At 65.3% G+C, this 57,671-nt stretch carries 46 protein-coding genes, 1 tRNA gene and 1 pseudogene (1 of these 48 running past the window's edge); 32 read left to right on the top strand and 16 right to left on the bottom strand.

Annotated elements, in window-relative coordinates:
* A protein-coding gene (locus ACI3K3_RS06225; protein WP_404912744.1) for a DUF418 domain-containing protein crosses the window boundary here: on the bottom strand, positions 1-1,211 show its 5' portion. 91 nt of this gene lie to the left of the window's left edge; only the first 1,211 of its 1,302 coding nucleotides appear in the window; the start codon lies at positions 1,209-1,211; its stop codon lies off the left edge, out of view.
* A gap of 100 nt (positions 1,212-1,311) precedes the next feature.
* A complete protein-coding gene (locus tag ACI3K3_RS06220; RefSeq protein ID WP_404912743.1) occupies positions 1,312-2,307 on the bottom strand; it encodes an SPOR domain-containing protein in 996 nt (331 codons plus the stop codon).
* Between the two features lie 347 nt (positions 2,308-2,654).
* Between ACI3K3_RS06220 and ACI3K3_RS06215 the strand changes: the two genes are divergently transcribed.
* The gene (locus tag ACI3K3_RS06215) at positions 2,655-3,380 is read left to right on the top strand and encodes an AAA family ATPase (RefSeq protein ID WP_404912742.1); all 726 of its coding nucleotides are present in this window, start codon (positions 2,655-2,657) and stop codon (positions 3,378-3,380) included.
* 2 nt (positions 3,381-3,382) lie between these two features.
* Entirely contained in the window at positions 3,383-4,630 is a 1,248-nt protein-coding gene (locus ACI3K3_RS06210; RefSeq protein WP_404912741.1) for an SPOR domain-containing protein, read from the top strand.
* Positions 4,631-4,901: 271 nt separating this feature from the next.
* Here the strand turns inward: ACI3K3_RS06210 and ACI3K3_RS06205 are convergent, their stop codons facing one another.
* Both ACI3K3_RS06205 and ACI3K3_RS06200 read right to left on the bottom strand, forming a co-directional pair.
* A complete protein-coding gene (locus ACI3K3_RS06205) occupies positions 4,902-6,143 on the bottom strand; it encodes a dihydroorotase (protein ID WP_404912740.1) in 1,242 nt (413 codons plus the stop codon).
* Positions 6,140-7,135, bottom strand: coding sequence for an aspartate carbamoyltransferase catalytic subunit (locus tag ACI3K3_RS06200; RefSeq protein ID WP_404912739.1), 996 nt, complete (start codon positions 7,133-7,135; stop codon positions 6,140-6,142). Before ACI3K3_RS06200 ends, ACI3K3_RS06205 begins: the two co-directional genes overlap by 4 nt.
* A 145-nt stretch (positions 7,136-7,280) precedes the next feature.
* Between ACI3K3_RS06200 and sppA the strand changes: the two genes are divergently transcribed.
* On the top strand, positions 7,281-9,164 hold the full coding sequence (gene sppA / locus ACI3K3_RS06195; protein WP_404912738.1) for a signal peptide peptidase SppA: 1,884 nt from the start codon (positions 7,281-7,283) through the stop codon (positions 9,162-9,164).
* A 57-nt stretch (positions 9,165-9,221) separates the two neighbouring features.
* On the opposite strand, the gene ACI3K3_RS06190 is transcribed toward sppA, so the two are convergent.
* Positions 9,222-9,383, bottom strand: a complete 162-nt coding sequence (locus ACI3K3_RS06190; protein ID WP_404912737.1) for a hypothetical protein — start codon at positions 9,381-9,383, stop codon at positions 9,222-9,224.
* 229 nt (positions 9,384-9,612) lie between these two features.
* Between ACI3K3_RS06190 and ACI3K3_RS06185 the strand changes: the two genes are divergently transcribed.
* From ACI3K3_RS06185 to clpX, 5 genes are all read left to right on the top strand, one after another.
* Positions 9,613-9,696, top strand: a tRNA-Leu gene (locus tag ACI3K3_RS06185).
* Positions 9,697-9,785: 89 nt separating this feature from the next.
* Positions 9,786-11,354: a trigger factor gene (tig, locus tag ACI3K3_RS06180; RefSeq protein ID WP_404912736.1), complete on the top strand. Its 1,569-nt coding sequence runs from the start codon at positions 9,786-9,788 to the stop codon at positions 11,352-11,354.
* A 103-nt stretch (positions 11,355-11,457) separates the two neighbouring features.
* The gene (locus ACI3K3_RS06175) at positions 11,458-12,060 is read left to right on the top strand and encodes a DJ-1/PfpI family protein (protein ID WP_404912735.1); all 603 of its coding nucleotides are present in this window, start codon (positions 11,458-11,460) and stop codon (positions 12,058-12,060) included.
* Between the two features lie 168 nt (positions 12,061-12,228).
* The gene (gene clpP, locus ACI3K3_RS06170; protein WP_404912734.1) at positions 12,229-12,897 is read left to right on the top strand and encodes an ATP-dependent Clp endopeptidase proteolytic subunit ClpP; all 669 of its coding nucleotides are present in this window, start codon (positions 12,229-12,231) and stop codon (positions 12,895-12,897) included.
* 182 nt (positions 12,898-13,079) lie between these two features.
* Complete coding sequence (gene clpX, locus ACI3K3_RS06165) at positions 13,080-14,342, top strand: ATP-dependent Clp protease ATP-binding subunit ClpX (RefSeq protein ID WP_404912733.1); 1,263 nt, start codon at positions 13,080-13,082, stop codon at positions 14,340-14,342.
* Positions 14,343-14,412: 70 nt separating this feature from the next.
* On the opposite strand, the gene ACI3K3_RS06160 is transcribed toward clpX, so the two are convergent.
* Positions 14,413-15,018 (bottom strand): nuclear transport factor 2 family protein, encoded by a 606-nt coding sequence (locus ACI3K3_RS06160; RefSeq protein WP_404912732.1) that lies wholly within the window; start codon positions 15,016-15,018, stop codon positions 14,413-14,415.
* 169 nt (positions 15,019-15,187) lie between these two features.
* On the opposite strand from ACI3K3_RS06160, the gene ACI3K3_RS06155 reads away from it, so the two are divergent.
* Complete coding sequence (locus ACI3K3_RS06155; protein ID WP_404912731.1) at positions 15,188-16,045, top strand: VOC family protein; 858 nt, start codon at positions 15,188-15,190, stop codon at positions 16,043-16,045.
* Here the strand turns inward: ACI3K3_RS06155 and ACI3K3_RS06150 are convergent.
* Positions 16,042-17,031 (bottom strand): cation diffusion facilitator family transporter, encoded by a 990-nt coding sequence (locus ACI3K3_RS06150; protein ID WP_404912730.1) that lies wholly within the window; start codon positions 17,029-17,031, stop codon positions 16,042-16,044. The genes ACI3K3_RS06155 and ACI3K3_RS06150 overlap by 4 nt on opposite strands.
* Positions 17,032-17,374: 343 nt before the next feature.
* Here ACI3K3_RS06150 and ACI3K3_RS06145 point away from each other — a divergent pair, with 343 nt between their 5' ends.
* Together ACI3K3_RS06145 and ACI3K3_RS06140 are read left to right on the top strand one after the other, a co-directional pair.
* Positions 17,375-19,894, top strand: a complete 2,520-nt coding sequence (locus ACI3K3_RS06145) for a TonB-dependent receptor (protein WP_404912729.1) — start codon at positions 17,375-17,377, stop codon at positions 19,892-19,894.
* A 97-nt stretch (positions 19,895-19,991) separates the two neighbouring features.
* Entirely contained in the window at positions 19,992-20,405 is a 414-nt protein-coding gene (locus tag ACI3K3_RS06140) for a DUF1801 domain-containing protein (RefSeq protein ID WP_404912728.1), read from the top strand.
* 12 nt (positions 20,406-20,417) lie between these two features.
* On the opposite strand, the gene mtgA is transcribed toward ACI3K3_RS06140, so the two are convergent.
* Together mtgA and ACI3K3_RS06130 are read right to left on the bottom strand one after the other, a co-directional pair.
* Positions 20,418-21,083, bottom strand: a complete 666-nt coding sequence (gene mtgA, locus ACI3K3_RS06135; RefSeq protein ID WP_404912854.1) for a monofunctional biosynthetic peptidoglycan transglycosylase — start codon at positions 21,081-21,083, stop codon at positions 20,418-20,420.
* 127 nt (positions 21,084-21,210) lie between these two features.
* Entirely contained in the window at positions 21,211-21,591 is a 381-nt protein-coding gene (locus ACI3K3_RS06130; protein ID WP_404912727.1) for a winged helix-turn-helix transcriptional regulator, read from the bottom strand.
* Between the two features lie 103 nt (positions 21,592-21,694).
* Between ACI3K3_RS06130 and ACI3K3_RS06125 the strand changes: the two genes are divergently transcribed.
* A complete protein-coding gene (locus tag ACI3K3_RS06125) occupies positions 21,695-22,444 on the top strand; it encodes an SDR family oxidoreductase (RefSeq protein ID WP_404912726.1) in 750 nt (249 codons plus the stop codon).
* A gap of 99 nt (positions 22,445-22,543) precedes the next feature.
* On the top strand, positions 22,544-23,584 hold the full coding sequence (locus ACI3K3_RS06120) for a patatin-like phospholipase family protein (protein WP_404912725.1): 1,041 nt from the start codon (positions 22,544-22,546) through the stop codon (positions 23,582-23,584).
* A gap of 175 nt (positions 23,585-23,759) precedes the next feature.
* Here the strand turns inward: ACI3K3_RS06120 and hutU are convergent, their stop codons facing one another.
* The 4 genes from hutU to hutI are packed head-to-tail and all read right to left on the bottom strand — an operon-like array spanning position 23,760 to position 28,967.
* On the bottom strand, positions 23,760-25,424 hold the full coding sequence (gene hutU, locus ACI3K3_RS06115; RefSeq protein WP_404912724.1) for a urocanate hydratase: 1,665 nt from the start codon (positions 25,422-25,424) through the stop codon (positions 23,760-23,762).
* A gap of 14 nt (positions 25,425-25,438) precedes the next feature.
* On the bottom strand, positions 25,439-26,242 hold the full coding sequence (hutG, locus tag ACI3K3_RS06110; RefSeq protein ID WP_404912853.1) for an N-formylglutamate deformylase: 804 nt from the start codon (positions 26,240-26,242) through the stop codon (positions 25,439-25,441).
* Positions 26,242-27,771 (bottom strand): histidine ammonia-lyase, encoded by a 1,530-nt coding sequence (hutH, locus tag ACI3K3_RS06105; RefSeq protein ID WP_404912723.1) that lies wholly within the window; start codon positions 27,769-27,771, stop codon positions 26,242-26,244. The genes hutG and hutH overlap by 1 nt, the downstream gene beginning before the upstream one ends.
* Positions 27,768-28,967 (bottom strand): imidazolonepropionase, encoded by a 1,200-nt coding sequence (gene hutI, locus ACI3K3_RS06100; RefSeq protein ID WP_404912722.1) that lies wholly within the window; start codon positions 28,965-28,967, stop codon positions 27,768-27,770. Before hutI ends, hutH begins: the two co-directional genes overlap by 4 nt.
* A gap of 84 nt (positions 28,968-29,051) precedes the next feature.
* Here hutI and ACI3K3_RS06095 point away from each other — a divergent pair, with 84 nt between their 5' ends.
* Both ACI3K3_RS06095 and hutC read left to right on the top strand, forming a co-directional pair.
* On the top strand, positions 29,052-30,464 hold the full coding sequence (locus ACI3K3_RS06095) for a formimidoylglutamate deiminase (protein ID WP_404912721.1): 1,413 nt from the start codon (positions 29,052-29,054) through the stop codon (positions 30,462-30,464).
* Positions 30,461-31,186, top strand: a complete 726-nt coding sequence (gene hutC, locus ACI3K3_RS06090; RefSeq protein WP_404912720.1) for a histidine utilization repressor — start codon at positions 30,461-30,463, stop codon at positions 31,184-31,186. Before ACI3K3_RS06095 ends, hutC begins: the two co-directional genes overlap by 4 nt.
* A gap of 5 nt (positions 31,187-31,191) precedes the next feature.
* Here hutC and ACI3K3_RS06085 read toward each other — a convergent pair whose 3' ends face one another.
* Positions 31,192-32,046 carry an aldose 1-epimerase gene (locus tag ACI3K3_RS06085; RefSeq protein WP_404912719.1) on the bottom strand — a complete coding sequence of 285 codons (855 nt, stop codon included), beginning with the start codon at positions 32,044-32,046 and terminating at the stop codon, positions 31,192-31,194.
* Positions 32,047-32,170: 124 nt separating this feature from the next.
* Positions 32,171-33,067, bottom strand: a complete 897-nt coding sequence (locus ACI3K3_RS06080; RefSeq protein WP_404912718.1) for a LysR family transcriptional regulator — start codon at positions 33,065-33,067, stop codon at positions 32,171-32,173.
* Positions 33,068-33,198: 131 nt separating this feature from the next.
* On the opposite strand from ACI3K3_RS06080, the gene ACI3K3_RS06075 reads away from it, so the two are divergent.
* From ACI3K3_RS06075 to fabI, 6 genes are all read left to right on the top strand, one after another.
* Positions 33,199-34,254: an NAD(P)-dependent alcohol dehydrogenase gene (locus ACI3K3_RS06075; protein WP_404912717.1), complete on the top strand. Its 1,056-nt coding sequence runs from the start codon at positions 33,199-33,201 to the stop codon at positions 34,252-34,254.
* Positions 34,255-34,457: 203 nt separating this feature from the next.
* Positions 34,458-35,948 carry an efflux transporter outer membrane subunit gene (locus ACI3K3_RS06070; RefSeq protein WP_404912716.1) on the top strand — a complete coding sequence of 497 codons (1,491 nt, stop codon included), beginning with the start codon at positions 34,458-34,460 and terminating at the stop codon, positions 35,946-35,948.
* Between the two features lies 1 nt (position 35,949).
* A complete protein-coding gene (locus ACI3K3_RS06065; RefSeq protein ID WP_404912715.1) occupies positions 35,950-37,275 on the top strand; it encodes an efflux RND transporter periplasmic adaptor subunit in 1,326 nt (441 codons plus the stop codon).
* Between the two features lie 11 nt (positions 37,276-37,286).
* A complete protein-coding gene (locus ACI3K3_RS06060) occupies positions 37,287-38,006 on the top strand; it encodes an ABC transporter ATP-binding protein (protein WP_404912714.1) in 720 nt (239 codons plus the stop codon).
* Positions 38,006-39,214 carry an ABC transporter permease gene (locus ACI3K3_RS06055; RefSeq protein WP_404912713.1) on the top strand — a complete coding sequence of 403 codons (1,209 nt, stop codon included), beginning with the start codon at positions 38,006-38,008 and terminating at the stop codon, positions 39,212-39,214. The genes ACI3K3_RS06060 and ACI3K3_RS06055 overlap by 1 nt, the downstream gene beginning before the upstream one ends.
* 12 nt (positions 39,215-39,226) lie before the next feature.
* A complete protein-coding gene (gene fabI, locus ACI3K3_RS06050) occupies positions 39,227-40,000 on the top strand; it encodes an enoyl-ACP reductase FabI (protein WP_404912712.1) in 774 nt (257 codons plus the stop codon).
* Positions 40,001-40,003: 3 nt separating this feature from the next.
* Here fabI and ACI3K3_RS06045 read toward each other — a convergent pair whose 3' ends face one another.
* The gene (locus ACI3K3_RS06045) at positions 40,004-42,685 is read right to left on the bottom strand and encodes an HAD-IC family P-type ATPase (protein ID WP_404912711.1); all 2,682 of its coding nucleotides are present in this window, start codon (positions 42,683-42,685) and stop codon (positions 40,004-40,006) included.
* 481 nt (positions 42,686-43,166) lie between these two features.
* Between ACI3K3_RS06045 and ACI3K3_RS06040 the strand changes: the two genes are divergently transcribed.
* From ACI3K3_RS06040 to ACI3K3_RS05990, 11 genes and pseudogenes are all read left to right on the top strand, one after another.
* Positions 43,167-43,430: a GlsB/YeaQ/YmgE family stress response membrane protein gene (locus ACI3K3_RS06040; protein ID WP_404912710.1), complete on the top strand. Its 264-nt coding sequence runs from the start codon at positions 43,167-43,169 to the stop codon at positions 43,428-43,430.
* Positions 43,431-43,548: 118 nt separating this feature from the next.
* Positions 43,549-44,487 carry a L,D-transpeptidase family protein gene (locus ACI3K3_RS06035; RefSeq protein ID WP_404912851.1) on the top strand — a complete coding sequence of 313 codons (939 nt, stop codon included), beginning with the start codon at positions 43,549-43,551 and terminating at the stop codon, positions 44,485-44,487.
* Between the two features lie 158 nt (positions 44,488-44,645).
* Positions 44,646-45,656 carry a 2-hydroxyacid dehydrogenase gene (locus tag ACI3K3_RS06030; RefSeq protein ID WP_404912709.1) on the top strand — a complete coding sequence of 337 codons (1,011 nt, stop codon included), beginning with the start codon at positions 44,646-44,648 and terminating at the stop codon, positions 45,654-45,656.
* Positions 45,613-47,199: an L-lactate permease gene (locus ACI3K3_RS06025; RefSeq protein ID WP_404912708.1), complete on the top strand. Its 1,587-nt coding sequence runs from the start codon at positions 45,613-45,615 to the stop codon at positions 47,197-47,199. Before ACI3K3_RS06030 ends, ACI3K3_RS06025 begins: the two co-directional genes overlap by 44 nt.
* Positions 47,200-47,828: 629 nt before the next feature.
* Positions 47,829-50,045 (top strand): catalase/peroxidase HPI, encoded by a 2,217-nt coding sequence (katG, locus tag ACI3K3_RS06020; protein WP_404912707.1) that lies wholly within the window; start codon positions 47,829-47,831, stop codon positions 50,043-50,045.
* Between the two features lie 148 nt (positions 50,046-50,193).
* Positions 50,194-51,612 carry an adenosylhomocysteinase gene (gene ahcY / locus ACI3K3_RS06015; RefSeq protein WP_404912706.1) on the top strand — a complete coding sequence of 473 codons (1,419 nt, stop codon included), beginning with the start codon at positions 50,194-50,196 and terminating at the stop codon, positions 51,610-51,612.
* A 99-nt stretch (positions 51,613-51,711) separates the two neighbouring features.
* Positions 51,712-54,066, top strand: a complete 2,355-nt coding sequence (locus ACI3K3_RS06010) for a PAS-domain containing protein (protein WP_404912705.1) — start codon at positions 51,712-51,714, stop codon at positions 54,064-54,066.
* The gene (gene tsaE / locus ACI3K3_RS06005; protein ID WP_404912704.1) at positions 54,063-54,536 is read left to right on the top strand and encodes a tRNA (adenosine(37)-N6)-threonylcarbamoyltransferase complex ATPase subunit type 1 TsaE; all 474 of its coding nucleotides are present in this window, start codon (positions 54,063-54,065) and stop codon (positions 54,534-54,536) included. The genes ACI3K3_RS06010 and tsaE overlap by 4 nt, the downstream gene beginning before the upstream one ends.
* A gap of 96 nt (positions 54,537-54,632) precedes the next feature.
* The gene (locus ACI3K3_RS06000) at positions 54,633-55,622 is read left to right on the top strand and encodes an aminoglycoside phosphotransferase family protein (RefSeq protein WP_404912703.1); all 990 of its coding nucleotides are present in this window, start codon (positions 54,633-54,635) and stop codon (positions 55,620-55,622) included.
* The gene (locus ACI3K3_RS05995) at positions 55,619-56,344 is read left to right on the top strand and encodes a nucleotidyltransferase family protein (RefSeq protein WP_404912702.1); all 726 of its coding nucleotides are present in this window, start codon (positions 55,619-55,621) and stop codon (positions 56,342-56,344) included. The genes ACI3K3_RS06000 and ACI3K3_RS05995 overlap by 4 nt, the downstream gene beginning before the upstream one ends.
* 126 nt (positions 56,345-56,470) lie before the next feature.
* Positions 56,471-57,671, top strand: a pseudogene (locus ACI3K3_RS05990) (double-strand break repair protein AddB); the annotation flags it as partial.

Genomic DNA, 57,671 nt, shown 5'->3' with positions numbered 1-57,671 from the left:
AGCCAGGGCCGGCTCCAGGCCAGCATCGCGATCCATCCGATGAACACGAAAGCCCAGCGATCGAGCGGACCCGGCTGCCCGAACAGATCCGCTCCCCATCCGTAGAACAGCGCACACATGAGCAGGCTGGTGCCGATGTAGTTGCTGAAAGCGACACGCCCGGCCGCGACAAGTCGCATTCCGATCCGTGACTCGGAGAGGCGGGGAGCGGCGGAAACCAGGATCGCGGCGTAGCCCAGCGCGGTCAGCAGGTGCGCGGGCCATAGTCCCTTGCCCAGCAGCATGGTCATGGCGATCGGCGGAAACTGGCGCGGCCAGGCCCAGGCAAGGACGAGCGCGGTCAGTGCCAGTCCCAGCGTGGTGGCGCCGAGTCGCAGCCATTTCATTCCCAGCGGAGGCCATTCGCCGTGGAAGAACCCGCTGCGCAGAAGGACAACGCCCAGCAGCATCAGCGGCAGGATTTCGCTCCAGGCATGGCCGGTCATGGTGAAGAGCCAGAAGGGATCGTGTCGCAGCTTGGACATCGCGATGTCGATGAAACCCGAATGATAGAGCGAAGCCTGCGCCTGCGCATTGGCTTGATAGAGGTCCAGGCGGGCCAGCACTTGCGTCTGCTGGGCAAGGCTGGCGTTGCCTAGCTGCACCGCTTCCTCAGCCCCCGCCAGCGGCAGCGCGGACCAGAGGTCGATGGCGGTCGCGGTGACGATCACGCCCGCCGCCAACCCGAGCAGCACCGCGCAGGGCAGCCGCCTGACGAAAAGAACCGCGATGCCGCAGCATCCGTAGACGAACAGGATGTCTCCCCACCACAGCAGGAGATAATGCAAGGTGCCGAACACCATGAGCCACGCCAGGCGGCGAACCTGGATAACGTCTCCATCGTCGCCGGAACGGTCCATCCGTTCGCATTGAAGGGCTAGCCCGGCGCCGAACAGGATGGCGAACAGGGCGCGCATCTTGCCTTCGAAGAACAGGAAGCCGAAGGCCCATGCGGCTTCGTCGGGAAGGCCTGCAGGCGCCGGGAAGTCAGGCGTGAAGGTGCCCAGGCTGGGGCCGGAAAACCCGGCTATGTTGATCGCGAGTATGCCCAGAACCGCAACGCCGCGTATGAGATCGAGCGAGGCCAGGCGACCGTCAGCCCCCTGCAGTCCTCCCGTTGTCCCTGCGCGTCGAACCGTCCGGGCATTTCCGCCCGTGATCGCTTTCGGCATTCGTTTTCTCCCCTGTTGGGGAGGTTAGAGGATCGAAAGTGCTGCGTCCACGATCAACGGGCACGACCAACCGGCACGACCAACCGAGTCGCGGGCCGGACTACGAGGTGACGATGCATTCCTGCCCGGTCGCCTTCAGCGCGCCGCAAGCCTTGACGGCCTGGGCCTTGCTGGAAAACCCGGCGGCATAGAGCTTGGTGAGCTTCCCGGCGGGCACGAGAACCCGCCTCGACCCGGCCATCTCGGGCCGTTTCGACAGGGAGGCCCAAAGCTTCTCGGCATTTCCGGGCACGCCGAAGGCGCCGAGTTGCAGGCGCCAGATACCGCCTCCGGTCGGGGGCGCGGGGGGTCGGGCGGCGGCTTGCGACGGCGCCTTCTGCTGAGCCGATAACTTCGGAGGTTGCGGAGATCGCTGCGCAGGCCGGGAAGGCGCCGTGCCGGTCTTGGCCGGGAGGGGGAGCGATCGCGCCAGAGTGTAGTCGGCCCCGGCACTGGCCGGACTGTCCGTCACGGTCGCGATGCGGGGCGTTGCGGCCGCCTTCGGGCTGGATCCCAGTTCCGCCCCGGCGATCTGGTTGATGCGGCTGGCGTCGGCGCGGCTGGACAGTTCGGAGGCGAGCGCCACGCTTTTCTGCCGGTCTTCCAGCGAGACATGGGTGTCCATCTGCGCCAGGGCACTGGCCGCCTGCGGCAGGCCGCCCCGCTGTGCCAACGTCACCAGCGCATAGGCGCGCACCCAGTCCTTCGCGACGATGTCTCCATTGAAATGCGCCACGCCCAGAAGGTATTCGGCCCTGGCATCGCCCCTTGCGGCGGAGGCCTCGATGAACGGCATGGCCTTCTGGCGTTCGCCGCGCTGGAACAGCATCAGCCCGTAAGTGTCGGAGGCCTGCACATGTCCTTGCGCCGCAGCTTTCCCGTAGAGCTCCTCCGCCTTGCGAAGGTCGAGGGCAACGCCGCGCCCCATCTTGTAGGCCTGTGCAAGGTTGAACTGCGCGTCCGCGTCGCCCTTGGCGGCAAGCGGCTGCCATTGCTGGACGGCGGCCGGATAGTCGCCGGCCGACCAGGCATCGACCCCCGCCTTGACGTCCGCCACTGCCGGACTTGCGGCCAGGGCTGCGGCGGCGAGAAGCAGCCCCGATCCAATCGAAGCCGGCCGAAGAAGTTTGGAGTTGTTCGGCACTGAGGTGGCCTCGCCTTTCTGGTTCCGGTCCGATCATGGTAAGCGAAGGAGCCTGCCGATCCATCCGCATATCCCCCGAAGATGCACGTTGAAGGGCGAAATTCGCGTTAAGCGTGATGGTAAATGAAAAATGCCCCGATAGGGGCGTTCGGGTCCGGCGGCATGTCAGTTCGATTAACTCTAAATTAGGAACGATCTGCGATCCAGCCTCTTGTGAGCCGCCGATTTTCTCGTGGCGGCTGCTCAGGGGGTTAACGGCTTTGCGCGTACTGGCATTGGCATCGCAGAAAGGTGGTTCGGGCAAGACCACGCTTTCCGGGCACCTCGCCGTGCAGGCGCAGCGTGCCGGTGCCGGCCCGGTCGTCCTCATCGATATCGATCCGCAAGGCTCGCTGGCCGACTGGTGGAACGAGCGTGAGGCGGAATATCCCGCTTTCGCACAGACCTCCGTCGCCCGCCTTGCCAGCGATTTGCAGGTTCTGCGTCAGCAGGGCTTCAAGCTGGCCGTCATCGACACGCCCCCCGCCATCACCATGGCGATACAGAGCGTGATATCCGTTTCCGAACTCGTCGTCGTGCCGACCCGTCCCAGTCCGCACGACCTTCGTGCCGTGGGCGCTACCGTCGATCTCTGCGAGCGTGCCGGCAAGCCGCTGATCTTCGTCGTCAATGCAGCGACGCCCAAGGCCCGGATCACCTCCGAAGCCGCGGTCGCGCTGTCGCAGCACGGCACGGTCGCACCGGTCACGCTGCACCAGCGCACCGACTTCGCCGCTTCCATGATCGACGGGCGTACGGTGATGGAAGTCGATCCCGAGGGCCGATCCGCGCAGGAAATGGGCGCGCTGTGGAACTATGTGTCCGATCGGCTCGAACGCAATTTCCGTCGCACCGTCTTCTCGGCGCCCGGCTTGACAGGTCAGCCCGTCATGCCCGGCGCGGCACGTCCGGTGGGCGGCTTCGGTCGCCGGATCGCGGGGGCATGAGGATGATCGCGAAAAAACCGCTGCGCCAGGCCGGCCTTGCGATCTGCACCGCCATGGGCGCCGTGCTGCTGGTGAGTTGCGCCGGGCAGGCTCCGTTCGCCCGTAGCGGCGCTTCGGCGTCCTCGGTCGACGTGGCGGAAAAGGATATCCTTCGCGCTGAGCAGCGGGTTGCCCGGTCGCCGCGCGATGCTTCGGCCCGCGCCGCATTGGCGCAGGGCTATCTTGCCGCCGGACGCTTCGATTCCGCCGCCGCGACGTTCGAGGATGCCATTTCGCTGGGTGACCAGAACCCGCGCACCGGCTTGAGCGCGGCGCTTGCCTATATCGGCGCTGGCCGCGAGGCCGAAGCCATGGCGGTGCTCCAGCGCTTCCAGAACCGCATCCCGGGCAGCGACTACGGCCTTGCCGTCGCCCTCGCCGGAAGCCCCGCAGTGGGCGTGGATATCCTGACCAACGTCGTGCGCGGCGGCGAGAATACGCCCAAGGCGCGGCAGAACCTTGCCTATGCCTATGCGCTTGACGGTCGCTGGCGCGAAGCGCGACTGATCGCCTCGCAAGACGTGCCCGCCGACCAGCTCGATGCCCGGCTGGGCGATTGGGCGAGGGCGGCTCGGCCAGACCAATCGCGCGCCCGGATTGCCGGGCTCATCGGCGCACCGCTGCGTTCGGACCCCGGACAGCCGGTCATGCTCGCGCTCAATCCTGCCCCCGCCGCGCCGCAAATGGCCAAGGCGGAGACCCGCGCTCCGGCTGCGGAAGCCGAACTGCCGCCGGTGCAGACCGGAGAGAGCTTCTGGGGCGCAAACCAGCCTCAGGACGAGCAGCCGGTACCTCCGCCCGTTTCGGTGCGCCGGGTTGCTGTCCAGCCATTGCCCCAGTCTGTTCCGTCGAAGCCTGTTCCATCCAAGGGGGCTTCGGTGCCGCGGACCCAGGCGCCTTCGAGCAAGAGCATTTCGGGCACGCATCTGGTGCAGCTCGGCTCGTTCCGTACGATCGATGGCGCAAAAAAGGCCTGGGGAATTTTCCAGTCGCGCAATCCCGCCCTCAAGGGGCATGATCTGCGCATCAGCGAGGCTAAAGTGAACGGCCAGACTTACTACCGAGTCGCGGCTGGCGGGTTCGACCAGCGCACGGCGCAATCGGTGTGTTCCGCGCTGAAGCAGAGCGGAAATCCCTGCTTCGCTTACGCGCAGCAGCGCCCCTTGCCCGGAGGTGTCCGGATGAGCCAGACCCGCCGCGCTGAATTGTAGAGTTTCCGCGAGGTCGTTGCCTCGCACTGAGTTCCATGTGAACTAAACGGCTCCTGTTTTCGGATAGGAGCCGTCTTTTTTTGTATTGGGGAAGTTAAAAAAAGGAAAGTCCTGGGGGATGATCCCCCAGACCCTCGGAATGTCGACCTTGCGCTGCGGCGCAGCCAATATGTCTGCCGACACCGTAATGGGCGCGAGACGCTGGCAGGTTCGCCTAACCTCGACAGTAATGGGGGTGCAGGGGGGCTTTGCTCCCCTGCGTTGTTCCTTCTTACTTAGCCTTCACGGCCACGCCGCCTTTGAACAGCGCCAGCACGCGGCCCTGCACGGGCTGCTTGTCGAACGGCGTGTTTCCGGCGGCTGCCGCCATCTTGTCCGAATCGACGATCCACGGGCGATCGGCATCGACCACTGCGATGTCCGCCTCGGCCCCGACTGCGAGCTTGCCCGCATTGACCCCGAGCAGCCTGGCCGGGTTGGCCGCGATCAGCTCGAAGGCGCGCGAGAGCGAGATCACGCCGTCGCGCACGAGGTTCATGGTCAGCGGCAGCAGGGTTTCGGCGCCCGCCATGCCAGGTGCGGAGTCCGCGAAAGGCAGGCGTTTGTCCTCGGGGCCGCGCGGATCGTGGCCGGAGGCGATGACGTCGATTGTGCCGTCGCCGATGGCGGCGATCACGGCCTTGCGATCGTCTTCCGAGCGTAGCGGCGGCGAGAGGTGAGCGAAAGTGCGGAAACCGGCCAGTGCGAGGTCGGACAGCATGAAGTAGGCCGGCGTGACGCCGGCCGTGACCTTCAGGCCGCGATCCTTGGCGCGGCGCACGAGGTCGAGGCCCTTGGCGGTCGTCACCTTGCGGAAATGGATGGCCGCGCCTGCCAGTTCGGCGAGGGCGATGTCGCGCGAGATGGCGAGAGCTTCGGCTTCGGAGGGCGCGGAAGGCAGGCCGAGGCGGGTGGCCATCTCGCCGGAAGTGGCGACGGCCTTGCCGGTGATCCCGGCGTCCTCCGGATGGGTCAGCACCACCATGCCAAGCATGCCGGTATATTGCAGCAGGCGCAGCATCGTGCCCGAATCGCCGATCCACTGGCGGCCGGTGGTCACGGCCTTGGCGCCGGCGTCACGCATCAGGGCGATTTCGGCGAGCGACTTGCCTTCGAGGTTCTGCGTCGCGGCTGCCAGCGGGTGGACCCAGAGGTCCGGCTTGCCCGATTGCGCCGCGAAACGGACGCGCGCGGGCACGTCCAGCGGAGGGTTCTGGTCTGGCATCAGAGCCGCACGCGTGATGCCGCCGAAGTGGAAGGCGGGCTTGTCGATGGCGAAGACGCCGATGTCGACGAGGCCGGGGGCGATCAGCCTGCCGCCCGCGTCGTGGACTTCGTCGCCCGGCTGAGCGGCGACATCCGCGCCGATGGCGGTGATAAATCCGCCTTCGCTGCGCAAGGCGCCCGGGGTGATGGTGCCGTTCGGGAGGACAAGCTTGCCGCCGGTGACGGTAAGGGGCGTACTATTGCTCATGCCTTGGCTTCCTTGGCCCAGCCCTCGACGCCGCGACCTCTTCGGGTCAGCACGTCCAGGCATGCCATGCGCATGGCGACGCCCATCTCGACCTGGGTGGTGATCTGCGAGCGGCCGACGAGGTCCGCCACGTTGCTGTCGATTTCGATGCCGCGATTCATCGGGCCGGGGTGCATGACCAGGGCATTGCCTTCCGCCTTGGCGAGCCGCTCCAGAGAGAGGCCGTAGAGGTGGCGATATTCGCGGGGGGAGGGGATGAACTGGCCTTCCATGCGTTCGAGCTGGAGGCGCAGCATCATCACCACGTCGGCCCCCTTGAGGGCGGCGTCGAAGTCATGGAACACCTGCACGTTCATGCGCTCGATATCGGCGGGCAGCAGGGCGGGCGGGGCGCAGACGCGCACTTCGGCGCCCAGCGAATTGAGCGCGAGGATGTTCGAGCGGGCAACGCGGCTATGCAGGATGTCGCCGCAGATCGTCACGCGCAGTCCGTTGAAGGCGCGCTTGGCCTGGCGAATGGTCAGTGCGTCGAGCAGGGCCTGGGTCGGGTGCTCATGCTGGCCGTCACCGGCGTTGAGCACCGGGCAGTCCACCAGGTTGGAGATCAGGTGCACCGCGCCCGAGCTGGCGTGGCGGATGACGATGGCATCGGCGCGCATGGCGTTGAGCGTCCATGCCGTGTCGATCAGTGTCTCGCCCTTCTTCACGCTGGAATTGGCGACGGCCATGTTGACGACGTCGGCGCCCAGGCGCTTGCCCGCGATCTCGAAGCTCAGCAAAGTGCGCGTCGAATTCTCGAAGAAGGCGTTGATGATCGTCAGGCCCGAAAGCAGATCGCGCCGCTTCTGCGTGCCGCGATTGAGCTCGACCCATTGCTGGGCCTCGTCGAGAAGGAACATGATCTCGTGCGGGGCCAGGCCGCCGATGCCTACGAGGCTGCGATGCGGGAAGGCCGCGGAGCCTTCCGGATATGTGAATTCTGGAGCTGTCATCGAAGACAAGGCCTTAGGCACCGGGTGGAGTCGGCTCAAGGTGTATTTTGGTTGTTGCCAGCATCTCTCGCGCTTTGCCGTTTACCCGCACTGGCAGCGTCGGGATTAGGCCGTTATGGCTAAGGATCGAAAGGCTGGTGAATTCATGACGTTCGCGCGCAAGATCTGGAAGCTGCTGGTGGGCGTTAAGGACGCTCTGGCGCTGATTTTCCTGCTTTTGTTCTTCGCCCTGCTCTATGCGGCGCTTTCCTCCCGGCCCGGCCCCGGCAAGATCGTCGACGGTGCGCTGCTCCTTGATCTCAACGGCAGCATCGTTGAGGAGAAGAGCAGGATCGATCCGCTCAGCCTGCTGATGAGCGCGGAAGGATCGGCGGGCGAATTCCAGGCGCGCGACGTGGAACGGGCGCTGCGGCTTGCGGCAACCGATTCGCGGATCAAGGTCGTGGTGCTCGACATGTCGCGGTTCCTGGGCGCTGGCATGGTCCACATCGAGGAGATCGGCCGGGCGCTCGACGCGGTGCGCAAGGCGGGCAAGCCGGTGCTGACTTTCGCCAATGCCTATGCCGACGACGGGGTGCAGCTCTCCGCCCATGCCAGCGAAGTCTGGGTCGATCCGATGGGCGGCGCTTTCGTGGCGGGGCCGGGCGGCAATCAGGTCTATTTCAAGGGCCTGCTCGACCGCTTCAAGGTGAATGCCCACGTCTATCGCGCCGGCACCTACAAGAGCTTCGTCGAACCCTATCTGCGCAACGACATGTCACCCGCCGCGCGGGAAGCCTATGAGGACATCTACGGCGCGCTGTGGAGCGGCTACAAGGCGGACATCGCCCGCGCCCGCCCCAAGGCGCGGCTCGACCAGATGACAGGCGATCCGATGGCCTGGGCGAAGACGTCCGGGGGCGACTTCGCCGAAGGCGCGAAGGCGGCGGGCCTGGTGGACCGCATCGGCGACCGTACCGAGTTCCAGAACCGCGTGGCCGAAATCGCCGGCAAGGACGAGAACGGCGACTTGCCCTTCAAGGCCAACGGTCTTGCCGCATGGCTCGCGGCCAATCCCGTGAAGGGAGAGGGCGCGAAGATCGGCGTCGTCACCGTTGCGGGCGAGATCGTCGATGGCGATGCCGGCCCCGGCCAGGCGGGCGGCGATCGCATTGCCGACCTGCTCGACGAAAATATCGACGAAGGCTTCAAGGCGCTGGTGGTACGCGTCGATTCGCCGGGCGGTTCCGCGATGGCGGCCGAGCGCATCCGCCGCGCGATCGAACGCTACAGGGCGCGCAAGATCCCGATCGTGGTTTCCATGGGCAATATGGCGGCCAGCGGCGGCTATTGGGTTTCCACTCCCGCCCAGCAGGTCTTCGCGCAGCCCGAGACGATCACAGGTTCGATCGGCGTCTTCGCGGTCATCCCCAGTTTCGAGAAGACGCTGGCCGACTATGGCGTCACCAGCGACGGCGTGAAGACCACCGCGCTTTCGGGCCAGCCCGACATCCTGGGCGGCTTCACGCCCGAAGTGGAGGGCATGCTCCAGGCTTCCATCGAGAACACCTATCGCAAGTTCGTCGGCCTTTCCGCCGCCGCGCGCAAGATGACGCCGGAGAAGCTGGATTCCATCGCGCAGGGACGGGTCTGGCCGGGCCAGGAGGCGCAGCGAATCGGCCTGGTGGACAGGATCGGCAACCTCGATGCAGCGCTTGCGGAAGCGGCCCGCCTGGGCGGTGTTGGCAACGGCAAGTGGCAGGCGGTCTATCTGAAGGATGACGAGGATTCGCTGTCGATGTTCCTGGGCGGGCTGACTTCGGACAGTTCGCGGCAGTCCGCCGCGACGCTCGATTTCGCGAGCTACGTGGCGCTGCGCCGCCAGCAGCAGTTTGCACGGGTTGCAGATCAGCTAGGGGCCATGTTCGCCACGCGTGGAGCGCAGGCCTACTGTCTGGAATGCCCCGTGGTGCCTGGCCACCCGAAGGCGCCGGACGCGCGGGAACTCTCCATGCTGGAAACGCTGGCGCGCTTCTTCGGCAAAATGTGATCGCGAACCGCGCCAAGCCCTTCCGCGAGCGAAACGGAAAGGGCTTGGCGCGGGTTTTCAGTCGGGAGGAGGAAGCTCGACCGGTCCGGTTTCCGGCCGGTCGAAATCGGGGCCGGTCTCCGGGATTTCCGTCGGTGCCGTCGGTTCGTCCGGATCGCTGGGTAATACCGGGGTTTCAGGCGGGGTATCGCCGGGATTGTCGGCTGGTTGGGTTGCCATGATCGCCTCTCTCATTGACTTCGCGTCTTGAGGATCAACCCGGAAAGAGGCGACAAGTTGCCGGAAGCCAGGGCGGGGGGCCGGGCAGTAGGCAGGATGTCGCCGCTCGCCAGGCGATTTCCACCCCCATGCGACCCCTGCCCACCTGCATCCTCGCGACTCGCGGCGCTTGCCCTTTGCCGCGTGTGCTTATAAGGGCTCGTCCCTTGAGTTTCAGGCTTCGATCTTTGCGGGCGTGGCGGAATGGTAGACGCGCTGGTTTTAGGTACCAGTATCGAAAGATGTGGGGGTTCGAGTCCCTTCGCCCGCACCATTACGCCGCCCTGGGGAGAGTGAGTCGCGAGAATTGGCCCGCAGGCTCGTTGCATGGGGCCCGTTGAATTGCACAGGAAGGCATTTGAAATGCAGATCGTCGAAACCACCAACGAAGGCCTGAAGCGCGCCTACACGGTGACCATTCCCGCCACGACCATCACGGCCCGCGTCGAAGGCGAAATCAAGAAGATCGCTCCGCAGGTGAAGATGCCCGGCTTCCGCGCCGGCAAGGTTCCCGCCAACCTCGTCAAGAAGATGCACGGCGAAGCGATCCACCAGGACGCGCTGAACGCCACCATCCGCGAAGCCATGGACAAGCTGGTCGCCGACCACGCCCTGCGCCCCGCCATGAACCCCGACGTCGCGCTTGGCGAAGGCTACGAGCAGGGCAAGGACGCCGAGCTGACCGTCAGCCTCGAAGTGCTCCCCACGATCGCTGCGCCTTCGCTCGACGGCCTCAAGCTTGAAAAGCTGACCGTGCCCGTGGCCGAGGACGCCGTGACCGAAGCGGTCGAGCGCATCGCTTCGCAGCAGCAGCGTTTCGACGCCAAGGACGGCGCCGCCGCCGATGGCGATCAGGTCATCATCGACTTCACCGGCAAGCTCGACGGCGTCGAATTCGAAGGCGGCAAGGCCGAGAAGGCTCCGTTGGTCATCGGTTCGAACCGCTTCATCCCCGGCTTCGAAGAGCAGCTCGTCGGCATCAAGGCCGGTGACGAGCGCACGATCACCGTGACCTTCCCCGAGGATTACCAGGCCGCGAACCTCGCCGGCAAGGAAACCACCTTCGACATCGTCGCGCACGAAGTGAAGGCTCCCGCCGAATCGAAGATCGACGACGATTTCGCCAAGGAACTGGGTCTTGAAAGCCTCGAGCAGCTCCAGGGCCTGCTCAAGGGCCAGCTGGAGCAGGAAACTGCCGGCCTGACCCGCACCGCCATGAAGCGCCAGCTGCTCGACCAGCTTGCCGCCGGTCATGACTTCGACGTGCCGCCGACCATGGTGGAAGCCGAATTCTCGCAGATCTGGCAGCAGCTGACCCACGAAGCCAGCCACGAGGAAGACCCGGCCGCCGCTCTCGCCGAGATCGAAGCCGAAAAGGACGACTACCGCAAGATCGCCGAGCGCCGCGTGCGTCTTGGCCTGCTCCTGTCGGAAATCGGCCAGTCGAACGGCGTCGAGGTGACTGCCCAGGAAATGCAGATGCTGGTCGCCCAGGCCGCTCAGCAGTACCGTCCGGAAGACCGTCAGCGCTTCTTCGAATACGTCCAGCAGGACCCGATGATGGCCGCCCAGCTGCGCGCGCCGCTCTACGAGGACAAGGTCGTCGATTTCCTGATCGAGAAGGCCGAAGTCACCGAGCGTGAAGTGACCCGCGACGAGCTTCAGGCCGCGATCGAGGCCGATACGGACGGCGAAAAGTCGGTGGAAGCCAAGAAGCCGGCCAAGAAGGCTCCGGCGAAGAAGGCTGCCGCCAAGAAGGAAGACGCGGAAGCTCCGGCTGAAGACGCCGCGGCCGAGGAAAAGCCGAAGAAGGCTCCCGCCAAGAAGGCCGCCGCCAAGAAGGACGAAGCAGCCGAAGGCGCTGACGAGGCGGAAGCCAAGCCCGCCAAGAAGGCACCTGCCAAGAAGGCTGCCGCGAAGAAGGAAGACTGATTTCTTCCATCTGACGGATCGTCACGAAACGGCCCGTTGCATCGCTGCACCGGGCCGTTTTCGTTTGGGCGCCTTATCGCTTTTCAAATTCCTGGAAACGACAATGCAAATCGCGGTTCTCACCTTCGAGGGCTTCAACGAACTCGATTCGTTCGTGGCCTCGGGCATTCTAAATCGTATGAAATCGCGGGGCTGGGCGGCGCACATCACATCTCCCACGCCGCAGGTCACCTCGATGAACGGCGTGACGATCGAGCGGCAAAAGCCCCTGGAATTCGCCGCCGAGGCCGACGCCGTGTTGTTCGGCAGCGGGGTTCTCACGCGCGAGATCGCCGCCGACCGGGCGCTGTTGTCGCGAATCAGCCTCGATCCGCAGCGCCAGTTGATCGGTGCGCAATGTTCGGGAACGCTGTTGCTGGCCAGGCTCGGACTGATCGGGGATCTTCCGGCCTGCACCGATCTCACCACCCGGCCCTGGGTTGTCGAGGCCGGTGTGACCGTGATCGACCGGCCGTTCATCGCCCATGGCCGGGTGGCGACGGCGGGCGGATGCCTTGCCTCGCAGTACCTCGCGTCCTGGGTGATCGCGCACGGTGCCTCGCGCAGGGATGCGGAGGAGGCGCTGCACTACGTGGCGCCGGTGGGTGAGAAGCGCCTCTACGTCGAGCGCGCCATGGCGGTCATCGCGGACTATATTCAGGCGTAGACGGGGGTTCAGCGGTGAGTCGCGAATGTTCGAATTCGGTGCAAGTTGTGCTGTGGCAGCCGGTTGCCCCCCGATAGTTGTGCGTGGTGCATCGATAGAAGGGTTAAAGCCCTTGAACATCGGGCGGGGGCACGCGACATAGGCGGTCCAAACCAGAAGAGGACTCCCATGCTCGACCTGTTTGGCGCCGCGGGCGCCCAAGGAAAGTTCACTACCGACCCCGTGACCGGCGCACTCGTGCCGATGGTCGTCGAGCAGACCAGCCGTGGTGAGCGCAGCTTCGACATCTATTCGCGCCTCCTGCGCGAACGCATCGTCTTCATCACGGGCCAGGTCGAGGACCACATGGCCTCGCTGATCGTGGCGCAGCTCCTGTTCCTCGAGTCGGAAAATCCCTCGAAGGACATCTCGATGTACATCAACTCGCCGGGCGGCGTGGTGACGGCCGGCATGGCGATCCACGACACCATGCAGTACATCAAGCCGCGCGTGTCGACCGTCTGCATCGGCCAGGCCGCCTCGATGGGCAGCTTCCTGCTTGCCGCTGGCGAGCCGGGCATGCGCATCGCCCTGCCGAACGCCCGCATCATGGTTCACCAGCCTTCTGGCGGTGCCCAGGGCATGGCTTCGGATATCGAGATCCAGGCTCGCGAGATCCTGCGGATGCGCAAGCGCCTCAACGATCTCTACGTAAAGTACACCGGCAAGTCGCTCGACGAAATCGAGAAGGCGATGGACCGCGACACCTTCCTCGAAGCCGAGGAAGCTCTCGCGTTCGGCCTCGTCGACAAGGTGTTCGAAACGCGTCCCGATGGCGACAAGCCGGCCGAAGTCTGAGCACGACCGCAAGGCCGGAACCTGTCCCTGATCGAGGCAGGCGCCGGCCTTCAGTCCTCGCTGCAAGGTTGTTGGGGCTTTGCAACGGTTATGGGGATACCCATATCGGTCTCAGGATTGCAAAACCGGCCTTGTCCAAGGTAGACTCGACGAGTCGCCTCGAATGGGCCTAAAGACGGAAAATGACGAAATTGAGCGGATCTGACGCGAAAAGCACCCTCTACTGCAGCTTCTGCGGCAAGTCGCAGCACGAAGTGCGCAAGCTGATCGCGGGACCCACGGTCTTCATCTGCGACGAATGCGTCGAGCTTTGCAACGACATCATTCGCGAAGAGACCAAGGCCGGGATCGCGGGCAAGAAGGACGGCGGCGTGCCGTCTCCCCGCGAAATCTGCGAGACGCTGAACGACTACGTGATCGGGCAGGAACGCGCCAAGCGCGTTCTATCAGTGGCGGTGCATAACCACTACAAGCGGCTGAAGCACAGCGGCAAGCAGGGCGACGTGGAGCTTTCCAAGTCGAACATCCTGCTCGTCGGTCCCACGGGTTCGGGCAAGACGCTGCTCGCGCAGACGCTCGCCAAGACCTTCGACGTGCCGTTCACCATGGCCGACGCCACCACCCTGACCGAAGCCGGTTATGTGGGCGAGGACGTGGAGAACATCATCCTCAAGCTGCTCCAGGCTTCCGACTACAATGTCGAGAAGGCGCAGCACGGCATCGTCTACATCGACGAGATCGACAAGATCAGCCGCAAGGCCGAGAACCCGTCGATCACGCGCGACGTTTCGGGCGAAGGCGTGCAGCAGGCTCTGCTGAAGCTGATGGAAGGCACCACCGCCTCGGTCCCGCCCCAGGGCGGCCGCAAGCACCCGCAGCAGGAATTCCTGCAGGTGGACACGACCAACATCCTGTTCATCTGCGGCGGCGCCTTTGCGGGTCTTGAGAAGATCATCGCCGACCGTCTCCAGAAGCGCTCGATCGGCTTTGGCGCGCATGTCGCCGATCCGGACAAGCGCCGCGTGGGCGAGCTCCTCCAGAAGGCGGAGCCGGAAGATCTGCTCAAGTTTGGCCTGATCCCGGAATTCGTCGGCCGTCTGCCGGTAATCGCGACCCTCAACGACCTCGACATCGAGGCGCTGGTCAAGATCCTGCGCGAGCCCAAGAACGCGCTGATCAAGCAGTATGCCAAGCTGTTCGATCTGGAAGACGTGGAACTGACCTTCACGGACGATGCCCTCGAAGCGATCGCCCAGAAGGCCATCGACCGCAAGACCGGCGCGCGCGGCCTGCGTTCGATCGTGGAGGGGCTGCTGCTCGACACCATGTTCGACCTGCCGACCGAAGGCGATATCGCCGAAGTCGTCGTCGACAAGGACGTGGTCGAGGGCCGCAAGGAACCCGTCCGCGTTCTCAAGGGTGACAAGGCGGAAGCTGCCGCCTGACGGCTGCCCGTTCTGGGAACAGGAAACAGGCCCGCCCGGTCATCCGGGCGGGCCTTTCCTTTGCCTGAGCTCAGTTGTCGCCGATAGGGCGGGGCGGTCCCATGATTCCACTCTTGCGCGGACCCATGCGGCCGCCAGCGCCCTGTGGAACCGCATCGCCTTTTTTGATCGTGCGGATGGTTTCGCCATCGCGGGTAATCGCGGTCGATTGGGCCTGCGTGGCCTTCAACAGCCAGCCTCCGTCGCCCTGAACCCAGGTGTCGTGCGATAGCGACCTCGTGCCGAAAACGTGCACCTTGCCGTCGCGGCCCTCGCGGGTATCACTTGCGACTTGCTCCTGCACCACCTCTGCGGTGTTGCCGTCGACCGTGACCGATTGGAGCGTCGTTTCCGACTTGCGATCCGGATCGACCGGAATTTTCGCCAGCCCCGCAATCAGCTCGTCAGCGCTCATCACGTTGTTGCCGAGATCGGTGCGAACGAAATCCGGAGCGAGCAAGGGTTTGATCCGAGCGCCTTCGCGACTGTCCATCGCATCGCGCAATTCCTCGTAACGGGCTTCGATTTCGCTCCTGGTGTCGGCCCAGGCGATTCCCGGAGCGACCAGGCAGGCCAAGGCCGCGCCCATGAGCGTCAGGCCGCGGCGTTTCGAGGCTATTTCAACTTTTCGGTTCATCCTGGCCGCGTCCCATGTTGTGTCGCGAATGAAGGCTCGTCACCCTTGAGCCTAGCGGGCGATCACGATGCCGCAATCACGATATTGTACGCTTTTGTCGCGCCTCTGCTTGGCAGCATGCGGGGCGATCCCCAAACTGCGCCGGGATGGCTGGGCGAGGAAAAAGAACATGACGGAGCGCGTTGCCGTATCGCGGATCATTCACACGATCCATGCAACGACGGATATACATCGCTGCCGTGCGCTCTATCAGGATGCCCTTGGCGGCCTGGTATTCGCGGAGAATTATTTTCCCGCCGAAGATCGCGACGCTGCACTGCTCTATGTCACCGATCACATGGTGGAGCCGATGGCGCCCCGTCATCCCGAAGACCTGACCAAGCCTTTCGCCCGTCAGGCGGCGCGGATCGGTCAGGCCTTCCATTCGTTCGAAATCAAGGTGGCCGACGGGAAGGCGGCAAGCGAAGCGTTTCGGGCGGCGGGATGTACTGTCGCCAGCGACTATGGGGTGTTCTTCTTCGTCCGCCCCGAATCCACCGGCGGCGTACTGCTCGAAGTCTGCGAATTGAGCATGCCGAACGACCCATGGGACCGGGGTAACTGGAACCCTCGCGGCGGAGCCGGGCACGCGGGACGCGTTACTGGGCTGAATCATATCGCCTGTGTCACCGCCGACATGGCTTCTGTCCTTCGTTTCTTCACCGAAGTGGTGGATGGCGAAATTCTGGCGGACGAGCGCATCCTCGCCCCCCAATCTGCGCGCCGCGTTCTGCTGCGGGTTGGGGACACGCAGGTTGCCTTCCTGGAGCCGGAGGATTCGGGCGAGGGGCCATTCGGCGCTTTCCTCGCGAAAGAGCAGAACGGGATCTACGCGCTCGTCTGGGACGTGGACGATACCGATCGAGCGCGTGCCTATTTCACAGAGAAGCTGGGCCTGCGTCTGACGAGCCCGCACTGCGCGATGTCGGGCCTGGCGATCGAGCCGGACGACTTTCGCGGCGCCCGGCATGAGTTCGTTTCGGCTTAGACCACGTGCTCGCTTTCGAGCGCACAGGCAGATTCGGAGTCGGTTTCTATCTGCACCGTTGGATGGCCGATGCCGAAGCGATGCTCGAGCTCGTGAGCCAGCTTGTGCAGGAAGGCGTCGCCGCGTTCCGTCCCGGGCATGACGATGTGCGCGGTGAGCGCGGTTTCGGTCGTGCTCATGGGCCAGACGTGGAGATCGTGCACGCGGGTGACGCCGGGCAGCCCTTCCAGAAAGTGCCGGACGGCGGCGATGTCGATGCTCTCGGGGACAGCCATCATCCCCATCCGCAGCGATTCGCGTAGCAGTCCCCAGCTGGACCAGGCGATCACGGCCGTGATGACGAGCGAAGCGATGGGATCGACCACTTGCCATCCGGTGAACAGGATGACGATCCCGGCAATGACCACGCCGGCGGAAACCGCAGCATCGGCAAGCAGGTGGACGAAAGCGGCGCGCAAGTTGAGGTCGGACTTGCTGCCTTTTGCGAATAGCAGAGCGGAGAGGGCGTTAACGGCGATGCCGACGGCGGCGACAAGGATCATGGTCGTGCCGGTGATGGGTGCGGGCTCGGCAAAGCGACGGATCGTCTCCACCAGGATGGCGCCGATCGCGACCCAGAGCAGAGCAGCGTTGGCGATGGCCGCGAGGATCGACGAACTCTTCAACCCATAAGTGAACCGACCGGAGGGCGGGCGCGCCGCCAATATGCTGGCGCCCCAGGCGAGCAGTAGCGACAGCACGTCGGAAAGGTTGTGGCCGGCGTCGGCCAGCAGGGCCATCGAACCGCTGAACAGGCCCGCCGCCGCTTCCACCGCCACGAAGGCGACGTTCAAGCCTACCGCAATTGCGAAGGCCTTGCCCATGTTGCCCGAGGGTAGCGGACCGTGGTGGTGTCCATGGCCATGCCCGTGGGAATGCCCATGGGAATGGGCGTGAAGAGGGCCGCCACCGTCGTGGCCGTGATCATGATCGTGTGCAACGTGCATGACATTTTCATCGCATGCGCCGGACCTTAGCAGCAAGCTATGACGTATCATCTCATGGCGCGCGCTTTTTCCCACTGATACACGGTAGTCGCGGTCCGTGACATTTATGCCTCAGTCAAAATTGTCATATTGGCGCATAAACCGCAGAAATCCTGAGATAAATGATCTAAATCCGATCGAGCCGGCTTGTTGAGTTAGAAAATTGCGCCGCGAAGATCGGAAATGAATCCCTAGCGTCAGAAGATTGTCATATTGCGCTGCTCTTAGCAGCCGCAGCAAATCTGCGGCGGGGCAACCTAATCCGCAATGGCACCACCACTCTGAAGGTTTCCAGGGGGCTAAGATGAAGTTTCAATCCGTTCTCACCACCGCGACCAGCACGCTCGCCGTAGGCGCCGCGTTCCTCGCCGTTCCCGCATTCGCGCAGTCGACCGGCGCGGTCGACTTCGAAGAAGGCACGATCGTCGTCACCGGCCAGACCCAGAGCGGCGTCGCCGGCGTCAAGCTGCCGAACACCTCGAAGGCCAAGCAGGTCCTGACGCAGGAGATCATTCAGACCCAGGTTCCGGGTCAGACGATCAACGACACCATCAACCTGATGCCGGGTGTCAGCTTCCAGAACAACGACGCCTTCGGTTCGGCTGGCGGTACGCTGACCATCCGCGGTTTCGACGACTCGCGTATCTCGCAGACCGTCGACGGTATCCCGCTGAACGACACGGGCGGCTACGCGCTCTATTCGAACCAGCAGATCGATCCGGAAATCATCGAGCAGGTCAACGTCAACCTCGGCACCACCGACGTCGACTCGCCGACCGCCGCGGCTTCGGGTTCGACCGTCAACATCCGTACCCGCAACCCCCGCGACGAATTCGGCGTGCGCTTCCTGGGTTCGGCCGGTGACTTCGGCTTCTTCCGCATGTTCGGCGAAATCGACACCGGTGTGTTGAATTCGAGCGGCACCAAGGCGTTCTTCTCGGCTTCGAAGGCGGTCAACAACACCGTTTACGGCGGCATTGGCGAGATCGACAAGACCCAGTTCAACGCCAAGATCTACCAGCCGCTGGGCGACAACGGCGACTTCATCTCGGTCGCCGGCCACTGGAACCGCAACCGCAACAACTTCTTCGGTTCGACCCCGCTGCGCGTCGACCCGACCCGAGTTGTGGGGCCGGACTCGAGCAACCGCTTCCCGCTGACCAAGGACGAGCGCTTCTACAAGATCGCCGACTGCCAGATTCCGGCTGGTGTGACGGGTGTAGCGGATTCTGCCAGCAGCTGCGGTTCGCTTTACGACTATCGTTTCAATCCCTCGGACACGGGTAACATCCGTATCAACTCGCGTTTCACGCTCAGCGACAAGCTGACGCTGAACGTCGATCCGAGCATTCAGTACACCAAGGCTAACGGTGGTGGCACGGTGGTTGCCCGCGAAGGCGGCTATACCAACGCGGCAACGGGCATCACCACGCCGATTTCCGGTTATATCGGCGGCGCGCCTTACTTCAACGGCGTCGACCTCAACGGCGACGGCGACACGCGCGATCAGGTCCGCATCCTGGCGCCGAGCAACACGGAAACCTGGCGTATCGGCGTCATTGCGTCGCTGCGCTATGACATCAACGACTACAACCGCGTCCGCGTCGCCTATTCGTATGACCGCGGCCGTCACCGCCAGACCGGCGAAACCAGCCTGCTGAAGTCGAACGGTTTCGGTTCGGACGTATTCTCGGACAACGCCTTGGCCGATGCGGATGGCAACATCCTGCAGAAGCGCGATCGCCTGTCCTACGCGATCCTGCATCAGGTCTCGGGTGAATACTCGGGCGACTACATGAACGACCGCATTCACCTGAACCTTGGTGTCCGTGCGCCGTTCTTCAAGCGCAACCTGACCAACAACTGCCTTGCTACCAGCGCAGGTGGCTTTGTGGACTGCTTCACCACCAACACCGTCGACCAGGCCGTGTACGCTGGTGCGAACCCCACCTACAAGCTGCCGCAGCAGCGCACTCTGAACTACAACCGGGTTCTTCCGACCGCCGGTGTGGTTTTCGATGCGACTGACAACGCAAGCGTGTTCTTCAACTACTCGAAGGGCGTGCAGGTCCCCGGCACCGACAACCTTTACCAGTCGTTCTGGTATGCACGTGATGAGGATGCGGCCAACCCGAAGCCGGAATCCACCGACAACTTTGACCTCGGCGTCCGTTACAGCTCGGGCATCATCCAGGCCTCGGTCTCCGGCTGGTATACCCGTTACACCAACCGTCTGGCTTCGGCTTACGACCGTGATCTCGACGTCACGATCTATCGTAACCTCGGCCGCGTGGACAAGTACGGCATCGACGGCAGTGTCGCCGTGCAGCCGATCCCCGAGTTCTCGCTCTACGTCTTCGGCTCGTACCTGAAGTCGAAGATCAAGGAGAATGTCGAAACCGGTGTGAACGCTGCTGGCGATCCGATCTTCGCCGCCACCAAAGGCAAGCGCGAAGCCGGTGCGCCGGTCTACACGCTGGGCACTCGCGCCCAGGGTAACCTGGGTCCGGTCGAACTGGGCGTACAGGTCAAGCGGACCGGTCCGCGCTACGTGAACGACCAGAACCTGCCGATCGTGATCAGCGGTGCGCAGGTCTATGGTAAGAAGACCCCGGCCTACACCCTCGTCGACCTCGACGCGAAGGTGAAGCTGGACTTCATCGGCCTGGGCGATCGTACCTTCCTGCAGCTCAACGTCGTCAACCTGTTCGACAAGCTCTATGTCGGCGGCTTCGACGGTGCAGGCACCTCGCAGACCAACGTGCCCAACGCATTCATCGGCACCCCGCGCACGTTCATCGGTTCGGTCAGCTTCGGCTTCTAAGACCGCTTCCGATCACGGAAACAGAGAAGGGAGGAAGCGCAGGCTTCCTCCCTTTTTCTTTGCCCGCTCTCCTCGTGAGGCCTAGCTTGACGCCCGCATGGACCAGGGAGTGGATCGCATGGAGCCGACCGAACAGACGCCGTCGCAGCGCATCGATGCGCGCATAGTCGAACTGGGCGACTGGCGGGGAGAGATGCTGGCAAGGCTGCGCCGGGCAATCCTGGCGGCGGATCCCGAGGTGATAGAGGAGTGGAAGTGGCGCGGGGTGCCGGTCTGGTATCGCGGCGGCATGATCTGCACCGGGGAGACCTACAAGTCAGCGGTGAAGGCGACTTTCGTCAAGGGAGCGGCGCTCGACGATCCCGCCGGGCTGTTCAATGCCAGCCTTGATGGCAACCAGCGCCGGGCCATCGATTTCCACGAGGGCGACACGGTTGACGAGGCAGCGTTCACCGCGCTGGTGCGCGCGGCGATCGCGCACAATCTCGCGAAAAAGCCTGCGCGCCGCTGAGCGCGGGGCGCCTCATTCGTAGACGCAGGAATCCAGCCCTTGCGTCTTCACCGTGCCGATGCGGGCGGCGATGGTGTTGCCGTAGCGGCGGGTGAAGCCGGATGGGCTCTTGACGCTACGGGTCTTGGGGCTGGGCAGGGCAGCGGCCATGCGGCCGGCCTCAGTCTTGGTCAGGTTGGAAGCCGACTTGCCCCAATAACGCTGTGCACCGGCTTCGACCCCATAAGTGCCGATGCCCGTCTCCGCGACGTTCAGGTAGACTTCCATGATCCGCCGCTTGTCCCAGAGGTTCTCGATCAGGAACGTGAACCAGACTTCCAGGCCCTTGCGCAGGTAGCGCGTCCAGCCGTCACCCTGCCAGAGGAAGACGTTCTTGGCGGTCTGCTGGCTGATCGTCGATCCGCCGCGCAGGCGTCCGCCGGCGGCATTGCGCTCGAACGCCTTTTCGATGGCGTCGGTGTCGAACCCCTTGTGGGTGCAGAACTTCCCGTCCTCGGCGGCAATCGCGGCGGCGGCCATGTTGCGGTCGATCCGGCTCAGCGGCTGCCAGTCCTTGGTAATGCCATTGCCGTCCACCAGCATCGTCACCGTCACCGGCGGGGGTACGAAGCGATAGAGCACGGTCAGCCCCACGCTGATGGCGACGAACCAGAAGACGGTCTTGGCAAGAATGCGCAGCAAAGGAGTTGAGCCCCGTTGACGGTGACGGAAATGCGAAAGTGCGGCCGTCCGGAACCCTGACTAGCGATAACGGCAGCAGCGGAAAAGATGCCTGCGCATCGGGTTTCCACGGCGCGTTGCGAAATCAGTCGCGGGTATCGAAATCGGAGCGGGCGGCGGCAACGTTTTCGAGATTGGCTTCAGCCCAGTGCCAGACGCTGCAAAAGGCCTCTCCCAGGCTATGTCCAAGCGGGGTGAGCCGGTAATCGACATGGGGCGGGATGACCGGATGGACGGTGCGGTGGACGAAGCCGTCGCGTTCCATCTGGCGCAAGGTCTGGGTGAGCATCTTCTGACTGATCCCCGGTACCGCGCGGGCGAGGGCGCTGAAACGGGTTTCGCCGTTTTCCTCCAGAGCCTCCAGCACCAGCAGCGTCCACTTGTCGGCCACGCGGCCGATCAATTCGTTGACGAGCGCGTCGACGCCGGGCACGTTCGAGTAACGGGTAATGGCTGGATTTTCCATTTCTCACTCATGGGTAACTACAGCACTTTCGGGTGCCTACTTTCCAAAAGAGAGTATAGGTTTACATCCCGTCTCGCAATCTCTTGTCACAGGAGCGAGTTCCATGAAGACCAGCGGCAACACCATTCTTCTTACCGGCGGCGGTACCGGCATCGGCCGCGAACTGGCGCGGCGCTGGCATGACGCCGGCAATGTCGTGATCGTCACCGGACGAAGGCTTGGCAGCCTGGAGGAAACCGCGCGAGACCGGCAGAATATCCATGCCTTCGCGGTGGATGTTGCCGATCCAACCGCGATCGCGGCCTTCGCCAGGGACATTCTCTCGCGTTTCCCGGCCCTCAACGTGCTGGTGAACAACGCCGGGATCATGCCGCTGGAGGACGTTTCCGTTTCGCGCGATCTCTCGTCGGCAGAGGCCTGCGTGACCACCAACCTGCTCGGCCCGATCCGCATGACCGACGCCCTGATAGAGCATTTGCGTGGACAGGGCGATGCAGCGATCGTCAACGTCAGTTCCGGCCTGGCCTTCGTGCCGCTGGTGGGCGCGGCGGTCTATTCGGCAACCAAGGCGGCCATCCATTCCTGGACGGACTCACTGCGCTTCGCTCTGAAAGACGTGGTCGAAGTGATCGAACTGGCGCCCCCCGCGGTTCAGACCGAACTGACGCCCGGCCAGTCCACGCGGGGGGGCTACATGCCGCTCGATGCCTTTATCGATGAAGTGATGGGCCTGTTCGTCCGGCAGCCAACGCCGGAGCTGATCGGCGTTGAACGCCTTGCGTTTCTGCGCAATGCCGAAGCGGAAGGGCGCTATGAGCAGACGTTCACGACGCTGAATGGTTCTGCTCACTGATCCTTTTTCGACCCGCCCACGCTGGCCAGGAACAATCGCGAATGCTATGGCTTGCCATGTTGCAATGCAGCATTCGTGAGCAAGCCCATGCCCAGCCTAATGCCCAGCAAACACAAGCCTCATAATCTCGATCTGGCGCTCCAGGGCGGAGGCGCGCACGGCGCCTTCACCTGGGGCGTGCTTGATGGATTGCTTCAGGAGCCCCGCCTTGCGGTGGGTGCGGTCAGCGGAGCAAGTGCGGGGGCCATGAACGCGGCCGTGCTGGTTTCAGGCCTCGTCAGCGACGGTCCTGAAGGCGCGCGGGAACGTCTGCGCTCGTTCTGGAAGGAACTGAACCGCTCGGGGCGCGAAGCAGGGCCGCTGATCCCGATGATCGAGGCTTTTCCGGAAACCTCCCGTGCAATGTCCTCGTGGTGGACCACCATGTTCGGAGACCTCGGCACGGCGCACGGTTCGCCGGAGATGGGGCGGGAATCGCAGGAGATCCTGCGCAAGGTCATCGAGGAACACGTGGACTTCGCGGCCATCGCCAGCGACGAGGCGCCGCCGCTGTTCATTTCCGCGACCAATGCTCAAAGCGGCACCGCCCGCATCTTCCACAAGCGCGACCTGACGACCGATGCGCTGCTCGCCTCGGCCTGCCTGCCGCTCTATTTTCCGCCGGTGACCATCGACGGCAAGGACTATTGGGACGGCGGTTACAGCGCCAACCCGCCCCTCGTGCCGCTGGTGCTGGAAAGCGCCAACGACGACCTGCTGCTGATCACCGTCAACCCGCAGGCGCGCGACCAGACGCCGCGCAATGCCGCCGCGATCGTCGACCGGATTACCGAGATCGGGTTCAACCAATCCATGCGCAAGGAAATGCAGGGCCTGTTCCTGCTGCAATCCTCGATCGGCCGCACCCGCGCGAAGGACGGTCTGATCGCGCAAGTCGAGCGCATGCGGTTTCACGAGATCCACGACGAGGCGACGCTGGGGGCCATGCCGGCACAGAGCAAGCTCCTGCCGGTGCGACACCTGCTGTTGACCTTGCACGATGCCGGCGAGGCGGCGGCCAAACGCTGGTGCGAGGTCTCGATGGAGAGCCTCGGCAAGGAGAGCACCGTGGACCTGGCGAGCCGGTTCGGGCCGGGTTGATCGAACTTCGAACGGGCCTTTTGCCTCAAACGCCCCGTCATTCTGAACTCGTTTCAGGATCCATTTCTCACCATCGACGACCTTCCGTTCGGCACGATGGATCCTGAAACGAGTTCAGGATGACGGGGGTGGGAGGGCGCGAGGCTTGTCGGCGCCGCGCCTTCTACGCAAAATTTCAGAGAATACCCGGCAGATCCAGCCCCTTCTCCCGCGCACAATCCTGCGCGATCTCATATCCCGCATCGGCATGGCGCATCACGCCGGTCGCCGGGTCGTTCCACAGCACGCGCTCCAGACGCCGCGCGGCCGCTTCGGTGCCGTCGGCGACGATCACCATGCCCGAATGCTGCGAATAGCCCATGCCGACGCCGCCGCCGTGGTGCAGCGAAACCCAGGTCGCGCCGCTGGCGGTGTTGAGCAGGGCGTTGAGCAGCGGCCAGTCCGAAACCGCGTCCGAACCGTCGCGCATCGCCTCGGTCTCACGGTTGGGCGAGGCGACGGAGCCGCTGTCGAGGTGGTCACGGCCGATCACGACCGGAGCCTTCAATTCGCCCTTCGCCACCATCTCGTTGAAGGCGAGGCCGAGGCGATGACGGTCACCCAGGCCCACCCAGCAGATGCGGGCGGGCAGGCCCTGGAACTGGATCTTCTCGCGCGCCATGTCGAGCCAGTTGTGCAGGTGCGTGTGGTCGGGCAGCAGCTCCTTCACTTTGGCGTCGGTCTTGTAGATGTCCTCGGGATCGCCCGAAAGCGCGGCCCAGCGGAATGGACCCACGCCCCGGCAGAACAGCGGGCGGATATAGGCGGGGACGAAGCCGGGGAACTCGAACGCGTTCTCCACGCCTTCGTTCTTCGCCATCTGGCGGATGTTGTTGCCGTAGTCTGTAGTCGGCACGCCCGCCGCCTGGAAGTCCAGCATGGCCTGCACGTGGACCGCCATCGAGGCCTTGGCCGCCTTGGCGACCGCTTCTGGCTCCCGCTCGCGCTTTTCGATCCATTCGGCGACGGTCCAGCCGGCAGGCAGGTAGCCGTTGACGGGGTCGTGGGCGGAAGTCTGGTCGGTCAGCAGGTCGGGGCGAATGCCGCGTGCGAACATCTCGGGCAGCAGTTCCGCCGCGTTGCCGAGCAGGCCGACCGAGACCGGGTTCTTCTCGGCATTGGCCCTCTCGATGATGGCCATGGCCTCCTCGATGGTAGAGGCAGCGACGTCGAGGTAGCCGGTGCGCAGGCGCATTTCGATGCGGCTGGGCTGGCACTCGATGGCAAGGCACGATGCGCCCGCCATCACCGCTGCCAGCGGCTGTGCGCCGCCCATGCCGCCAAGCCCGGCGGTCAAAAGCCACTTGCCCGAAAGGTCGCCATTGTAGTGCTGGCGGCCCATCTCCACGAACGTCTCGTAAGTGCCCTGAACGATGCCCTGCGTGCCGATGTAGATCCACGACCCGGCAGTCATCTGGCCGTACATGGCAAGACCGCGCTTATCGAGTTCGTTGAAGTGCTCCCAGTTCGCCCATTCCGGCACGAGGTTGGAATTGGCGATCAGCACGCGCGGCGCATCGGCATGGGTGCGGAATACGCCCACCGGCTTGCCCGACTGGACCAGCAGCGTCTCGTCGTCGTTCAGACGGCGCAAGGTCTCGACGATCTTGTCGTAGCTTTCCCAGTCGCGCGCGGCGCGGCCGATGCCGCCGTAGACCACCAGTTCCTCCGGGCGCTCGGCCACATCGGGGTGGAGGTTGTTCATCAGCATGCGCAGCGGGGCTTCGGTGAGCCAGCTTTTCGCGGAAAGTTCGGTGCCGGTCGCGGGCTTGATGACGCGGCTGTTGTCGAGGCGGGTCATGGCGGTTCCTTAAATCAGGTGCGGGCGAAGGCGAGGGCCGCCTTCAGCACGTCTTGCAGGATCGGGGTGAGGGCGGCGGCGCGCTCGCTGGAGAAGGCAGGCGGCCAATTGCCTTCGTGTGCCAGCTCGGGCTCGTCCATGTAGCCGCGAATGGCGAGTTCCATCTGGATCGCATGGACGCCGTTTTCTGGGCGGCCGTAATGGCGTGTGGTCCAGCCTCCGAGGAAACGGCCGTCGAGAACGTGGCTGAACCCGCTCGTCTTGCAGACTTCCAACACGGCCTCGGTCAGCGCCGGGTCGCAGGTCTGGCCGAGGTTGGTGCCCAGGTTGAACTGCGGCAGTTCGCCGTCGAACAGGCGCGGCACATGGCTGCGGATCGAGTGGGCGTCGTAGAGCACGACTTTGCCGTGGATGCCGCGCAGCCGCTCGATCTCGGAGCGAAGCGCGGAGTGGTAGGGATCGAACCAGAGCGCGCGGCGGCGGGCGATCTCGGTCTCGTCCGGCGCTTCCTCCTTGTAAAGCGGTTCGCCGTCGAACGTGGTCGTCGGGCAGAGTTCCGTCGTCGCCTGCCCGGGGTAGAGCGAGGCGCCGGAGGGGTCGCGGTTGAGGTCGATCACGCTGCGCGAGACGCGGGCGCCTATCGTGGTGACGCCGAGGTCGCGGGCGAAGGCGTAGAGGTCGTCCACCCACCAGTCCGCATCGCGCCGCGCCAGCCAATCCGAGCGGAGCGCGGGGGCGACATCGGCCAGATCGGTGCCGACATGGGGGAAGGCAACGATGAGCGGCGCGTCTCCGCGATGGAGAGCGAAAGGCTCCATCACGAAATCGCCGGAAGCAGGCCTGCCGCCGTGTCCGCCAGAGCGCCAGAGCGGATCAGCCGGTTGGCCGCCTCCATGTCCGGATGGAAGTGGCGGTCGTCATCCAGCGCGGGAACCTCGGCGCGCAGGACGCCGCGCGCGGCTTCGAGCCAGGTGCTGGAGGTGAGCGGCGCGTGGAACTCGATGCCTTGCGCGGCGGCGAGCAGTTCGATGCCGATCACGGCCGTGGCATTCTCGACCATAGACAGCAGGCGGCGGGCGCCGTGGGCGGCCATCGAGACATGGTCTTCCTGATTGGCGGACGTGGGGATCGAATCCACCGAGGCCGGATAGGCCCGCTGCTTGTTTTCGGAAACCAGCGCGGCGGCAGTGACCTGCGGGATCATGAAACCCGAATTGAGGCCGGGGCGCGGCGTGAGGAAGGCGGGCAGGCCGGACAGCGCCGGGTCTACCAGCATGGCGATGCGGCGTTCGGAGATCGAGCCGATCTCGCAGACGGCCAGCGCGATCATGTCGGCGGCGAAGGCGACCGGTTCGGCGTGGAAATTGCCACCGGAAAGCGCCTCGTCGGCTTCCGGAAAGATCAGCGGATTGTCGGAAACGCCGTTGGCCTCGATCTCCAGCGTCGTCGCGGCCTGGCGCAGCACGTCGAGCGCGGCGCCCATGACCTGCGGCTGGCAGCGCAGGCAGTAAGGATCCTGCACGCGGGCGTCGTTCTCGACATGGCTGGCGCGGATCGCGGAGCCGGCCATCAGTCCGCGCAGGGCATCGGCCACCTCGATCTGGCCGCTATGACGGCGCAGGGCATGGATGCGCGGATCGAATGGCGTGTCGGAGCCTTTCGCCGCCTCGGTGGAAAGCGCGCCGGTGACGAGGGCGGAGCGGAACAGCAGTTCAGCCTCGAACAGCCCGGCCAGCGCATTGGCGGTGGAGAACTGGGTGCCGTTGAGCAGCGCGAGGCCTTCCTTGGGGCCAAGTTCGAGTGGCGAGAGACCGGCACGCGCAAGCGCCTCGGCGGCAGGCAGGCGCTCGCCTTTGAGCATGATCTCGCCCACGCCGATCATCGTCGCGGCCATGTGCGAGAGCGGCGCGAGGTCTCCGCTGGCACCGACCGAGCCTTGCGAGGGCACTACCGGGGTCAGGCCCTTGGCCAGCATCGCTTCGAGCAGGGCGACGGTCTCGGGCCGCACGCCCGAGGCGCCCTGGGCCAGGCTGGCGAGCTTGAGCGCCATCATCAGGCGGATCACCGGCACCGGCGAAGGCTCGCCCGTGCCTGCTGCATGGCTCAGCACGATGTTGCGCTGGAGCGTGGCGAGATCCTCGTCGCCGATGCGGACGCTGGCGAGCTTACCGAAGCCGGTATTGATGCCGTAGACCGGCTCGCCCTTGGCCAGGATGCGCGCGACGGCAGCGGCGCTTTCCGCCACGAGTGGAGCGCAGGCCGGGTCGAGCTTCACGCCCGCGCCGCGATAGACCGCGCGCCACTGGTCCAGCGCAATGTCGCCGGGGGTGAGAAGGATGTCGTTCATTGTCCACTCCAGATGCGCGCATGGAGCGGATTGAAGCCCATGCGGTAAACGAGGTCGGCCGGGCGCTCGATGTCCCAGATCGCAAGGTCGCAGGCCTTGCCGGGTTCGAGCGTGCCGAGATGGCGGGAAAGACCCAGCGCCTGCGCGGCATGGCGCGTCACGGCGGCGAGGCATTCGGGCACGGTGAGGCGGAACAGCGTCGCGCCCATGTTCATCGCCAGCAGCAGCGAGGTCAGCGGCGAGGTTCCGGGATTGCAGTCGGTTGCCAGCGCGATCGGCACGCGGGCCTCGCGTAGGGCGGCGACCGGCGGTAGCACGGTCTCGCGGCAGAAGTAGTAGGCACCGGGCAGCAGCGTGGCGACGGTGCCCGATGCGGCCATGGCAGCCACGCCCGTCGTATCGAGGTGCTCCAGATGGTCCGCCGAAAGCGCGTGGTGGCGGGCGGCGAGGGCGGCGCCGTGGAGGTTCGAAAGCTGCTCGGCGTGGAGCTTTACCGGCAATCCACAGGCCTTTGCGGCGCGGAACACGCGCTCGGTCTGGGCGGGCGAGAAGCCGATACCCTCGCAGAAGGCATCCACTGCGTCGGCAAGCCCCGCCTCGGCGACGGCGGGGAGCATGACCGTGCAGAGGTGATCGATATAGCCCTCGGCATCTCCCGCAAACTCCGGGGGAAGTGCGTGGGCGCCGAGGAAGGTCGTGACGATCCGAACGGGGCGCTCTTCGCCTAGCCGCCGCGCGGCGCGCAGCATCTTGAGTTCGCTGGCGAGGTCGAGGCCGTAGCCGGATTTCACTTCGACGGTGGTGAGCCCTTCCGCAATCAGCGCATCTAGGCGGGGCAGGGCGGAGGCGACCAGATCGTCCTCGCTGGCGGCGCGCGTGGCCTTCATGGTCGAGACGATACCGCCGCCGGCGCGGGCGATTTCCTCGTAGGAAGCGCCCTCCAGCCGCAGCTCGAATTCCCGCGAGCGATCCCCGCCGAAGACGAGGTGGGTGTGGCAGTCGATCAGGCCCGGCGTGATCCAGCGGCCCGCGCAATCGGTGACGTCGGCGGCTTCGAATGAAGGAGCGTCAGCTTCCGGACCGGCGTACAAGATCACACCGTCCCGCGAGGCGATAAGGCCTTGTTCGATTACGCCCATCGCGTCGCCCGTCATCGTGGCCAAACGGGCATGTTTCCAGAGCCTGTCGCAGCGCATGACGAGTCGATCCTCCTTGGTTGCCCCGGTTATTGCATCGGTCGTTTTTAATGTATAGACAAAAGCGCGAAGGAGCTTCCCGCCATGGCCGAAAACCCCTCTCGTTCGATCTTCGCGCAGAACGCGCTGCTGGACCATGCCAGCACTTTGGGCGGTTGGGCTTCCGGGGTGCGTTTCATACTCCGAAATGGCCGGATTTCCGCCATCGAGAGCGGCGTGGCGGCGCAGGCGGGCGACGAGCGCCATGCTTGCGTGATACCCGGCCTCGGCAATCTCCATAGCCATGCCTTCCAGCGCGGCATGGCCGGGCTGGCCGAGCAGCGCGGCGACAGCAACGACAGCTTCTGGACCTGGCGCGAGGTCATGTACCGTTTCCTCGACCGGATGACGCCGGACGACCTCCATGCGGTGGCCGCCATGGCCTATCTGGAGATGCTGGAGAGCGGTTTCACCCGCGTTGGCGAATTTCACTATCTTCACCACGATCCCGAAGGTCGGCCTTATGCCGATCCCGCCGAAATGTGCGTGGCCCTGGCCGGGGCGGCGGCGGAAACGGGGATCGGCCTGACGCTGCTGCCGGTGTTCTACGCCCATTCCGGCTTCGGCGCGCAGCCGCCGAGCGAAGGGCAACGGCGCTTCATTCACGATCTCGACGGTTTCGCGCGGCTGCTGGAAGGCGCGCGCAGTGCGGTCGGCGCGCTGGACGATGCCGTGATCGGTCTTGCGCCGCACAGCCTGCGGGCGGTTTCGCCGGAACAACTCGCGGCGCTGGAAACGATGGCGCCCGATGCGCCGATCCACATCCACATCGCCGAGCAGGTGCGCGAGGTCGAGGATTGCCTGGCCTGGAGCGGGCAGCGGCCGGTCGAATGGCTGCTCGATCATGCCGAAGTGGACCGCCGCTGGTGCCTCGTCCACGCGACACATCTGACCGAGGCCGAAACGTGCGCACTGGCCCGAAGCGGCGCCGTCGCCGGCCTTTGCCCGATCACCGAGGCGAACCTGGGAGACGGGTTGTTCCCGGCGAGGACGTTTCTGGAAGAGGGCGGGCGCTGGGGCGTGGGCAGCGACTCGAACGTGCTGATCGACGCGACCGAGGAACTGCGACTGCTGGAATACGGCCAACGGCTCCAGCATCGCGGGCGCAATATCGTGACCGACCGCATGACCCGCTCCACCGGGGAGACGCTCTGGCGTCAGGCCGTGCAAGGCGGGGCACAGGCGCTGGGGCAGGCGCTGGAATCGACAGAAGGCGGCGTAAAGGGCGGCCTTTCCATCGGCTTGCCGTTCGATGCCGTCTCGCTGGATCCGGGCCATCCCTCACTGGCGATGCGCGGCAGCGATCGCCTGCTCGACGGGCTGGTCTTCGCGGCAGGACGCAGCGGCGTGGATTGCGTCTGGCGCTTCGGCGCGCAAGTGGTAAGCGGTGGCCGTCATCGCGCGCGAGACATGGTCGTCCGGCGCTACAGGGACAGGTTGGGCAGGTTGATCGGGTGAATTTACCGCTCCACGAACGCATCCGTCAGGATTTCGAGACGCGCATCCTTTCCGGCGCGCTGGGGCCGGGCGCGCGCCTGCCTACCGAGCAGGCGCTGATGGCGCACTATGACTGCGCGCGCATGACGGTGAACAAGGCGCTGAGCGCCCTTGCCACGGCAGGGCTCGTGGACCGTCGCAAGAAGGCGGGCACTTTCGTCGCCCGGCCGCGCGTCCATGCGATGGCGATGGAAATCCCCGATCTGGGCGCGCAAGTGACCGAGCGGGGGCAGACCTATCGTTTCGACCTGTCGCTTCGCCGCCAGATGCACGCGACATCCGCCCGACTGGCCTGGAAGGTGGACGGGACGGTACCTCTGCTGGAATTGGAGGGCATCCATTTCGCGGACGGCGCTCCCTTTGCGCTGGAGCATCGCTTCGTGAACGTGGCGGCCGTGCCGGAGATACTGGAGGCCGACTTCGCCGGTTCTTCGCCCGGAACATGGCTGCTGGAGCATGTCCCCTGGACCGAAGCCGACGCGCATATCGCCGCCATCGGCGCAAGCGTGGCAGAGGCCCGGTCGCTGTCCATGGAGCCCGGCGCGCCCTGCCTCTGTGTCGAGCGCAAGACCTGGCGCGGTTCCGAGCCGATCACCTATGTCCGGCAGCTTTTCGTGGCCGGAGCCTACGAGCTGACGGCGCGCTTCGGCCCCGGCGCCCGCGTCTCGGGCGCTTCCGCCTAGGCAGGTCAGGCCAGGAGGCGGGCCGAAATCGTCATGCCGACTTCGGCGGTTCCGCCGGGTTCCAGCCAGGTCAGGGTCTCCGGCGCGCGGTTGATCGCGTCGGTGGCGTGGCTGACGGGCTCGACGCAGAAGAAGTCCGCACCGGCCGGAGAGAACACCACGGTGGTCGTCAGACCGTCCGAGGGGGCGATCGTCACGCCCAGCCCGCGCGAGGGCCAGTCGATCTCCAGCGCGCCTTCGCGCCCGGTGTAGGCGGTATCGACGGCGCGGGTATCCACCGGCCGGCCCTGCCACCAGTCGATCGCTTGCTCATGCTCGTCGAGAGAACTCGGCAGGCAATCGGGGGTATTATACCATTCGCCGCGATGCCGCCCACGATAGAGGGTCTGGGCATCGCGCGGAAAATAGGGATGGAAGCCGAGCCCGGCTGGCATCGGCGCGTCGCCGAGATTGGTGACGGAAAGCGCGGTGGTGAAGCCCTCTGCCCCGAGGTGGAAACTCTGCCGGGCGCGATAGGGCCAGGGCCACTCGCCACCGGGATAGACATGTTCGAGGACGGCGCCGTCCGCGCTTTGCTCCACCACGTCCCATGCGCTCAGCCATCCGAAGCCATGCAGGGGGTGGGGATGGTCGGAACCCGGAAAGTTCGGTGCGATCCTGCCCTTGCGCGCGCCGGTGTTGAAGCGGCCGCGTGCGATGCGGTTGGAAAAAGGCACCAGCGGAAAGCTGGCGACGTCGAAGATCGTGGAGCCGCAGTTCGGCCGCATCAGCGGCTCGCCGCGCCAGTCCAGCCGCAGCATAGAGCCGCCGCGATCGGGAGCCAGTTCCAGCCGATAGCCTTGTGCCTCAAGGATGATCATCGCTTCCGGTCCACTCCCATGGATCTGCCGTTAGGGCTCGTTCAGCCTGGAGATTTTCTCCGACCGGGCCCGAGGTAGCGCTACCAAACGGAGTCTGGCAAGGGCTTCGTCCGCATTCCCTCCTTCAATCCCCGCGATAGCGCAGGGCGTCCACCAGCAAGCGGAAGGCCGCCGAAGGCTGGCGGCGGCTGGGATAATAGAGGTGATAGCCCGAAAACGGCTGGCACCATTCGTCCAATAGTGGGACCAGAGCGCCGGATTCTATGTGCGGGCGGGCGTAAGTGTCCATCATCATGGCGATTCCCGCCCCATCCAGCGCCGCCTGCAGGACCATCGCCATGCTGTCGAAGGTCAGTTGGCCGTCCACCCGGACGTTGAGTTCGCGGCCGTCCTTCTCGAATTCCCAGGCGTAGATGTTGCCGCGCGAACGGAAACGCAAGTTGATGCACTGGTGCCCGGCAAGGTCGTGCGGCGTTTGTGGAACTCCGCATCTGGCCACATAGTCCGGCGAGGCGACGGGTACGAGGCGGGCATGGGGGCCTATCCGGACCGCGATCATGTCCCGTGCGATCGATTCGCCCAGGCGGACGCCGGCGTCGAAGCGTTCGGAGACGATGTCCACGAATCCGGAATCGATGTTCAGTTCGACATTGATATCGGGATAGAGCGGCAGGAACTTGCGCAACGCGGGCCAGATCACGGAATTGGCCGCATGTTCCGAAGCCGTGAGGCGAACGGTGCCCTCCGGCTTGTCGCGCAGTTCGCTGACCGTAGCCAGGCCCATGGCGATTTCGTGCATCGCCGGCCGCAGCGTGGCCAGCAGCCGCTCGCCCGCCTCCGTGGGCGAGACGGCGCGGGTGGTGCGGGACAGGAGGCGCACGCCCAGCCTCGATTCAAGCCGCCGGATCGTATGGCTCAGCGCGGATTGCGAGGAGTCCAGCTTGGCGGCGGCCCGTGTAAAGCTGCCCTCGTCGGCGACGGCGATGAAAGCGGTGAGATCGGCAAGGTGTTCGCGTTGCATTGATGAGTGCCTATCATGACAGTCATGCATTTGCCTCCTCTAATTGTGGCTGCACCGCTAACTTATATGTGGGGCCCGCGCTGCATTGCAGCAAGGGCCTATTCTAGCTCTCCTCCCAGCAAGGAAATCCCATGAAGACCATCGGCTACGCGGCGCAGTCCGCCGAAACCCCGCTCGCGCCCTTCGCGTTCGACCGCCGGGAACTGCGCGGAAACGACGTCGCGATCGAGATCCTCTATTGCGGCGTCTGCCATTCCGACCTTCACACCGCCCGCAACGACTGGGGCGGCACCGTCTACCCGATCGTTCCCGGACATGAGATCGTCGGCCGCGTCACCGCCGTCGGTCCCGAAGCCGGTCGCCATGCCGTGGGCGAAGTGGTAGCCGTCGGCTGCCTCGTCGACAGTTGCAAGCACTGCGACCAGTGCGAGCGCGACCTGGAGAACTATTGCCGCAACGGCTGGGTCGGCACCTACAACGGCAAGGACAAGATCACCGGCGAGATCACCCAGGGCGGCTATGCCCGCGATATCGTGGTGCGCGAGGATTTCGTGCTCAAGGTGCCGCAGAACCTGGACGTCGCGAAAGTCGCGCCGCTGCTTTGCGCGGGCATCACCACCTATTCGCCGCTGCGCGAGTGGAACGTGGGCGAGGGCAGCCGCGTCGGCGTGATCGGCCTGGGTGGTCTGGGCCACATGGCGGTGAAGCTGGCCGCGGCGATGGGCGCGGACGTCACCGTGTTCAGCCGCTCGCCGGGGAAGGAAGCCGACGCGCTGGAACTGGGGGCCAACCGCGTGCTGATTTCCAGCGATGCCGAAGCCATGACGGCGGCGGCCAGCAGCTTCGACTTCATCATCGACACGGTGCCGGTCAAGCACGACCTCAACCCCTATCTGCCGCTGCTCGACGTGGACGGCAGCCTGGTCCTGGTCGGCCAGATCGGCCCGGTGGACGAGCCGATCACCACGCCGCTCGTCTTCGGCCGTCGCCGCGTGGCGGGCTCGCTGATCGGCGGCATCGCCGAGACCCAGGAAATGCTCGCGTTCTGCGCGGAGAAGAACATCCTGCCCGAAGTCGAGATGATCCGCATGGACGAGATCAACCACGCCTACGAGCGCATGGAAAAGTCCGACGTGCACTATCGCTTCGTCATCGACATGGCGACGCTGGAAGCCGAAGCGGCCTGAACGGGCTCGCGCCCCCTCACCGGGGCAAGGTCACCTGCATCGGCCGGGGAGCGGAAGCTTCCCGGCCGTTTCTTGTACGATCCGCACGTTTCGGAACTTACAATCTCTTCAAGACGTTGTTTTGCCTGAACCTTGTTCTTGACCTTCCCCTATTAACCGGATCATCCTCGCCGTCGCCAAGGATCACCTGGAGCCCAATGCCCTTGCGAGCCGGATTCGATCGTTTCTCCTTCATCGTTCCGATCGCGGCGGGCCTGCTTGCCTCCTGCGCGGTCGGGCCCGATTACAAGCCCCGCAACGCGTCGGAACTCGGCGTGCCGGACCAGTGGTCGGTCACTGCTCCGCCGCAGGCCGAGGAACTGACGCGCTGGTGGCGCAGTTTCAACGATCCGGTGCTGACGCAGCTTGTGGAGCAGACGGCTTCGGCCAATCTCGATCTGGACCAGGCGCTGGCGCGGCTGCGGCAGGCGCGGGAATCGCTGGTGATCAGCCGGGCGGCCCTGTTCCCCTCCGTAAGTGGATCGGGCAGCGCGGGCCGGAGCGAGGCGCTGCGCGGCGGCGGCACGGTTATCACGTTGCCGGACGGCACCGTCAGCCAGACCGGCGGCGGTGGCCGCACCAGCCTGGCCCTGGGGCTGGACGCCAGCTATCAGCTCGACCTGTTCGGCGGCAACCGCCGCTCGGTGGAGGGCAGCCGCGCCCAGTTGGAGGCATCGGGCTTCGACTACGCCACCACGCTGCTGACGGTGCAGAGCGAAGTCGCGCGCAACTATGTGCTGGCGCGCGCCTACCAGGCCCAGCTTGAGAACGCCCGCGCGAGCCTGAGCATTCAGGACGAGAACCTTCAGATCGCCGAATGGCGGGTGCTGGCCGGGCTCGTCTCCTCGGTGGACCAGGAGCAGGCACGGGCCAGTCGCGCCCAGACCGCCGCCGGGATTCCGCAGATCGAGCAGCAGTACAATGCCGCCGTCTCGCGCATATCGGTGCTGACCGGGCAGGCGCCGGGCGCAGTGAAGCCGCTCATGGCCGCCGCTCGGCCGATACCGGAGGGGCCGGCGCAGATCGGCGTGGGCATCCCCGCCAATGTCCTGCGTCAACGGCCGGACGTCCGCTCCGCCGAGCGCCAGCTGGCGGCGACGACGGCCCAGATCGGCGTGGCCAAGGCGCAGCTTCTGCCGCAGTTCAACATCAGCGGCAACCTCGATACCAATGCGTCCAGCTTCAGCGGACTGTTCGACACGATCACCGGCGGACTGTTCGGCGGAGTGAGCCAGGCGATCTTCAATGCCGGGCGTCTTTCCGCGCAAGTCCGCTCCAGCCGCGCGGCGGCGGAGGGCGCGTTCGCGGCCTACAAATCCTCCGTGCTGACCGCGCTGGAGGATATCGAGAACGCCGCGGTGGCGCTCCGGTCGGCAGAGGAGCGTGAGCGGCAGTTCGCCATCGCGCTCGACGCTTCGAACAGTTCCGCTCTGCTGGCGCGGGCGCAGTATCGCAGCGGATTGACGGATTTCACCACTCTCAACACGCAGGAAAGCGCGCTGATTTCCGCCCGAAACGGATTGGTCCAGGCGCATTCCGACCGGGCGGCCGCCCTGATCGCTCTTTATGACGCGCTCGGCGGCGGCTGGGATCCCAGTTACGACTATACCGGGCTGGCCACCGCGCCCCGGAACCAACCAGGCGGGACCGACTGAAATGGCCGACCAACAACTCGACGAATTCCTGGGCGCGGAAAAGAAGCCGGTCTGGCGACGCAAATGGGTGTTCTGGACCGGGCTTGCGGTGCTGGTGCTGCTGTCGTTCATGCTCGTGCGCTGTTTCGGCACGACAGAGAAGCAGGCCTATGCCACCACCAAGGCAGAGAAGGGCCGTCTCGTCACCAGCGTTTCCGCCACCGGCAAGCTGGCACCGACCAACCAGGTCACCGTGGGCTCGCAGCTTTCCGGCCTTGTCGTGAAAGTTCTGGTGGACGTGAACGACCGGGTCACGGCCGGGCAGGTGCTGGCCGAGATCGATCCCGAGCAGATCGAGGACCAGATCCGTCAAAGCCAGGCGCAGTTGAATGCCAATCGCGCGCAAGTGGACCAGTCCAAGGCCACCGTGGCGGAATCGCAGGCCCAGCTTGCGCGGCTGGAGGAAGTCTCGCGGCTCTCGGGCGGCAAGGTTCCCTCCAAAACCGAGCTTCAGGCTGGCCGCGCCGATGTGCAGCGCGCCGTCGCCGCGCTGAAGACGGCGCAGGCCAACGTGCTGGCTGCCGAAGCCTCGCTGGCGCAGAACCAGACGCAGCGGGCCCGCGCCAGGATCATCTCGCCGGTATCGGGCGTGGTGCTGGTACGGCAGGTCGATCCCGGCCAGACCGTGGCCTCCTCGTTCAACACGCCGACGCTCTTCGTGATCGCCGAGGATCTCAGCGAGATGAAGCTGGAAGTGGCGATCGACGAGGCCGACGTCGGCACCGTCAAGGAAGGGCAGAGCGCCAACTTCACCGTGGACGCCTTTCCCGGCCAGACTTTCCCAGCCCGGATCACCCGCGTGGAGATCGCCTCGAACCTGACGGCCTCCTCGGCCAGTTCCTCCAGCTCCTCGACCACATCGACCAGCACGAGCGGCCAGGTCGTCTCCTATGCGGCGGACCTTTCGGTTGCCAACGCCGATTTCAAGCTGCGGCCGGGGATGACCGCCACCGCCGATATCGTAACTTCGGACAAGAACGACGTCCTGCTGATCCCCAACGCCGCGCTGTCCTACAAGCCGCAGACGACGGGAACCGCGAAGAAGGGCGGCGGCGTGACCGATGCGATCGGTTTCCGTCCGCCGCGCCGGGGCCAGCGCGCGGCCAAGAGCGCCACGCTCGATCGCGGTTCGCGCCAGACCATCTATGTGGTGGGCGCCGATAATCAGCCGCAGGCAATCGAGGTCGTCACCGGCAGCACCAATGGCCAGCAGACCGAAGTGGTGTCCGGCAATCTCAAGCCGGGGATGCAGGTGATCACCGGCGAACTCGCCGGAACGGCAAGCTGAGGACGGAGCCGATGGCCGGAACCGACCCGATCATCTCCCTGCGCGGAATCACCAAGGTGTTCGGCAGCGGCGAAACCGCCTTCCGCGCGTTGAAGGGCGTCGATCTCGATATCGCGGCGGGAGACTTCGTGGCGGTTATGGGGCCGTCCGGCTCGGGCAAGTCGACGATGATGAACATCCTGGGCTGTCTCGACGTTTCGACCACGGGCGAATTCCTGTTCCACGGCCATCATGTCGAGCATCTCGACCGCGACCAGCGCGCGCTGCTGCGGCGGCGCTATCTGGGCTTCGTGTTCCAGGGCTTCAACCTGCTGGCGCGCACGTCTGCGCTGGAGAATGTGGAATTGCCGCTGCTTTACCGGGGCGACGCCAAGCAGGACCGGCGCAAGGAGGCCATGGCCGCGCTCGACAAGGTGGGGCTGGCGGACTGGGCCGGGCACACGCCGGGCGAGCTTTCGGGCGGCCAGCAGCAGCGCGTGGCGATCGCCCGCGCCATCGTCACCAATCCTGAAGTCCTGTTGGCGGACGAGCCGACCGGCAACCTCGACAGCCAGCGCTCGGTGGAGATCATGGAGTTCCTCTCCCGGCTCAACCGCGATTCCGGGATCACCGTGCTGATGGTCACGCACGAGCCCGACATGGCCGAATTTGCCCGGCGTATCGTCCACTTCAAGGACGGCCTGATCGACCGCATAGAACAGGGCGGTGCCGTGGCGGAGGCAACCCGCTGATGCTGGGCACGATACTCCTGCTCGCACTGCGCTCCATCCGCCGCCACGTGCTGCGTTCGCTGCTGACCATGCTGGGCATCGTCATCGGCGTGGGCGCGGTGGTTTCGATGGTGACGCTGGGCAAGGCGACCACTGCGGCCGTCACCCAGCAGATCGCATCGCTGGGCACCAACATCCTCCAGGTCCGGCCCGGACAGGGTTTCGGTCGCGGCGGCGGCGGGCCGGCCCCGCGCGACTTCGATCCGTCGGACATCGTCGCCATTCGCCAGCAGGTTGGCGGGGTCATGGCCGTGGCGCCGCAGGCCTCGTCCAGCGGCACCGCGATCTACGAGGGCGCGAACTGGTCCACCACGATCAACGGCACCACGTCTGACTTCTTCAAGATCCAGCCCTGGCCGCTTCAGGAAGGGCGGCTATTCAACGAGGACGAGGAGACGGCCGGCAAGTCGGTCTGCATCATCGGCTCCACGGTGAGCACCAACCTGTTCCGCAACGTCGATCCGATCGGCAGGCGCTTCCGCATCGGCAACGTGTCGTGCGACGTGATCGGCCTGCTGACCACCAAGGGCCAGGCCGGCTTCGGCGGCGACCAGGACGATATCGTCATCATGCCGATCAAGACGGTGCAGCGCCGCTTCCTGGGCACGACCTCGATCCGCACGATCCTTGTCGGCGTGGACGACGACTATTCCACCGAACAGGTCCAGCAGACGCTGACCCGCCTGCTGCGCGAGCGCCGCCACCTGACCGAGGGCAAGGACGACGACTTCAACATTTTCGATACCAAGCAGATTTCCGACACCCTGACCCAGACCACGACGATGCTGACGCAGATCGTTGCCGCCGTCGCCGCGATCAGCCTGGTGGTGGGCGGGATCGGCATCATGAACATCATGCTCGTCTCGGTGACCGAGCGCACGCGCGAGATCGGCATTCGCCTGGCCATCGGCGCCGTCGCCAACGAAGTGCTGCTGCAATTCCTGGTGGAGGCCGTGGTGCTCTCCTGCCTGGGCGGGCTGATCGGGCTGCTGCTGGCGCAGCTGGTGGTGGGCGTGGCCACGCCGCTGATGGACTTGCCGTGGATCTTCGACCCCGCCGTCAACCTGGGCGCTTTCGCCGTGTCCGCCGCGATCGGCGTGATCTTCGGCTATTTTCCGGCGCGACGCGCGGCGAGCCTCAATCCGATCGATGCGCTACGTCACGAATAAGGAGAGCAGCGGATGACTCTGGGTATCGGCCTGCCGTTGCGCGGTCTGATCGTGGGCATGGCGAACGATCAGTCGCTGGCCTGGGGCTGCGCCGAGGCACTGCGCTCGGAAGGCGCGGAGCTGGCGATCACCTATCAGGGCGACAAGGCCCGGCCGCATGTCGAGCCGCTGGCCCAGGCGCTGGAAGCTCCGATCTTTCTGCCGCTGGACGTTACCGAGCCGGAGCAGATGGAAGCCCTCTTCGCGGAAATCGCCGCGCGCTGGGGCAGGCTGGACTTCCTGCTCCACTCCATCGCCTTCGCGCCCAAGCAGGATCTGCACGGCCGCGTGGTGGACAGTTCGGTAGAGGGCTTCACGAAAGCCATGGACGTGTCCTGCCATTCGCTGATCCGTCTCGCCCGCTATGCCGAGCCGCTGATGGCGCAGGGCGGCTCGATCCTGACCATGAGCTTCTACGGTTCCGAAAAGGTGGTGCCGGGTTATGGGCTGATGGGGCCGGTCAAGGCGGCGCTGGAAAGCAGCGTGCGCTACCTTGCGGACGAACTGGGCCCGGCCGGCATACGCGTCAACGCGCTATCGACCGGGCCGGTGCGCACGCGCGCTGCATCGGGGCTGTCCCATCTCGACGAACTGATCCGGCTGGCGGCGGAAAAGGCGCCGCTGCATCAACTCGTGACGATAGAGCAGATCGGCCATATGGCGGCGTTCCTGCTTGGCCCGAAGGCCCGCTTTGTGACCGGCCAGACCATCTACGTCGATAGCGGCTACAATAGTGTGGGCGGCTAGGCCCTAGTTCAGTTCCTCGAACCAGCCGAGCTTACGCATCACGGTCTTCTCGACTTCCAGCAGCACGAACAGCCCCAGCCCGATCGCCAGCAGGATCGCCCCGTCGCGCAGCGAGATCGGTCGGGATTCGAACACCCGCTGCAAGGGCGGAAGATAGGTGAAGGCAAGCTGCGCCACGATCACGCAGGCTATCGCGACGAGCACCGGCTTTGTTCCCCTGGTCCCTTCGAACGTCAGCGAGCGCATGTGCAGATAGCGGACGTTGAACAGGTAGAAGATCTCGGCAATCACCAGCATGTTGACCACCAGTGTACGGGCTTCCTCGAGTGTGTCTCCCAGACGCTGCGCCCCGAAGAACACCGCCAGCACCACCGCCGCGAACAGCACCGAAACCAGCACGACGCGCCATAGCAGGAAGCTGGACAGCAGCGGCGCGTCAGGCTTGCGGGGCGGGCGCTGCATGATGCCCGGTTCGGGCGGCTCGAAGGCGAGGACGAGGCCGAGCGTCACGGTCATCACCAGGTTGATCCAGAGGATCTGCGTCGCCGTCAGCGGCAGCGCGAAGCCGACGAGAATGGCCAGCACCACGGCGATGGCCTCACCGCCGTTGGTCGGCAGGGTCCAGGCGATCACCTTGCGGATATTGTCGTAGACGGTCCGACCCTCGCGGACGGCGGCGACGATCGAGGCGAAGTTGTCGTCGAGCAGCACCATTTCCGAGGCCTGGCGCGCCGCTTCGGTGCCGCTGACGCCCATCGCGGTGCCGACGTCGGCCTGCTTGAGCGAGGGCGCGTCGTTCACGCCGTCCCCGGTCATGGCGACGATGGCGCCGCGCGACTGCTGCGCCCGGACGATGCGCAGCTTGTGCTCGGGGCTGGCGCGGGCGAAGACGGCGGTGCCGGGGACGGCTTCGGCCAGTTCCTCGTCGCTCATCGCCTCGATCTGCGCGCCGGTCAGGGCTTTGGGGTCGTTGGCAAGATCGAGCTGGCGGGCGATGGCAAGGGCGGTGGCGGCATGGTCGCCGGTGATCATCTTCACCGCGATTCCGGCGGAGCGGCACTCCGCGATCGCCAGTCGTGCCTCTTCGCGTGGAGGGTCGATAAAGCCCATCACGCCCAGCATCGTCGCGCCCTGGAGCAGGTCGAAATCGAGGCGCTCGGTGTCGTCCGGTACCTCGCGCAGGGCGAAACCGAGCACGCGCTCGCCCTGGTCGGCGGCGCGGGCAATCGCCGAGTTCCAGGCCTCAACCTCGTCCGGTGTGGCGCCCAACGCCAGAACGGCTTCGGGCGCGCCCTTGACGAAGGCCGTGCACCGGCCGTCCTCGGCCCGGCACAGCGTGGCCATCAGGCGATAGGTGGCATCGAAGGGGATCTCGTCGATCCGCTGCCATTGCCGTCGCAGCGCCTCGTCGTCGATCCCGGCCTTGCGGGTGAGGGCCAGCAGTGCGCCCTCCATGGGGTCGCCGGTGACGGTCCATTCTCCGTCCACCTGCTTCAGATGCGCATCGTTGCAGAGGGCGCCGCATCGAACGATGTCCGGCGATACCGCCTTCGAACCGCCTTGCAGCGCCGTGATCGCGCCGTCCGGGGCATAGCCGATGCCCGAAACCTCGAACTCGTCCCCGCTCGTCACATCCCGGCCCGTCATGATTCGTGTCACCATCATCTCGTTGCGGGTGAGGGTGCCTGTCTTGTCCGTGCAGATTACCGAAGTGGCGCCCAGCGTCTCGACGGCGGGAAGCTTGCGGATCACTGCCTTGCGCGCCGCCATGCGCTGCACGCCGATGGCCAGCGTGATGGTGATGACGGCAGGCAGCCCCTCCGGCACGGCGCCCACGGCCAGGGCCACGACCGAGATCAGCGCGTCCACCCAGTCGAAGTCACGCAAGGTCACGGCGAAGACGAAAAGTGCCAACCCGGCCACGAAGATCGCCAGTGTCAGCTTGTTGGCGAAAGAGCTGATCTGGCGCAGCAAGGGCGTGGTCAGCGTGGGAACGGCGTGGAGCAGCTTGCTGATGCGGCCGATCTCCGTGGCGGTGCCAGTAGCGACGACCACCCCGGTCGCCTGCCCCCGCGCCACGAGAGTGCCGGAATAGGCCATCGAGGACCGGTCGCCGAGCGAGGCGGTGGCTTCGGCGGGTTCCTCATGCTTTTCCGAAGCCACGGATTCGCCGGTCAGCGCCGCTTCCTCGATGGCCAGGCCGCGCACGCGGAGCAGGCGCAAGTCGGCGGGCACGCGGTCTCCGGCATCGAGCAGCACTACGTCGCCCGGCACCAGCGCGGCGGCATCCACGCTGTCGCGGATCCCGTCCCGGAGCACATGGGCGTGATCGGTAAGCAGGCTTTCCATGCCGCTGAGCGCCTTCTCAGCGCGCCCCTCCTGCACGAAGCCGACCACGGCATTGACCACCACGACCAGCACGATCACCGCCGCGTCCACGGCATGGTTCAACAGCAGCGCCGCGAGGGCGGCGGCGAGCAGGAAATAGATCAGCGCATTGTTGAACTGGGCCAGGAAGCGGAGGAGCGGCGGCGTTCCCTTGGGGGCGGGCAGGGTGTTCGTGCCGTATCGTTCAAGCCGCAGCGAAGCTTCCGGCGCGGTCAATCCCTCGCGATCGGTGTCCAGATCGGCAAGGACCGTGTCTGCGTCCATGGCGTGCCAGTCGCGTGCGGCTTCGGATAACATCGCGTTCTCCGTTTTCATGCATTCGTGGAACCGGGCGACAGTCATGCGCCTGTTGCGCACCTGTCACCTCATGCAATACCGTCCGGGAAGGTCGAGCGAGTGTCTGAATTCAGGCGATACGGATTTTCGTTTCCAAGTAACCCTGGAGGCGAATCCCGCAGCCGTTGGCATAATCCGGTGAAAAGATTTGGCATTTTACTCTGCCTGAGGCAAGATCGGTGTTGCGGTCAGGTTCTGCGGCCGCGCATTTTCGTCATCCGGCTGTCGCTTCTCGATGGCGGGAAGCCGCGCTGGGCGGGCCGATGTAACGATTGACCTTTTTTCTGTAGGAGCGCAGCCTCCACCCGGATGGCCGAAGAAGACCGCCAAGTTCAGAATCTCACGAAACGTGATGGCGGCAGTCAAGATTTTCGCAGTCGATACCGTTAGGCAGTTTCCACAGTTTCCCCCAAAGTTGATGGGGATCGATCGGGAGAACGTCATGGGCTGGATTATCGCTTTGATCGTTGGTGGCATCGCCGGCTGGCTCGCCAGTCTGGTCATGAACCGCGATGCCTCGATGGGCATCTTCTGGAATATCGTCGTCGGCTGTGTGGGATCGGTGATCGGCAATCTGATCGCCAACCAGTTCGGCATTGCCGGGTCGGTGAAGGAATTCTCGATCGTGGGGCTGATCGTGGCTTTCCTCGGCGCGGTGGTGCTGCTGGCTATCGTCAATCTCGTCCAGCGTGGCCGGGTGCGCTGAGTTGAACTAGGCCGAAGGGTCATCGTTTTCTACAGGGGTCTGAATGCGGGTATTGAAGCTGGCCGCGGTTCTGGCCCTGTTCTCGACGTCGGTCTGGGGGTGTTTGTTCGGGAGCCAGATGGCCTCGGCGCAAGGCGCCAGGGCCACTTCTCCGCCGGAATTCGCCCGGCGGATGGAGCATCTCAAGCCCGGCGAATGGGTCTGGGCTCCGGATGTCTCGCCCGCCGGCCCGATCCTGGTCTACGTCGACTTGTCGCGCCAGATCGGCGTGGTCTATCGCAACGGCCTGCGGATCGCCGCGACGACGGTTTCCAGCGGAAAGGCCGGGCATGCCACGCCGACCGGGGTTTTCACCATCCTCCAGAAGGACGCGAAACACCGGTCGAGCACCTATAACAATGCGCCGATGCCCTATCAGCAGCGGCTCACCTGGGATGGGGTGGCGCTTCATGCGGGCGGACTGCCCGGCTATCCCGAGAGCCATGGCTGCGTCCACCTGCCATATGGGTTCGCCAAGGAACTCTTCGCCATAACCAGGATCGGCGTTACCGTAGTCGTCGAGGGCGATGCGCAAAGGCATGTGCGCACCAGCGACAACAGCCTGCTGGCGCCTTTCGATCCCCAGGGAAAGCCGCTGGACCAGGCGCCCCTGAGCGGCGAGCAATATCGCTGGAACCCGCAGCGCGCGCCTTCCGGGCCGCTTTCGATCATCGTCTCCAAGCTCGACCAGCGGGTCGTCGTCCTGCGCAATGGCGTGGAGATCGGCCGCAGTGCGGCGCAAGTGAACGACGACGATCCCGGCTCGCACGTCATCACGCTGATCAACCGCGAGGGCAAGCCGCGGTGGGTCTATGTCGGACTTCCCGGACATGGCGAGGACGAAGGGCGAGAGGTGGACGAAGCTGTGGCGAACCGTCTTCGCGTACCGCGCCCATTCTACGAGAAGGTGAAGGCGCAACTGGTCCCCGGAACCACGATCCTCGTCACCAATTCACGCGTTTCCGAAGGGCCGCTGCAGCACCTGACGGTCATAGACGCGGTCATGCCCAAACCCTGAGCGGTACTTGCCGATTCCAATGCGCGCCGGCGCCGCCGCCCGGTCGTGCATGGTGCGGGACGACCGGAGCTTGCGAGGCCATACTTCCGCAAACCTGCCGGTTGTCAGCCTCTGTACCGGTGGTAATCTGAAATTGTCCTGAGATCAGGAGTGCTTCCTTGAAAGTTGCTGTCTTCAGTACTCGCCCTTACGATCGTGAATTTCTGGACAAGGCAAATGACGAATCCCAGGCAGGACATACGATGTTCTATCTGGAATCGCGGCTCAACTCGCACACCGCGCATCTGGCGAACGGATATGACTGCGTCTGCGCTTTCGTGAACGACCAGCTCGGGCGTGTTGAACTGGAAATTCTCGCGGCCAATGGAACCCGGTTCATCGCCTTGCGCAGCGCCGGCTTCAACAATGTCGATCTCGACGCGGCGCGGAAACTGGGCCTGAGGATCGGCCGCGTACCGGCCTACTCCCCCGACGCTATCGCCGAACATGCGGTGGCGCTGATCCTTTCGCTCAATCGCAAGATCCACAAGGCCTATGCACGCGTTCGCGAAGGCAATTTCGCGCTGGAAGGACTGCTGGGCTTCGATCTGCGCGGCAAGGTGGCCGGCGTGATCGGCACCGGCAAGATCGGCCTCAACGTGGCGCGCATCCTCCATGGCTTCGGCTGTGAGGTGCTGGCGAGCGACCCGTTCGAAACGCCGGAGCTTGCCGCGATCGGTGGCCGCTACGTCCCGCTCGACGAATTGCTGGGCCGCTGTGACGTGATCAGCCTGCACTGCCCGCTGAATCCCGACACCCACCACCTGATAGACCGCACGGCCATCGGCAAGATGAAGCACGGCGTCATGCTCATCAACACCAGCCGGGGCGCGGTGATGGATGCGCGCGCGGTGATCGCCGGGCTGAAAAGCGGCAAGGTCGGCCATGTCGGGCTGGACGTCTACGAGGAAGAGGAAGACCTCTTTTTCGAGAACCTGTCGGATCAGGTCATTCGCGACGATGTATTCGTCAGGCTCATGACGTTCCCCAATGTGCTCATCACCGGCCACCAGGGGTTCTTCACGGGAGAGGCGATGACCGCCATCGCCGGGACCACCATCGACAACATCACCGCTTTCGGCCGCGATGGGGCGCCGCTCCATCCGGTGCCGCCAGAACGCCAAGGATAAACAGGCCGTGGCCGGTCTGGCGCTCGCTCCAATCCTGGCGCTTATCCTGCTGATGGTGGGACTGCGCTGGTCGGCTGCGGCGGCCGGCACGGTTTCGGCGGTGATCGCGGCCATCGTGGCGGTCGCCGCGTTCCAGTTCGGAGACGAGCCGGCCGACCTTGCCGGGCCGGTGCTGGAGGCCATCTTCACGGCGGCGACGATCCTGTGGATCGTGTTTCCGGCGCTGTCGATTCACGAATACCAGGTGCGGACGGGCGCGACCGGCGTGATCGGGGACTGGCTGTCCTCGATCTCATCCGATCCCGCCGCGACGGCTTTGCTGGTGGGTTACTTCTTCGCGATGTTTCTGGAGGGCGCCTCCGGCTTCGGCACGCCGATTGCCATCGTCGCGCCGATGCTGGTGGCCTTGGGCGTGGCTCCCGTGCGCGCCCTGCTGGTGGCGCTGATCGGTCATGTGGTGGGTGTCTCCTTCGGCGCGGTGGGAGCGCCGATGGTGCCGCTGGTGGAGGCGGCACCGGTGGATGAGCGGCGCCTGTCGCTGGCGATCCTGCTGCTACATGCCTGCATCGGCTGGTCGCTGGCCTTGATCGTCGTGAAGCTGGGAGCCATGAAGTCGGAAAGCAGGGGCGGCGGGGGGAGCACGGTGACTGGTTCCGCCGCCAATTCCTCCTGGCAGGTGGCCGTGATGGCGGCGGCCTGCTTCTTCCCCTGTGCCGCACTGATCGCCGGACTGGCCGGACCCGAGCTGCCGACATTGGGCGGCGCCCTGCTGGGCGGCGCGCTGTTCATAGTCTGGCTGCGGCGCGGTTCTCCGCCGCAGATCGGTGAGGACGCACCGGCCGGACGCGCCTTGCTGAAAGCGGGCCTGCCATACCTGGTGCTGGTCGTGCTCATTCTGGCCAGCCGCCTGATCGATCCGCTTCGCAATGCCCTGCGCGCCTATCCGATCGACTGGACCTACCGCCAGAACTTCGGCGACCAGATCTTGCCGCTCTACCATCCGGGCACGCTGCTACTGCTTGCCTTCGTCCTCACCGTGCTCGGCAACCGCTCCCGGCCGAGCCTGGCCCTTACCTCGATGGTCGCGGCCCTGCGGCGGCTGCCGCAAGTGGCGATCGCGCTCGTCTCCGTGCTGACGCTGGCGCGCTTCATGGTCCACGGCGGGCTGATCGACGCGCTTGCCGTGGGCGCAACGGGACTGTTCGGGCAGGTCTGGCCGCTGGCCGTTCCGCTGGTGGGAGCGCTCGGTTCGTTCGTGACCGGGTCGGGCACCGCTTCCAACATCATCTTCGCGGACTTCCAGGTCGCCGCCGCCGATGCCGTGGCCTTGCCGGACTGGCTGGCGCTTGCCGGGCAGAGCCTGGGGTCGGCCATCGGCAACATAATGGCCCCGCACAACATCGTCGCGGGCACGGCCACCGTGGGCCTGGTGGGGCAGGAGGGCCGGGCGCTGGCCCGTACCGCACCGATCTGCCTGGCCTATGCGCTCGCCGGAGGGGCGATCGTGCTCGTCGTAGGCTGGGCGGTGGATTTTCTCGCTTAACGAACCGCTTCTTGGCGGTGACTATCGCGCATGAGCGATTATCGCGCGTTTATTTGCGCGATTTCAGTGATGTTGCAATGTTCGTGAATGATGCTGCATTATCGCCACGTGTGTGGACTTGGGTAATCAACAAAATAAATGCAGTTTTTAAAGTATCCGTATTGAGTGACCTGTCTTGTCTGTGTAATAAACCCCGATGATAGCGATCTGACATGATTGCGCCCCTTTTTCGACGGCGATTTGCGGAATTCGATCCGTGTCGCAACCGTTGATCCAAGCGTGCGGCGGCGGGCTCGTGCCTTCCGTGCCACTTCCGCCTCCTGTCTCAAGCCCACCGAGAGCGACAGGAGGCGGAAAACCTGCCGGGAGAGGCGGATGGACAGGCCGATGTGCAGGTGGCGCCACTCATCACTTTCCCCTCTTTTGATGATCGGAATTTTGCAGGGCCGGAACCACCCGCCGCGCTTGATCCGCGCAGCATATCTGGCAAGATTTGCAGCATGGACGGACGGTGACGGACGTACCCCGCAAGGCCCGTTCCGACCGGCGGCGATGTGCCGCACACATCGTCCTTCGCAATTCAAGAACCGCCCGAAAACAGGGCGGGCCCCGACTGGAAGGAGTATGACATGGACGCGAAAACCTCTAGTGGGAACATGGGCGGCTGTCCGATGCATGGCGAGCCGGTAAGATCGCTCTTGGGCCGCACCAATCGCGACTGGTGGCCCAACCAGCTTTCCCTCGACATTCTGCCTCAAGGCGGCGCGAACCCCTTGGGGGACGACTTCGACTATGCCGAAGCGTTCAAGTCGCTCGATTATGCGGCGGTGAAGGCCGATCTCACCGCGCTGATGACCGACAGCCAGCCCTGGTGGCCGGCGGACTACGGCCATTACGGCCCGTTCTTCATCCGCATGGCCTGGCACAGCGCGGGCACCTATCGCACCGGTGACGGGCGCGGCGGCGCCTCTTCGGGCAACCAGCGGTTCGCACCGCTCAACTCCTGGCCGGACAATGCCAATCTCGACAAGGCGCGCCGCTTGCTCTGGCCGATCAAGCAGAAGTACGGCGCCAAGCTCTCCTGGGCGGACCTGCTGATCCTGACCGGCAACGTCGCCATCGAATCCATGGGCGGGCCGACCTTCGGCTTCGGCGGCGGCCGTCAGGACGTGTTCGAGCCGGAGAAGGACGTCTACTGGGGTACCGAGGAGGAATGGGTCGGGCAGGGCGCGGAAACGCGTATCCAGCCGGACAAGGAAATGGTCCTCGAAAACCCGCTGGCAGCGATCCAGATGGGCCTCATCTACGTCAATCCGGAAGGCCCCGGCGGCGATCCAGATCCCACCGGCTCGGCCCGCGACATCCGCGAGACCTTCGCGCGCATGGGCATGAACGACGAGGAGACGGCCGCGCTCACCGCAGGCGGCCACACCTTCGGCAAGTGCCACGGCGCGGGCGACGCGGCCAAGGTCGGTGCCGAGCCGGAAGGCGCGGACATCGCCCAGCAAGGGCTCGGCTGGCAGAGCGGCCATGAAAGCGGCTTCGGCGATCATACGATCACCTCCGGCCTCGAAGGCTCGTGGACGCCGACGCCGACGAAGTGGGACATGAGCTTCCTGCACATGCTGCTCGACTACGAGTATGAACTGGTGCGCAGCCCCGCCGGCGCGCAGCAGTGGCAGCCGGTGAACCAGAAGCCGGAAGACCTGGCGCCCGGCGCTCACAGCCCGGATCGCCGGGTGCCGACGATGATGACCACGGCGGACATGGCCTTCAAGGTCGATCCCGAATACCGCCGGATCATGGAGCGCTTCCGCGCCGACCCGAACTATTTCGCGGATGCCTTCGCACGGGCCTGGTTCAAGCTCTGCCACCGCGACATGGGGCCGAAGGCGCGTTACCTTGGGCCGGAAGTTCCGGCGGAAGACCTGCTCTGGCAGGATCCGATCCCGGCGGCGGACGGTGCCGCGATCACTGCGGAGGACGTTGCCGCACTCAAGCAGAAGATTCTCGGCTCGGGCCTCTCGGTGGCTGAGCTGGTTTCAACCGCCTGGGCTTCCGCATCGACCTATCGCGGATCGGACCATCGCGGCGGCGCCAACGGTGGCCGCATCCGCTTGGCCCCGCAGAAGGACTGGGAAGTCAACGAGCCCGAAAAGCTGGCCCGAGTTCTCAAGACCTACGAGAGCATCAAGGCCGAATTCGATGGCGGCGCCTCTGGCCGGAAGGTCTCGATCGCGGATCTGATCGTGCTCGGCGGCAGCGTCGGCATCGAGAAGGCGGCGGCCGATGCGGGAACGCCGGTGGAGGTTTCCTTCACGCCCGGTCGCACCGATGCCACGCAGGAGCAGACAGACGTGGAAGGCTTTGCCGTGCTCGAACCGAAGGTGGACGGCTTCCGCAACTACCTCCAGGTTTCGTTCACGGTGCCGACGGAGGAACTGCTGATCGATCGCTCCCAGCTCCTCGGCCTGAGCGCGCCGGAAATGACGGTGCTGGTCGGCGGGCTGCGGGTGCTCGGCGCCAATCACGGCGGGATCAAGGACGGGGTCTTCACCGATCGTCCGGGGCAGCTCACCAACGACTTCTTCGTCAACCTGCTCGACATGGGCACGGCTTGGAAGCAGGTGGACGATGCGGCGGACGAGACCTTCACCGGCACCGACCGCGCATCCAACCAGACGAAGTGGACGGCGACGCGGACGGACCTGGTGTTCGGCTCCAACTCGCAGCTTCGCGCGCTCAGCGAGGTCTATGGCGCTTCGGATGCCGGCCCGAGGTTCCTCAAGGACTTCGTGTCGGCCTGGACCAAGGTGATGAACGCGGATCGCTTCGATCTGGCATGAGCATGAGGGCTCCGGCGCAACTTTCGCGAAGCATATAAAGATATCTTTATATTTGCGTCGCGAAAGCTGACGGGGTAGGACGATGCATCGAGACGCCGGGCTCCGTGTCCGGCGTCTCCCGTAACGTCCAACGTACCAGGAGCTTCCCGTGGCCACTGCCCAGATCGCCCACGACTACGCCATTACCGATATCTCGCTCGCCGATTTCGGCCGTACCGAGATCAACATCGCCGAGACCGAAATGCCGGGCCTGATGGCGCTGCGCGAGGAATTCGGCGCGTCGCAGCCGCTCAAGGGCGCCCGCATCACCGGTTCGCTCCACATGACGATCCAGACCGCGGTGCTGATCGAGACGCTGGTCGCGCTTGGCGCCGACGTGCGCTGGGCCACCTGCAACATCTTCTCGACCCAGGACCACGCCGCCGCCGCCATCGCCGCCGCCGGCATCCCGGTCTACGCGATCAAGGGTGAATCGCTGGCCGATTACTGGGATTATGTCGGCAAGATCTTCGACTGGTCGACCGAAGAAGATCCCAACCTCACCGCCAACCTGATCCTGGACGATGGCGGCGACGCCACCATGTTCGCGCTCTGGGGTGCCCGCGTCGAAGCCGGTGAGCCGCTGTTCGAGCCCACCAATGCCGAGGAAATCGAGTTCGTCCGCGCGCTGAACGCCTTCCTCAAGGCGAAGCCGGGCTACCTGACCGCCTCGGTCAAGGCCATCAAGGGCGTTTCGGAAGAAACCACCACCGGCGTTCACCGCCTCTACCACCTCGCCAAGGACGGCAAGCTGCCGTTCCCCGCGATCAACGTGAACGATTCGGTCACCAAGTCGAAGTTCGACAACCTCTACGGCTGCAAGGAATCGCTGGTCGACGCGATCCGCCGCGCCACCGACGTGATGCTGGCCGGCAAGGTCGCCTGCGTTGCCGGCTTCGGCGACGTCGGCAAGGGTTCGGCCGCTTCGCTCCGCAATGGCGGCGCCCGCGTGATGGTCACCGAGATCGATCCGATCTGCGCCCTGCAGGCAGCCATGGAAGGCTATGAAGTCGTCACCATGGAAGACGCCGTGAAGCGCTGCGACATCTTCGTCACCGCCACCGGCAACGAAGCCGTCATCACCGGCGAGCACATGGAAGCCATGCGCGACAAGGCGATCGTCTGCAACATCGGCCACTTCGACAGCGAGATCCAGATCTCGGCGCTCGACAACTACGACTGGAAGGAAGTCAAGCCGGGCACCGACCTGGTCACCTTCCCGGACGGCAAGCAGATCATCGTTCTCGCCAAGGGCCGCCTGGTGAACCTGGGCTGCGCCACCGGCCACCCCAGCTTCGTCATGTCGTCGAGCTTCACCAACCAGACGCTCGCGCAGATCGAACTCTTCGTCAAAAACGACGACTACAAGAACGAAGTCTATGTGCTGCCCAAGCACCTCGACGAAAAGGTCGCCGCGCTGCACCTCGAAAAGCTGGGCGTGAAGCTCACCAAGCTTTCGAAGAAGCAGGCCGACTACATCGGCGTGCCGGAAGCCGGACCGTTCAAGCCGGACCACTACCGTTATTGATGGGTAAGACCTTCATTGGCTAACGATGGGGAGAGTGCCGCGACCGTGGCGCTCTCCCCATTGTGTTTATGGCTTCCCCGCATCATAGCCGTGAGTTGAATGGACCAGGATCGCCTCGTACCCCTCCTGATCGGCCTTCTGCTCGCTGCCTGGATGATGGCGGCGGCCTGGGCCGTGCTTACCGCGCGCAGCCGCCAGAAGCGGGCTGAGAACCAGCTTCGCTCTGCTCGCAGGCTGGGCCGCATGGTCGAGGAATCGCCCGCTCTGCCGCTGCTCGTGCGCTCCGACGGGCGAATCGAGGCCAGTCCGCGCCTTGCGCAGTGGCTGGGGCTCGACGGAGTTCCGCAATTCCTCTCGGAACTCGATACCGGCGAGCGTGGCCTTCCCACGGCGAAGCTGGAGGAACTGACCGAGGCGGTGCGCCGCACCCAGAAGACCGCCGCGCCTTTCCGCATGGTGCTGACGCCGCGCGGTTCCTCTCGATCGCTGGCACTGCGCGGCCATCTGGCCGATCCGCAGATTTCGCCCGGCGGCGCGGCGCTGGTCTGGGTCTTCGACTTTTCCGACAGCGAAACCGAACTCACCCGCCTGCGCGACGAAGCCTCGCGGGCGAGGGGGGATTTCACCGCGCTCGTCTCGCTGATCGAGGCGGCGCCGATGCCGATGTGGTTCCGCCGCCCGGACGGCGAGTTGCAACTAGTGAACTCGGCCTATGTCGCGGCCGTGGGCGGGGACAGCGCGCAGTGCGTGGTCGCCAGCGGCACCGAACTGATCGAGAACGTCGACGGCCTCACCCCCGCGCAAGTGGCGCGCGCGGCGTCCGACAAGGGCGCGCCGATCCAGCGCATCGTCTCCACCACGATCAACGGCCAGCGCCGCGCCATGCGGGTCAGCGACTTGCCGCTGGGCGAGGACGGGGTGGCGGGCTATGCCGTCGACATCGAGGATCTCGAGGAAATGTCGCGCTCGTTCCGCGCATTTCGCGAGGCACAGCGCGGGCTGCTGGACCAGCTTTCGGCCGGTGTCGCCCAGTTCGACGCCAAGAAGCGCCTGACGTTCGCCAACCAGCCATTTCAGCGCCTGTTCAAGCTCCCGGCAAACACGCTTCAGGACTTGCCTGCATTCGAGCGTCTGCTGGATGCCGCGCGCGATGCCGGTCGCGTGCCGGAAGCACGTGACTTCCCGGCTTGGCGGCGTGAGAAAGCCGCCTGGTTTGCCTCTGGCGAAGCGAGCGAGGAAGCCTGGACCCTGGCTGACGGCACGCATCTGCGCATCGTCGCCCAGCCGGTGCCGGACGGCGGCCTCATGCTGATCGCGGAGGACCGCACCGAGCAGTTGCGCCTGTCCGCCGTCCGCGACACCCTTCTGCGCACGCGGACGGCCACGTTCGACAGTCTGTTCGAATCCATCGCGGTCTTCGCGCCGGACGGACGCCTGCAAATCTGGAACCGCCGCTTCGCCGCCGATTGGGGGCTGGACAGCGACTTCCTAGACACCCACCCGCACATGCAGGATCTGCTCAAGAAGATCGCGCCGCGCCTCAAGCGACCGGCCGAGGCGGAGACGGTCGGCGGCGTGGTCCGCACAGCCACGCTGGACCGCACGCAGAAGGGCGGCCGCATCGCCCTGGCCGATGGGCGCATGCTGGAGTTCGCGGGCGTGCCGCTGCCGGATGGCAACGGGCTGCTGGCCGTGCTCGATATCACCGATTCGCAAAAGGCCGAGGCGGCCCTCCGCGAAAGCAATGCCGCGCTGATCGAGGCGGATACGATCAAGACGCGCTTCCTGGCCAAGATGAGCTACGAACTGCGTACGCCGCTCACCTCGATCGGCGGTTTCGCGGAACTGCTGGAGGCGGGCGTCGGCGGGGAACTCTCCGAGGGCGGCCGGGAATATGTCGGCGCGATCCTGACCTCGGTCGAGCAGCTTGGCGATCATATCGACAGCCTGCTGGACCTGTCGCAGAGCGAGGCCGGCCTGCTGCCGCTGAAGAAGGAAGAGATCGACCCGATGCCTTTCGTCCGCTCGGTGGTGGAGGAACGGGCCGGGCGGCTCCAGAAGGCCGGGCTGGTGCTCGATCTTCAGGCGAGCGGGCTGCTGCGTCCGATCTCCGGCGATCGCAAGCGGCTCGCGCGCGCGCTGGGCCATCTCGTGGACAACGCCATTGCCGCCTCCCGGCGCGGCGAGCGCATCCTCGTGCAACTCGGCCGACGCAAGTCCGGCGACGAGGAATGGCTCCAGATCCTGGTGCAGGACAACGGGGCTGGCATGGACAGCCGCAGCGTCGCCCTGGCGCTCGACGGCATGAAGGCCAGCGCCGACGGCAAGTCGGTAGAGCGCAGCCAGGGCCTGGGCCTGCCGCTGGCGCGCCAGCTGGTAGAGGCCCATGGCGGCGCGCTGCGCCTCGTTTCCGAGCCCGGCAAGGGCACCAGCGCTCTGGTGGAGCTTCCGTGAAGATTGCATTGCCCGACCTTTCCGCGATGGAGCGCTTCGGCCGCGCCATCGCCGACCGATTGCAGCCCGATGACGTGGTGGCCCTCACCGGCGGCCTCGGCGCGGGCAAGACCACGCTGGCCCGTGCGATCATCGCCGGGCTTGGGCACGAGGGTGAGGTGCCTTCGCCCAGCTTCGCGATCATCGAGGTCTACGATCCCCCGGCTTCCCCTTCGGACTCTGGCGCGCCGGGCGTCCGGCTGCCGCTCGTCCATGCGGACTTCTATCGATTGAAGGATCCCTCCGAAGCCGACGAGATCGGCCTGGACGACTATCGTCAGGGCGCGGCACTGATCGCCGAGTGGCCCGATCACGCCGGGGGGTTCGCCCATGAGCCGGGCTGCCTTTCAGTTACGCTGGAAGTTGAGGATGAGGGGAGGATCGCCATTGTCGAGCCGGGCCTCCATTGGCGGGATCGCGTTTCGTTCTGATTTTCAGAACGGCGATCCCTGTTGTTTGTTGGTCGCATTTTCCTAGTCGTCAGGTGTTTCCACCTGACTTGAAAATGCTCTAGGGCGTATCCCGAAATGAGCACGAACCTTCCCGCCGATCTCGAACCCTTCCTTGCCGAAGCCGGCTGGGCGGGTGCCCATGTCGAACCCCTGGCCGGGGACGCCTCGTTCCGGCGCTATTTCCGCGTGACTCGCGCGAACGGCGAGACGGCGATGCTGATGGACGCGCCGCCGCCGAACGAGGATCCCACGCCGTTCCTGCGCGCCGCGCGCTGGCTCGACCTGAACGGTCTGCGCGCGCCGCGTATCCTGGCGGATTGGGCAGATCGCGGCCTCGTGCTGATCGAGGATTTCGGTCACGCGCGCATGCGGGACTATCTGGACCAGTGGCCGGACGACGAATCGGCGGTCTACAAGGGGGCGGTCGATGTCCTGGCGCAATTGCGCGAACTGCCGCCGGGCCCTTTCCTCGACTACTCGATGAGCGAGTACCTGCGCGAAGTGCGCCTCTTCGTCGAATGGTACTGTGCCGCGCAATACCTCGATGTCGATGCCGCAGGGTTCGCTTCCGCCTGGGAGGCGGTGCTGGGCGAACTGCTGCCTCGCCAGCGCCCCGGCGTGACCGTACTGCGCGACTACCATGCAGAGAATATCATGCTGCTTGGAGCGCTGGAGAAGCAGGGTCTGCTGGATTTCCAGGACGCATTGGTCGGCCACCCGGCCTATGACCTCGTCTCGCTGCTCCAGGACGCACGGCGCGACGTCGCGCCGGAGCTGGAGGCCGAGATGTTCGATCACTACATCCAGGCGACCGGCGCCGATCCCGAGACGTTCCTGGCCGATTATGCCCGCCTTGGCGCGCAGCGTAACGTCAAGATCGTGGGCATCTTCGTGCGGCTCTGGCGCCGCGACGGCAAGCCGCGCTACCTCGATCTCATTCCCCGCGTCTGGGCGCTGCTGGAACGCGATCTCGCCCATCCGGCGCTGGAACCGGTGGCGCGCTGGTTCGACGCCAATATTCCCGCCCATCTGCGCGAAGCCAACGGCGGGAGCTATGCCGCATGAACGGGGCGAAGCTGGCCAGCGACACGGCCATGGTGCTTTCCGCCGGGTTGGGCAAGCGCATGCGCCCGCTCACCGCCACCCAGCCCAAGCCGCTGGTGCGGGTGGCCGGCAAGTCCCTGATCGACCACGCCCTCGACAAGCTCGACGCGGCCGGGGTGGAAAAGGCGGTGGTCAATGTGCACTATCTGGCCGATGCGTTGGAAGGGCACTTCAAGGCGCGCCACAAAGGGCCGCAAGTCACCGTATCGGACGAGCGCGCGCAGTTGCTCGAAACCGGCGGCGGCATGGTCAAGGCCGCGCCGCTGCTGCCTGAGACGTTCTTCTGCCTCAACAGCGACAATATCTGGCTCGACGGGCCGGTGGACGTGTTCCACGAACTCTCGCGCGCCTGGGATCCCGAGGCCATGGACGCGCTGTTGCTGCTGGTTTCCCACCCCCGCGCGATGAACTATCGCGGCGAGGGCGATTTTCATCTCGATGCGGTGGGGCGCGTTTCGCGCCGCAAGCCGGGCCGGGTTGCGCCGTTCATCTATTCGGGCATCCAGATCGTCTCGAAGCGCCTCCTCCGTGACGCGCCGGAAGGGCCGTTCTCCACGAATATCCTGTGGAATCGCGCCATCGAGGAAGGCCGCGTCTTCGGCATTTCCCATACCGGGCTGTGGTTCGAAGTGGGCGAACCCGGCGCCATCAAGCCGACCGAGGAATGGTTGACCCGTGCGTAAACGCCTGTCTGAAAATCCGCCACAGGCGGATTTGAACGGCACCGGCCCACTCCCCCACCCGACCTCCCATAGGGTACTATCGTTGGGGGGTCGGGTGGGGGAGTGGGCCGGTGCCGTTCCTGATTCATGACTCCGCTCGTCTATTCCATCGCAGCGCACCGTGGTTTCGCCGACGCCCTCGTGGCGGGGCTGGTGCCGCGTTATTCCGAAGGTGAACTCGGCCTTGCCCGGCTGACCCTGCTGCTGCCCAGCCGCCGCGCGGTCCGCACCGTTACCGAGGCTTTCGTGCGTCATTCCGGCACCACGGACCGGCCGGGCATGCTGCTGCCGCGCATGGTGGTGGTCGGTGATCTCGATCTCGACGAAACGCTCGGCCCGCTGCTCGATCCGCTCGGCGCCGGCGATATTCCGCCTGCGGCCGATCCGACCCGGCGCTGGCTGCGGCTTGCCCATTACTTGCGTGAAGTGGAGGGCGCAGAGGCCGGGAAGGGTGCGGCTTTGCTGCGCCGCGCCTGGGAACTCGGCCGCACCATGGACCGCCTGCTGGTGGAAGGCATCTCCCCGCTCGACCTGATGAGCGAGCGGGTGATCGGCATCGTCGGTGACCTGGCCGGGCACTGGACCGACAATACCCGCACGTTCCTGATGGTACAGCAATACTGGATCGCGGAACTCGCCGAGCGGGGCGAGATCGACGCACCCGAGCGCCGCAACCGCCTGTTCGAACATGCCGCCCGGGCATGGCGGGCCGCGCCGCCGCAATATCCCGTGGTCGCGGCAGGCGTGACCAGCGCTTCGCCCGCGCTGGCCAGATTGCTGCGCGTGGTCAGCGAACTTCCGGGTGGTTCCGTGGTCCTGCCCGACTTCGACCTGTCGCTTCCCGGCGACGTCTGGGACGAGCTTGGCGTGGCCGGAAAGCCCGAGAACCCGGAGGAGCCGCCGTTCGGTCGAGGCGATGCGGTCACCCACCCGCAGTACCACCTCAAGCTCCTGCTCAACCGCATGGGCATCGCGCGCGAGGAAGTGACGGCGTGGCACCGCTCCGGCTACGGCGCCTCGCCCGCCGAGCGCAGCACCGTCATCTCCAACCTATTCCTGCCGCCGCGTGCCTCGGCGGCGTGGGTCGAACTGCCTGCCGAGAAGCGCCGTCTTTCCGGCGTGCGGCTGATGGAAAGCACGCACCCTGAACAGGAAGCGCAGGCGATTGCGGTCTTGATCCGCGAGGCGCTGGAAGTGCCCGAGCGACGCGCGGCGCTGATCACGCCGGATCGGGGCCTGGCGGGGCGGGTGGTTGCCCATCTGACTCGCTGGGGTATCGAGGTCGACG

Source organism: Novosphingobium sp. ZW T3_23, assembly GCF_044987305.1.
In the GTDB taxonomy this organism is placed as follows: Bacteria; Pseudomonadota; Alphaproteobacteria; order Sphingomonadales; family Sphingomonadaceae; genus Novosphingobium.
The sequence above is the reverse complement of the archived record's forward strand: the minus strand, read 5'-3'. Positions and strand labels throughout refer to the sequence as shown.

Coding starts and splice junctions, on each gene's coding strand:
- ACI3K3_RS06000 (WP_404912703.1), top strand. CDS start 54,633: ATGAGCACGAACCTTCCCGCCGATCTCGAACCCTTCCTTGCCGAAGCC.
- hutU (WP_404912724.1), bottom strand. CDS start 25,424: ATGACCCGCCTCGACAACAGCCGCGTCATCAAGCCCGCGACCGGCACC.
- ACI3K3_RS06095 (WP_404912721.1), top strand. CDS start 29,052: ATGGCCGAAAACCCCTCTCGTTCGATCTTCGCGCAGAACGCGCTGCTG.
- ACI3K3_RS06190 (WP_404912737.1), bottom strand. CDS start 9,383: ATGGCAACCCAACCAGCCGACAATCCCGGCGATACCCCGCCTGAAACC.
- ACI3K3_RS06035 (WP_404912851.1), top strand. CDS start 43,549: ATGGCCTCGGCGCAAGGCGCCAGGGCCACTTCTCCGCCGGAATTCGCC.
- hutI (WP_404912722.1), bottom strand. CDS start 28,967: ATGCGCTGCGACAGGCTCTGGAAACATGCCCGTTTGGCCACGATGACG.
- ACI3K3_RS06045 (WP_404912711.1), bottom strand. CDS start 42,685: ATGTTATCCGAAGCCGCACGCGACTGGCACGCCATGGACGCAGACACG.
- ACI3K3_RS06130 (WP_404912727.1), bottom strand. CDS start 21,591: ATGGAAAATCCAGCCATTACCCGTTACTCGAACGTGCCCGGCGTCGAC.
- clpP (WP_404912734.1), top strand. CDS start 12,229: ATGCTCGACCTGTTTGGCGCCGCGGGCGCCCAAGGAAAGTTCACTACC.
- ACI3K3_RS06065 (WP_404912715.1), top strand. CDS start 35,950: ATGGCCGACCAACAACTCGACGAATTCCTGGGCGCGGAAAAGAAGCCG.
- ACI3K3_RS06040 (WP_404912710.1), top strand. CDS start 43,167: ATGGGCTGGATTATCGCTTTGATCGTTGGTGGCATCGCCGGCTGGCTC.
- katG (WP_404912707.1), top strand. CDS start 47,829: ATGGACGCGAAAACCTCTAGTGGGAACATGGGCGGCTGTCCGATGCAT.
- ACI3K3_RS06200 (WP_404912739.1), bottom strand. CDS start 7,135: ATGACAGCTCCAGAATTCACATATCCGGAAGGCTCCGCGGCCTTCCCG.
- ACI3K3_RS06140 (WP_404912728.1), top strand. CDS start 19,992: ATGGACCAGGGAGTGGATCGCATGGAGCCGACCGAACAGACGCCGTCG.
- ACI3K3_RS06075 (WP_404912717.1), top strand. CDS start 33,199: ATGAAGACCATCGGCTACGCGGCGCAGTCCGCCGAAACCCCGCTCGCG.
- ACI3K3_RS06025 (WP_404912708.1), top strand. CDS start 45,613: ATGGGGCGCCGCTCCATCCGGTGCCGCCAGAACGCCAAGGATAAACAG.
- ACI3K3_RS06160 (WP_404912732.1), bottom strand. CDS start 15,018: ATGAACCGAAAAGTTGAAATAGCCTCGAAACGCCGCGGCCTGACGCTC.
- ACI3K3_RS06120 (WP_404912725.1), top strand. CDS start 22,544: ATGCCCAGCAAACACAAGCCTCATAATCTCGATCTGGCGCTCCAGGGC.
- ACI3K3_RS06205 (WP_404912740.1), bottom strand. CDS start 6,143: ATGAGCAATAGTACGCCCCTTACCGTCACCGGCGGCAAGCTTGTCCTC.
- ACI3K3_RS06010 (WP_404912705.1), top strand. CDS start 51,712: ATGGACCAGGATCGCCTCGTACCCCTCCTGATCGGCCTTCTGCTCGCT.
- clpX (WP_404912733.1), top strand. CDS start 13,080: ATGACGAAATTGAGCGGATCTGACGCGAAAAGCACCCTCTACTGCAGC.
- tig (WP_404912736.1), top strand. CDS start 9,786: ATGCAGATCGTCGAAACCACCAACGAAGGCCTGAAGCGCGCCTACACG.
- ACI3K3_RS06155 (WP_404912731.1), top strand. CDS start 15,188: ATGACGGAGCGCGTTGCCGTATCGCGGATCATTCACACGATCCATGCA.
- ACI3K3_RS06210 (WP_404912741.1), top strand. CDS start 3,383: ATGATCGCGAAAAAACCGCTGCGCCAGGCCGGCCTTGCGATCTGCACC.
- ACI3K3_RS05995 (WP_404912702.1), top strand. CDS start 55,619: ATGAACGGGGCGAAGCTGGCCAGCGACACGGCCATGGTGCTTTCCGCC.
- ACI3K3_RS06060 (WP_404912714.1), top strand. CDS start 37,287: ATGGCCGGAACCGACCCGATCATCTCCCTGCGCGGAATCACCAAGGTG.
- ACI3K3_RS06175 (WP_404912735.1), top strand. CDS start 11,458: ATGCAAATCGCGGTTCTCACCTTCGAGGGCTTCAACGAACTCGATTCG.
- ACI3K3_RS06085 (WP_404912719.1), bottom strand. CDS start 32,046: ATGATCATCCTTGAGGCACAAGGCTATCGGCTGGAACTGGCTCCCGAT.
- hutH (WP_404912723.1), bottom strand. CDS start 27,771: ATGAACGACATCCTTCTCACCCCCGGCGACATTGCGCTGGACCAGTGG.
- sppA (WP_404912738.1), top strand. CDS start 7,281: ATGACGTTCGCGCGCAAGATCTGGAAGCTGCTGGTGGGCGTTAAGGAC.
- ACI3K3_RS06055 (WP_404912713.1), top strand. CDS start 38,006: ATGCTGGGCACGATACTCCTGCTCGCACTGCGCTCCATCCGCCGCCAC.
- ACI3K3_RS06125 (WP_404912726.1), top strand. CDS start 21,695: ATGAAGACCAGCGGCAACACCATTCTTCTTACCGGCGGCGGTACCGGC.
- fabI (WP_404912712.1), top strand. CDS start 39,227: ATGACTCTGGGTATCGGCCTGCCGTTGCGCGGTCTGATCGTGGGCATG.
- hutG (WP_404912853.1), bottom strand. CDS start 26,242: ATGGAGCCTTTCGCTCTCCATCGCGGAGACGCGCCGCTCATCGTTGCC.
- ACI3K3_RS06150 (WP_404912730.1), bottom strand. CDS start 17,031: ATGCACGTTGCACACGATCATGATCACGGCCACGACGGTGGCGGCCCT.
- ACI3K3_RS06145 (WP_404912729.1), top strand. CDS start 17,375: ATGAAGTTTCAATCCGTTCTCACCACCGCGACCAGCACGCTCGCCGTA.
- ACI3K3_RS06080 (WP_404912718.1), bottom strand. CDS start 33,067: ATGCAACGCGAACACCTTGCCGATCTCACCGCTTTCATCGCCGTCGCC.